Raw genomic sequence first — 43,923 nt, 5'->3', positions numbered from 1 at the left:
ATCGACGACGTGTTCGGCGGCTGGACCAAGGCCCAGAAGACCCACTTCGCCGACGGCGGCGTGTTCGACCAGATCTACAGCAAGAAGTAGGCGGCGGCGGGCCCGGCGCCCGCCCTCGGCCTCGCTCCTGACCCACGCGCCAGCAGCCCGTACCGCCGCCGCGGTGCGCCTGCTGGCGCGTCTGCTTGTGCGAGATTCGCATAAGCATTCCATCAAACTGTCGTTTGGACTTGGGTTCGGCTTGCCTAGCATCCCGGGCTCGCCGAGTTCCCGTCGCGGTGTCCAACCTGCCGAGCCCCAAGATGCCTACAGCTCCCTCGATCGCCCGTCGCGCGCTGGCCGCGCTCACCCTCGCCGGACTGGCGGGTCTGGCCACGGCCGGCCCGGCGCTGCTGAACGTCAGCTACGACGTCTCGCGCGAGTTCTACAAGGACTACAACGCCGTCTTCATCGCCCACTGGAAGAAGACCACCGGCGAGGACCTCACGGTGAACCAGAGCCACGGCGGCTCCAGCGCCCAGGCGCGCGCGGTGGCCGACGGCCTGGAGGCCGACGTGATCACGATGAATCAGGCCAACGACATCGACATCCTGTTCGATCGCGGCGGCCTGGTGGCCGCCGACTGGGCCAAGCGCCTGCCCGACAACGCCTCGCCGACCACGTCGGTGTCGGTGATCCTGGTGCGCAAGGGCAACCCGAAGAACATCCGCGACTGGGACGACCTCGGTCGCAAGGGCGTGTCGGTGATCGTGCCCAACCCCAAGACCTCGGGCAACGGCCGCTACACCTACCTCGCGGCCTGGGGCGCAGCGCTCAAGAAGGGCGTCAGCACGCCGGCGGCCGAGGCGCTGGTCGGCCGCATCTTCGCCAACGTGCCGGTGCTCGACGGCGGCGGGCGCGGCGCGACCACCACCTTTGCGCAGCGCGGCCTGGGCGACGCGCTGGTCACCTTCGAGAGCGAGGTGCCGTTGATCAAGCGCGAGTTCGGCGGTGACTTCGAGGTCGTCTATCCCGGCTGGACGGTGCTGGCCGAGAACCCGGTCGCCGTGGTCGACAAGGTCGTCGACCGCAAGGGCACGCGCAGGCAGGCCGAGGCCTACCTCAAGTTCCTGTGGACCGACGAAGGCCAGGCCGTCGCGGCCAAGTACCACCTGCGGCCGCGCTCGGCCAAGGTGCTGGCCAAGCACGCGGCGGACTTCCCCAAGCTCACGACCTTCACCGTCGACGAGGTGTTCGGCGGCTGGAAGAAGGCGCAGGCCGACCACTTCAGGGACGGCGGCAGCTACGACCGGATCGTCTCTTCGAACAAGCGCTGATCGGCCGCCGGAGCGCCCACCATGTTCTTCTCTCGCACCCTGCTGCGCCGTCACAGCGTGCTGCCGGGCTTCGACCTCGCGCTCGGCTTCACGCTGCTCTACCTGAGCCTGATCGTGCTGCTGCCGCTGAGCGCGGCCTTCCTCAAGACCTTCACGCTGACCTGGGGCGCGTTCTGGGACGCGGTGACCTCGCCGCGCGTGATGGCGAGCTACCGGCTGACCTTCGGCGCGTCGTTCCTGGGCGCGGCGATCAATGCGATCTTCGGCCTGGTCGTGGCCTGGGTGCTGGTGCGCTACGAGTTCCCGTTCAAGCGCGTGATCGATGCGCTGGTCGACCTGCCGTTCGCACTGCCCACCGCCGTCGCGGGCATCGCGCTGACCGCGATCTACGCGCAGAACGGGCTGATCGGCCAATACCTGCCGTTCAAGGTCAGCTACACGCCGGTCGGCGTCTTCGTCGCGCTGACCTTCATCGGCCTGCCCTTCGTCGTGCGCACCGTGCAGCCGGTGCTCGAGCATGTGAGCAAGGAACTGGAGGAAGCCTCGGCGACGCTGGGCGCGAGCCGCTGGCAGACCTTCCGTCACGTCATCTTCCCGATCGTCAGCCCGGCGCTGCTGACCGGCTTCGCGCTGGCCTTCGCGCGCGCGCTGGGCGAGTACGGCTCGGTGATCTTCATCGCCGGCAACATGCCGATGGTCAGCGAGATCACGCCGCTGCTGATCATCACCAAGCTCGAGCAGTACGACTACGCCGGCGCGACCGCCATCGCCGTCGTGATGCTGGTGGTGAGCTTCGCGCTGATGCTGACGATCAACGCGCTGCAGTCGTGGGCGCGCCGTCGCCAGGGCGGGATCTGACATGAGCGCCGTACTGACTGCATCAGGCTCCGCCGTGAGCGTCGCGCCCCCTGCATTGAAGTCCGCGACCACCGAACCGGCCTGGGTGCGGCGCGCCCTGATCGGGGTGGCGCTCGTCTTCCTGACGCTGTTCCTGTTCGTGCCGCTCGGCACCGTGTTCTACGAGGCGCTGAAGAAGGGCTGGAGCGTCTATGTCGCAGCCATCGTCGAGCCCGACGCGCTGTCGGCGATCAAGCTCACGCTGATCGTCGCGGCGATCGCGGTGCCGATGAACCTGGTGTTCGGCGTGGCGGCAGCCTGGACCATCGCGAAGTTCGATTTCCGCGGCAAGAACGTGCTGCTCACGCTGATCGACCTGCCGTTCTCGGTGAGCCCGGTGATCTCGGGCCTGATCTACGTGCTGATCTTCGGCCTGCAGGGCTGGTTCGGCGGGTGGCTGCGCGACCACGACCTGAAGATCATCTTCGCGGTGCCCGGCATCGTGCTGGCGACGGTGTTCGTGACCTTCCCGTTCGTCGCGCGCGAGCTGATCCCGCTGATGCAGGCGCAGGGCAACGAGCAGGAGGAGGCCGCACGCGTGCTCGGTGCCAACGGCTGGCAGATGTTCTGGCGCGTCACGCTGCCGAACGTGAAGTGGGCGCTGCTGTACGGCGTGATCCTGTGCAATGCGCGGGCGATGGGCGAGTTCGGCGCGGTCAGCGTCGTCAGCGGCCACATCCGCGGCCAGACCAACACGATGCCGCTGCACATCGAGATCGCCTACAACGAATACCAGTTCGCGGCCGCCTTCGCGGTGGCCTCGCTGCTGGCCGGCCTGGCGCTGGTGACCCTGGTCCTGAAGTACCTGGTCGAGCGGCGCGTCAAGCAGCAGATGAATGCCGTGAGCCTCGAACGGCCCCAGTGAAAGACACGAGATGAGCATCGAAGTCCGCAACCTCAACAAGCGCTTCGGCGCGACCGTCGCCTGCGACAACCTCAACCTGACGATGCCGGCCGGCGAACTGGTCGCGCTGCTCGGGCCGTCGGGCTGCGGCAAGACCACGCTGCTGCGCATCATCGCGGGCCTCGAGGTGCCCGACAGCGGCAGCGTGCATTTCGAGGGCGAGGACGCGACGAACACGCACGTGCGCGAGCGCCAGGTCGGCTTCGTGTTCCAGCACTACGCGCTGTTCGGCCACATGTCGATCTTCGAGAACGTGGCCTTCGGGCTGCGCGTGCGCCCCAAGGCGACGCGGCCGTCGGAGGAGAAGATCCGCGAGAAGGTGATGGAGCTGCTGAAGCTCGTGCAGCTGGACTGGGTGGCCGACCGCTTCCCGCATCAACTCTCCGGTGGCCAGCGCCAGCGCATCGCGCTGGCCCGCGCGCTGGCCGTCGAGCCCAAGGTGCTGCTGCTCGACGAGCCCTTCGGCGCGCTGGACGCGAAGGTGCGCAAGGAGCTGCGCCGCTGGCTGCGTCGCCTGCACGACGAGGTGCACGTGACCAGCGTCTTCGTCACCCACGACCAGGACGAGGCGATGGAGGTCGCCGACCGCATCGTCGTGATGAACCAGGGCCGCATCGAGCAGGAAGGCGCGCCGGACGAGGTCTACGACAAGCCGGCCACGCCCTTCGTGCTGCAGTTCCTGGGCGACGTGAACCTGTTCCACGGCCGGCTCGGCCACGCCCCGGGCGATGCGGTCAGCTACGTGCGTCCGCACGAGCTGGCGATCCTGCCGGCCCCGGCCGACGGCTCGCTGCCGGCCACGCTGTCGCAGGCGCTGACCGTGGGCCCGAACACGCGCATCGAGTTCAAGCGCGTCGACGACGGCAGCTATGTCGACGTCGAGCTGCCGCGCAGCGAGTACCAGCTGCTGCGCCAGCGCTTCCCGCTGGAGCCCGGCGCCACGGTGCATCTGCTGCCGCGCAAGGTGACGCGCTTCGCGACCGAACACGCCACCGACCCGGCCACCGACCCGGCCGCGATGATCTGAGCCGCGGCGCGGCTCGTCAGTCCTCGACCGCGCCGCCCTCCAGCGCGCGCTGCACGACGCCGCGCGTCAGCGTCGGCGCGAAGCTCTCGATGAAGTCGTAGACGTAGCCGCGCAGGTAGGCGCCGCGCTTGAGGGCGAGGCGCGTCATGTTGACCGCGAACAGGTGGCGCGCGTCCAGCGCACGCAGGCCCCGGTCGCGCTCCTCGTCGTAGGCGATCGACGCGACGATGCCCACGCCCAGGCCCAGCTCGACGTAGGTCTTGATGACGTCGGCATCCATCGCCGTCAGCGCCAGCGCCGGGCTCAGGTCTTCGCGTGCGAAGGCCTCGTCGATGTGGGTGCGGCCGGTGTAGCCGGCGTCGTAGGTGATCAGCGGGAAGGCCGCCAGGCGCTTCAGCGTCAGCGCCTGGCCGTCCAGCAGCGCGTGGCCGGGCGGCACCAGCACCGCGTGGGTCCAGCGGTAGCAGGGCAGGGCGACCAGGTCCGGGTACTGCGCCAGGGCCTCGGTGGCGATGCCGAGGTCGGCCTCGCCGTCCAGCAGCATCTGCGCGACCTGCTTGGGCGAGCCCTGGTGCAGCTGCAGCTGCACGTCGGGATGGCTGGCGCGGAAGTCGCGCACCGCCGGCGGCAGCGCGTAGCGCGCCTGCGAGTGGGTCGCGGCGATGGCCAGCGGGCCGTGGCCCTGCTGGGCGTAGTCGGCGCCGGCGCGCCGCAGGTTGTCGGCGTCCTGCAGCAGGCGCTCGACGATGGGCAGCACCGCGGCGCCCGGCGGCGTCAGGCCGGTCAGGCGCTTGCCGGCGCGCACGAAGATCTCGACGCCGAGTTCGTCCTCGAGTTCGCGGATCTGGCGGCTGACGCCCGGCTGCGAGGTGTGCAGCGCCTGGGCGACCTCGGTCAGGTTGAAGCCGAGCCGGACCGCCTCGCGGACCGACCGCAGTTGCTGGAAGTTCATCGTCGGGCCAGGGCGCGGTCGAGCCGGCGCCGGGTTGCAAACCGGCGATTCTTCCGGTGCCGGGCGACGCCGCGAACCACATTTTTCTGGTTTGCTAGTGCGCCAGGGGCATAAGGCAGCCGGCCCGGCTCCGGCCTGTCGGCCGGCCCTGCAGTCCGTCGGGCCGCCGCGGCGGTGCGTCGCAGGCCGGTGGCCGGCCCCGGGGGCGGCCCGTACAGTCGCCGCCCATGGAGTCTCCTGCGTCCCCCCCGCCCCCCGGCAACGAGCCGACCCGCTGGCAGCGCCTGCGGGCGAGCAGCGTGCGGCACTTCCACACCTACGCCAACTGGCTGGTGAGCATCAGCTGGTGGCGCTTCGCCTTCCTGTCGATCCTGCTGCTGATCGTCACGGCCATCGTCTCGGAGCTGCCGCCCTTCACCTGGACCATCAGCGAGACCATCACCGAGCGTCCGGCCCGTCCGGCCGAGGTGCCCAAGCCGCCCAAGCCCCCGAAGTCCCCGACCGTGATCCAGCTGCCGGCCCCGCCCGAGGCGCCGGCCCCGGCCGCGTCGACGCCCGGCACGCGGCCGATCGTGCGGATCGAGAAGTCCAACGACGACGGCAGCGAGGAGAACGTCGAGATCTCGATCGGCCGCGACGGCGTCAAGGTGGTCCGCAAGCCCAAGCCGGCGCAAGCGGCAGATCTGGCCGCATCGGCGGCCTCGGCCGCCCAGCACGCGGCGGAAGCGGCATCGGCCGCGGCCTCCCGGCTGCGCATCGAGCTGCCCTCGGGGGTCGACACTACCGGTGTGCGCGAGGCCGTCGAGGCCGCCCGCGCCGAGATCGAGCGCGCGATCGAGGAGGCGCGCGAGGAAGCCGAGCAGGCCAAGCGCGAAGCCGAGCAGGCGCGCGAGGACGCCGAGCAGGCCGCCGCCGACGCGCTGGAGGCGCTGGGCGACTCCAGCCCGCGCATCCGCATCAGCAAGGTGAGACTGGGCGACTTCCTGACGCAGCTGGCGCTGCTGTGGATCGTCGGCTCCATCATCATCAAGGCGACCTACAAGGGCCGCGTGCAGGCCGAGGTCAAGGCCGCCCAGGCCACCGAGGCGGCCGAGGGCGAGGCGCTGAAGCGCCAGGTCGTCGAGGCGCGCATGGCGGCGATGCAGGCGCAGGTCGAGCCGCACTTCCTGTTCAACACCCTGGCCAGCATCGACCACCTGATCGAGACCGACGCGCCGCGCGCCAGCAAGATGCAGCGCAACCTGATCTCGCTGCTGCGCGCCAGCATGCCGACGATGCGCGAGGCCAACGCGCAGGAGAGCCGCGACCTCGGCCGTGAGCTGGCCGTCATCAAGCCCTACCTCGAGATCCTGAAGGTGCGGATGGAAGAGCGCCTGATGACCGAGATCGCGGTGCCCGACGGCCTGCTGTCGGCCGAGTTCCCGTCGATGATGCTGCAGTCGCTGGTCGAGAACGCCATCAAGCACGGCCTCGAACCCAAGGCCGAGGGCGGCCTGCTGCGCGTCGCCGCCGAGATCGTGCACGGGCAGCTGGTGGTCACGGTGTCGGACACCGGCCTGGGCTTCGGCAAGGCCGCGACCGCCGGCACCGGCGTGGGCCTGGCCAACATCCGCGAGCGCCTGCAGCTGCTGTACGGCAACCGCGCCAGCCTGTCGATCACCGAGAACCCGCCGAGCGGCACGCGGGTGTCGATCTCGCTGCCCTACACCCCCAAGCCGCAGGCCGGAGCCACCGCATGAAGACCCTGGGCAAGTTCGCGCTGGCGATGCTGGGCATCGGCCTCGTGCTGGCACTGCTGGCCGCCGCGGCCGGCGGCTGGGCGCTGATGAACGACGGCCTGCCCGGCGCGTCGGCCCTGGTCGAGATCGACGGCGAGCGCATCGCGATCGCCGAGCTGGGCGTCGGCGGCGCGCTGCTCGCGGTGGCCGGCGTGACCCTGGCGCTGCTGGTGGTTGCGGTGGTGGTGCCGAGCGCGCTGCTGCTGGCCTTCGGCATGGTGGCGCTGGCGCTGGTGGTGACCTTCGGCGCGCTGCTGGGTGTCGCCGTGCTGCTGCTGGCGCCGCTGCTGCTGCCGGCGGGCCTGGCCTGGTGGCTGTGGCGCCGCAGCCGCCGCGGCGAGGCCGCTGCTGCCGGCACGGGCGGCGGCACGGGCGGCGGCACAATCGGCGCCCAGTGAACCCGAACGACCCCACCCCCCCGGCCCCGCGCGCCGTAGTCGCCGACGACGAGCGCCTGATGCGCGAGCAGCTGCGCGCACGCCTCGCCGAGGTCTGGCCCGAGCTGCAGGTCGTGGCCGAGGCCAAGAACGGCGTCGAGGCGGTCGAGGCGGTGGCCCGGCTGCGCCCCGACCTGGTGTTCCTGGACATCCGCATGCCCGGCATGACCGGCATCGAGGCGGCCCGCGAGATCTCTCGGCTGGAGCCGGCCGACGACGCGCCGGCCTGCGAGATCGTCTTCATCACCGCCTACGACCAGTATGCGGTCGAGGCCTTCGAGCAGGGCGTCGTCGACTACGTGCTCAAGCCCGCCGAGCGCGAGCGCCTGCAGGTCACGGTGCAGCGCCTGAAGGCGCGGCTGGCGCTGCGCAGCCAGGCCGACGACGACCGTCCCGCGCCGGCGCAGGACCTGCACGCGCTGCTGGCCCGCCTGGCCAGCCAGCTGCAGCAGGGCGGCGGCGACGCGGCCGCGGTCCCGGGGCGGCTGCGCTGGATCCAGGCCACCGTGGGCCAGCAGATCCAGATGATCCCGGTCGACGAGGTGCTGTTCTTCATCTCCGACGAGAAGTACACGCGCGTGCAGACCGCGCAGATCGAGGCGCTGATCCGCAAGCCGATCAAGGAGCTGATCGACGAGCTGGATCCCGACCAGTTCTGGCAGATCCACCGCTCGACGCTGGTCAACGCCAAGGCCATCGCCGGCATCAGCCGCGACCTGCGCGGCCGCCAGCTGGTGGCGGTGAGGGGGCACGCCGAGAAGCTGGAAGTCAGCCGCTCCTACACGCACCTCTTCAAGGGGATGTAGCCGGCTCCTGGCAACCGCGCAGGCGCAGCGTGAAGACGCTGCCGGTCCCCGGCTCGCTGCGCACGTCGATCTGCCCGCCCATGGCCTCGGTCAGGCGGCTCGACAGCGCCAGTCCCAGGCCGGTGCCGGCGATCGCGCCCTTCTCCTGGCCGAGCCGCTCGAAGGGCTTGAACAGCCGCTGGATCTGGTCGGCCGTCAGGCCCGGCCCGTGGTCGGCCGTCAGGCCCGGCCCGTGGTCGGCCACGGCGATCCAGGCCTGCTGCCCGTCGCTGCCGGCGCTGAGGTCGACGCGGCTGCCCTCGGGGCTGTACTTGACCGCGTTGCTGGCCAGATTGAGCAGCACCTGCTTGGCGCGCCGCGCGTCGGCCACGGCGCACAGCGTCTGCGGCAGGCGCATCTCCAGCTCGATGCGGCGCGACAGGGCCATCGGCGCGACCAGCCGGCCCACCGCCGACAGCACCGGCACCAGGTCCAGCGGCGTGACCTCGATGCGCGCCGCGCCGGCCTCCAGCCGCAGCAGGTCCAGCGACTCGTCGATCAGCTCCAGCAGGTGCCGGCCGGCCTCGACGATGTGCTGGGCGTGGCGGCCGGGTCGCGAGTCGCGCTCCAGTTCCAGCTGCAGCAGCTGCCCGAAGCCGAGGATGGCGTTCATCGGCGTGCGCATCTCGTGGTTGAGGTGGCCGATGAACTCGGTCTTCGCGCGGCTGGCCAGCCGCCGCTCCAGCAGCTCGGTGCCGAGCCGGCCGAGCTCGCGCAGCGCCTGGCGCTGGCCGTCGTCGAGCCGGTGGGGCTGGTGGTCGACGACGCAGACGGTGCCCATCGGCAGGCCGCCGACGCGCAGCGGCACGCCGGCGTAGTAGCGCACGTGCGGCGCGCCGGTCACCAGCGGGTTGGCGACGAAGCGCGGGTCGGCGTGCGAGTCGGGCACCTCGAACACGTCGTCGGCGGCGATCGCGAAACCGCAGAAGGAGATGTCGCGCGGCGACTCGTCCGCGTCGAGCCCGATGCGCGACTTGAACCAGGTGCGCTCGGCGTCGACCAGGCCGATCAGCGCGATCGGCCGGCCGGTGATCTGTGCGGCCAGGCGCGTGATCGCGTCGAAGGCCGTCTCGGCCGGCGTGTCCAGCAGCTCCAGCGAGTGGAGCAGGGCCAGGCGTTCGGCCTCGCCCTCCAGGCGGGGGGCGCAGCCGGTCAGGGCCGGGGTGGTGTCCATGATGAAAAGGCCGACGAAGCGATGCTGCTCCTGCGCGGTCATCGGCGCAAGGCGGGCTTCCTGAAGCCGCGTCGCCCGCCTGACAGGCGCTCGTCAGGCCCCGGCCCGGACCTCGCGGCGATACCAGCGCTGCAGGGCCTGCTCGCGCGCCTGCTCGCGTGCCGCGCCGGCCGGGCGCCAGCGCTCGTGGCTGCAGGCGGCGCGCGCGACGAAGTCCAGGAACACCAGGTGGCGCCGCAGCACGCGCTGCTGGCGGTGCTGGATCAGCGGATTGAAGATGCCGTGGCGCGAGAACAGCTGGCGCGGGTTCTTCTTGACCCACAGCCACGAGCCCATCTCCAGCGTCAGCGGCAGGAAGACCTGCTGCGGCGCGACGTCGGCGGCGCGCAGGTAGAGGTGGTCCCACAGGTCGCCGTGCGCCAGGTACTGGCGGCTCTGCGGTTCCAGCACGTAGCGGTGCTGCGCGTGGGTCTCGTCGAGCACCGCGCCCAGCGCCTGCAGCTCGGGCAGGTGGGCGATCGGCCGCGCGGTGTGCGCGAACGGGAACCACAGGCGGTCGTGCAGGCCGAAGCCGGAGTGGCAGTCGAGCGCGATCGCGAACGGCCGGCCCAGCAGCTCGGCCTCGACCACCTCGCACAGTGCGCGGCTCTCGGCCTGCATCGGCGCGCCCGCCGGCCCGCGGTACCAGGGCAGGCCGGCACCGAGGCGCTGGCCACCGACGAGGAAGGGCACCGGGTCCGTCGCATCGACCGGTGCGTTGCGCATCAGGTCCACGCCCTGCGGGTTGGCGCGCGTGCCGCGCCACAGGCCGCCCGGGTTGACGATCGGCATGAAGACCAGGCGCATCGATTCGAGCTGCCGGTGCAGCAGCGCGTCCCAGGCCAGGCGGCCGACCAGGCTGCGCAGGCCGGCCAGCACGACCTCGGCGCCGATCCGCTCGAGCCCGTGCACGCCGCCGAAGTAGCCGACCGCCGGCAGCGCCGGGTCGGGATTGCCGAGCGTGACCACGTGCACCGGGAAGCGCCGCTCCCAGGCCTGGACCTCGCCAACCTGGCGGCACTGCAGCAGCGGGCCGCCGCGCGCGACGATGCGCTGCAGCTCGACCAGTTCGGGCAGCTCGGTGTCGGTCACGGCGGGCGAGCATAGGGCGCCGGGCGCCACCGCCGCGCAGCAGCCCGGGGCCGCGCCGGGGTTCACGCGGCTGCCATCGCGCTGTCATGCGGCGCGGCTAGCGTGCAGCCATGAACGGACGGCTGCGCATTCCCACGACCCGCCTGCCGGCACTGGGCGGCAGCCTGCTGTGGGGCGCGATCGAGTTCGTTGCGCTGTGCCGCTCGCGCTGGGCCGGCCGGCTCACCAGTCGCGCAGGCGGCGCTTGAGCTTCTCGACCACCGCCGTGTGCATCTGCGACACGCGCGAGCGGCTGAGGCCGAGCTGCTCGGCCGCGCCGCGGTGGTCGAGCCCGCGGTCGTAGAGCATCGTCATCAGCTCCTGCTCGCGCTCCTCGAGCGTGTCGAAGGCGGTGTTCAGCGCCACGCTGCGCTGACGGCGCTGCAGCGCCTGCATCGGGTCGGCGTGCTCGTCGAAGCCGGTGTCGTGTTCGGTCTCGGGCGCCGGCGCCTCGTCGGCCAGCGGCTCGTCGCCGTCGCGCATCGACGCGGCGCCGGCCTCGACCATGCGCGCGTGCAGGTGGGCCAGCGACCAGCCGAGTTCCTGCGCCACCTCCATCGCGCGCGGCGCGCGCAGCAGCCGGTGCTCGAGGCGCTTGACGGCGTCGCGGATGGCGCGCTGCTCGGCGCGCGACTCGCGCGACAGCACGTCGGCGGCGCGCAGGCTGTCGAGCATCGCGCCCTCGATGCGGCGCGAGGCGTAGGTGTCGAAGCTGGCGCCGAAACCGGACTCGAAGCGGTCGATCGCCTCGTTCAGGCCGATCAGGCCGGCCTGCAGCAGCTCGTCCATGTCGACGCCGGCCGGCAGGCGCGCGCGCAGCCGCGAGGCGATCTTGCGCACCAGCGCGCGGTGCTTGCGCAGCCGGTCGCAGCGGTCGGCAGGGGTCTCTCGGGGCGGCGCGGTCATGTCGGCCCGGCCGCGGCGGCTTGCCGGCGACCAGGCTTCGACTCTAGCGCCACCCGCGGACGGCGCGGACGAGTTACCAGTCGCGCAGGCGGCGCTTGAGCTTCTCGACCGCGGCCGCGTGCATCTGCGACACGCGCGAGGGGCTGACGCCCAGCGTGACCGCGGCGCCGCGGTGGTCGAGCCCGCCCTCGTAGAGCATCTGCATGACCTGCTGCTCGCGCTCCTCGAGCGCGCCGAAGGCGGTGTTGAGCGCGCTGTGGCGCTGGCGGCGCTGCAGCGAGTCCATCGGATCGGCCTGGTCGTCGGCGGTGTGGAAGACCTCGTCGTCGTCCTCGATCTCGGCCAGCGCCTCGCCGTCACGCAGCGCGCTGCCGCCGGCCTCGGCCATGCAGCGGTGCACCGCGGCGAGCGACCAGCCCAGCGTGTTGGCGACCTCCTGGGCGCGCGGCGCGCGCAGCAGCCGGTGCTCGAGTTCCTGCACCGCGGCGCGCAGCTCGCGCTGCCGCGCCCGGGCCTCGCGCGGCAGGCTGTCGTTGCTGCGCAGCGAGTCGAGCATCGCGCCCTGGATGCGGCGCGAGGCATAGCTGTCGAAGCTGGCCCCCTGGTCGCCGACGAAGCGCGACAGCGCGTCGTTCAGGCCGATCAGCCCGGCCTGCATCAGCTCGTCCATGTCGATGCCGGCGGGCAGGCGGGCCCGCAGCCGGCCGGCGATCTTGCGGATCAGCGCTTCATGCGCCAGCAGTTGCGCACTGCGCTTGCAGGATCGGGTCCGGGTCAGATTCATCGATGCGGCGGGAAGTGGGGCGAGTATCGAAGCCCCGGCGCGACGTTCACTCACACGACGTAACAAGCGTCAGCAAAGCTGTAGCGGCGCTGACGTTCATGCGCGTGACTTCCTCACGTGAAGCGCGCGGCGGGCCTCGCGTGCCGGCCGGTGCCTGCCGCGGCGAACCGGCCGCGGCCGCCGCTTCGGCACGCCGCGGCGCAGCAACCTGCTACATCTGCGGGCTCACGCGCGACGCCCGGGTGCCGAAGGCGCGACAACGATGCGCCGGCGCTGCAGCGGCGCTCCCCCGGTCCGGGGGCCTGACCCCGGACCACGGGCCAAGGAAGTCACGCTTCGGCGGCCGGCACGGCGAAGTGGCCGGTCGGAGGCTTGCTTTTCGGATTCACCCGTGACAAGCGCGGCCGATAAGCTTTGCAACATCCTGAGCGAGGTTGCCATGCTTCAACATCACAGCCACAAAGCGACGCGTCATGTCCCGGCCCACCACGCGGCCCCGATCACCGATGCCATCGAGTGGGAGGAGCTGCCCTCGTTCGCGGATTCGCTGACGCAGCGCCTGGTGGTGCTCGGCTCACGGCCGCTGGCGGATCGCGTCGAAGCCGCCACCTCGCCGGCCTGGATCGAGACCATGGCCGCCGACCTCGACCTGGCCGCGCCGTCCGAACCCTTCCGCGAGACGCTGGAAGGCCTGGAGTCGCGCGAAGTCTTCGAGCCCGAGGTCTTCCGCCTGTTCTTCGGTTCCTGATCGCGCTCAGCGCGGACCCAGCTCCCCGATCGCCAGCGCGATCTCGCGCGACACCGCGGCCAGCGCCTCGACGTGGGCCGCGGCCAGCGCGTCGTGGCTCGCCCCGGCCATGAGTGCGCGCCCCGCGCTGCGCCCCGAGCGCAAGGCCCCGTCGGCCACGCGCCGCACGGTCCACAACACCTCGTCGTCCACCGCGCCGCCCAGCTCGGCGTCGAAGCGCTGCACGTTGAGCGTGACGCGGAAGGCCGGCTCGGCCACCGCCGTCTGCGGCCAGGCATAGACCAGCGGCGCGCCGAGCGCGGCCGACAGCTGCTCGGCCACCACGCGGCCGATGGCCGGCCGCAGCGGCTCGGCCCAGCGGTGCATCTCCGAGACCTGCACGCGACTGCCGGGACCCAGCGTCGCGATCTGCGGCCGGTCGACCCAGTCGGGCAGCACGACCGCGCCGACGGCGATCACCGGCGCGCCGGGCGCGGCAGCGGTCGCCGTCTGGGCCCGCGCGACCGCCAGGCGGTAGAAGCGCTCCGGCGGCGCCACCGCGCAGGCGCCGAGGGTCACGAGAACCAGCGCCGACGCGGCCTGGAGAAAAGAGCGCTGGTTCACCGGGTCCCCGCCTTCTGGCCGTCGTCGGCCTCGATGGGCTTGCCGCGCAGGACGGACTCCGGCCGGCGTTGCACGTAGTCGGTCAGCTCGCGCAGCGACTGCGCAGCGCGCGACAGCTCGCGCAGCGCCTCGCGCAGGTCCTGCTGCGTCGGCGCGTCGCTGGCCAGCAGCTGGCCGGCCGAGCGCATGGTCTGGTGCGTCTCGGCGATCGCGGCCTTCAGCTCGGGCGCGATGCCGGCGACCTCGCCGTCGAGCCGGCGCGTCAGCTGCTCGGCGCTGCGCAGCGTGCTGTCCAGCGTCTTCAGCGTCGCGCGCAGCTCCTCGGCGATGCGGTCGAAGGGCACGCTGTCGATGCGCTTGACGATGCTGGTCAGCGTCGCCTGCAGGTCCTCGAGGCTGCCCGGCACCGTCGGGATCTCGACGTGGCCGGTGGGGTCGGGGTCGGCCGCGGCGGCGCGCCTGCCGGCCCCGGGGAAGAAGTCGAGTGCGACATAGCGCGCGCCGGTCAGCAGGTTGCCGGTGCGCAGCTGGGCGCGCAGGCCGCGGTCGATCGAGCGCCGCAGCAGCACCTCGGGGTCGACGCGGGCGCGCGCGATCGCGGCGCTGACCTTGGAGCCCAGCCGGTCGCGGTACAGCACCATCTGCACCGGAAAGCGGAACTCGCGCTGGTCGCGGTCGTAGCGGACGTCGATGGACGTGACCTCGCCGACCACGACGCCGCGGAAGTCGACCTCGGCCCCGGGCGCCAGGCCGCGCAGCGACTCGCTGAAGTAGGCCACCATCGTGGTCACCTCGGCATCGCTGCGGCGCATCGCCTGGCCCTGGTTCTCGAACAGCCGGAAGTTGGCGCCGGCGCGCGCCTCGGTGGCTGCGTCGACGCCCTCGGGCGCGCCGAAGGCGATGCCGCCCAGCACGATGGACATCAGCGACTGCGTGTGCAGCTTCAGGCCGCCGGCCGCGTCGAGCGCGACGTCGATGCCGCTGGCGTGCCAGAAGCGCGTGTTCTCGGTGACGTGGCGCTCGTGCGGCGCGGCGACGAAGACGCGCAGCGTGACGCCGCGACCGTCGTCGTCGAGCTGCGTCGAGGTCACCTTGCCGACCGGGATGCGGCGGAAGTACACCGGCGAGCCGACGTCGATCGACCCGAGGTCGGGGCTGCGCAGCACGAACTCGCGGCCGGGCTCGTCGGTGGTCACGGTCGGCGGCGTCTCCAGGCCGACGAAGTCGCGCCTCGAGTCCTCGGACTGGCCGATGTCGATGCCGATGTAGGCGCCCGAGAGCAGCGTCGACAGGCCGGTGATGCCCCCGCCGGCGAAGCGCGCGCGCACCACCCAGAAGCGCGTGTCCTCGCGCAGCAGCGGCTGCGCGTCCTTCGTCATCGCCGCGGTGACGACGACGCCGCGGCCGTCTTCCGACAGCGCGACCTTCCTGACGGTGCCGATGTCGACGTTCTTGTACTTGATGCGGGTCTTGCCGGGCTCGATGTCCTCGGCGGTCTTGAAGTCGATCGTGATCGTCGGGCCGTTGTCCAGCAGCGCGCGCGTCGCCAGCGTCAGCCCGACCAGCGCCGCGATCAGCGGGATCAGCCACACCAGCCAGCTGCTGCGGCGCCGGCGCGGCACGGCGACGGCGTCCGGGATCTGCTCTTCGCCCGCGGGGGACTCGCTCAAGCGCGCCTCCCGGCCGCCGGCGCATCCAGCGGATCCCAGATCAGCCGCGGATCGAAGCTCAGCGACGCGAACATCGTCAGCACCACCACCGCGCCGAAGGCCAGCGCGCCGGGCCCGGCCTCGATGGCGGCCACCGACTGCAGCTGCACCAGCCCGACCAGCAGCGTCACGACGTAGATGTCCAGCATCGACCAGCGGCCGACGAACTCGATCACGCGGTAGGCGCGGGCGCGCAGCAGCGGCACTGCGGTCGACTTGAGCTGCGCGCTCGCCGCCAGCCCGCCCAGCACCAGCAGCTTGGCCAGCGGCACCACGATGCTGGCGACGAAGACCAGCACCGCCAGGAACCACGAGCCTTCCAGCCACAGGTAGACGATGCCGGACCAGATGGTGTCGTCCTGCGCGCCGAACAGCGAGCTCGAGCGCATCACCGGCAGCACGTTGGCCGGCACGTAGAGGACCGCGGCGGCGAACAGGAAGGCCCAGGTGCGCAGCAGGCTCGCCGGGCGGCGACGGTGCAGGCCGCTGCCGCAGCGCGGGCACTGCGAGGCCATCGGCGCCGCGGCCGGCCGGCTGAGGCGGCCGCAGACATGGCAGCTCAGCAGTCCCGCCCCGCGCGCCGTCGGTGCCGCCGTGGCCTGCGTCAGGTTCATGTCGCGACCTCCAGCCGGTGCCAGGTCTGGTGCGCGTCGAAGCTCGCCGCCGCCGCGGCGAACAGGAAGATCAGCCCGCCGAAGCACCACAGCGCCACGCCCGGCAGCACGCTGGCGATGCTGGCCAGCTTGACCAGCGCGACCAGCACGCCCAGCACGAAGACCTCGACCATGCCCCAGGGCCGGATCGCCAGCAGCCCGCGCAGCACCTCGCGCCCGGCCGCCGGCCGCTGCCCCAGCGACAGCGGCAGCAGCAGCCACAGCATCGCGCCGAGTTCCAGGCTCGGCAGCAGCATCGTGGTCGTCGCCACCAGCGTCGCCACCAGCTTCGAATCCTGCTGCCACAGCGTCGCGACCGCGCCGCCCAGCGTGGTGCTGTGGCGGCTGCCCTGCATGTCCAGGCCGACCAGCGGAAAGCCCAGTGCCACGACGAACAGCACGGCCGCGGCCAGCGTCAGGGCCAGCGTGCGCTCGACCGCCGCCGTGTCGTCGTCGTCGCAGGCGCGGCACAGCAGCGCGCCGCAGCGCCAGCAGCGCGCGCTGCCGCCGGACGGCAGGCTCACTTCGCGTTGCAGGGCATCGCAGTCGTGACAGGCCCACATGGGGGCGGAGCCTAACAAACCCGGCCGATCGAACCCGGTTCGGCCGGGGAGTAAGCTGGCCGCATCGCCCTCAGCCCGGAGTCCCGATGAACGCGAACCCTCTGCGTGCCGGCGTGCTGGCCCTGCTGTGTGCCGGCTGCGCCTCGACCCAGCTCGACTCGCAATGGAGCGATCCGCAGTTCGCGGGCCAGTCCTTGCGTGGCAGCAAGCTCTTCGTCGTCTGCGAGGCGCCCGACGCGGTGCTGATCAGGACCTGCCAGGAGCGCCTGGCCGGCGAGGTCGTGGCCTTCGGCGCGACGCCGCTGCTGGCGCAGGCGCAGGCCACGCCGGTCCCGGGCCGTGCCGGCACCGCCGACGCCTACCTGCCGGCCGCCCGCGCGGCCGGCGCCCGCGCGGTGCTGCTGACCAGCGTGGCACCGTCGGCGCGCGTGGTCGGCGGCGGCCCGTCGATCGGCATCGGCGTGGGCGGCGGTGGCGGCCGGGTCGGCGGCGGGCTCGGCATCTCGCTGCCGATCGGCGGCCCGAAAGTGAGCACCGCCTACGGCGCCAACACGTTGCTGACCGACGTGGCCAGCAGCAAGCTGATGTGGACCGCGAACACCAGCACGCCCGCGGCCGACGACGTCGGCGCCCAGGTCGGCGAGCTGGTCAAGGCCGCGATGGGCGGGGCCAGCAAGGCCGGGTTCTTCTAGGGCCTGCGCAGTAGTTGGCAGCGCGCGGCCCACGGCCTGCATCCCGCGGGCCGGCGTCTGCGTAGAGATTGGCATCGCGACACCGACCCCGACGCCGCCATGAGCCCCGACCGCGCCTGCCTGCTTGCCCGCCTCGTTGCCACCGCCGCGTCGCGCCGCAGCGCCGACTTCGACACCTTCTCGGCCCTGGTCGCCGCGCGCTGCAGTGCGGACGAGCTGGCCGCGCTGGGCCAGCTGCTGCCGGTGCTGGCCGGCTACCCCGTCTTCGTGGCCGGCCTCGCGGCGCTGCGCCGCTTCGAGCGCGACGGCGAGACGCCGCCGCTGCAACTGAGCGGCGCCCATGTCGAAAGCCTGGCGCAGCGCGCGCGGCTCGCGGCCATCCAGCGCGGCTTCGACCACCGCGAGACCGAGCCCTTCGTCTGGCTCGGCCGGCCGAGCTGGGCCACGTCGGCACCGGCGCCGCTGGCGTCCTGAAGCTCACGGCCATGCGCCCGCTGCTGACCCGCCGCGCCGTGCTCACCGGCCTGCTGGCCGGGGTCGCGGCCGCGGCGGCCGCACCGGCGGCGGTGAGCGAGGCCGAGGCGCAACAGGTGCGCGCCACCATCCAGGCCCAGCTCGACGCCTTCGGCGCCGACGATGCCGAGCGCGCCTTCGCCCAGGCCTCGCCGGCGCTGCGCCAGCAGTTCGGCCAGGCCGAGCGCTTCGTCGCGATGGTGAAACAGCACTACCCGGTGGTGCACCGGCCGTCGGCGGTGCGTTTCCTGAAGGCCGTGCGCATCGCTGGCGAGCTGACCCAGGGCGTGCTCTTCACCGACGCCCGCGGCCGCAGCTGGCTGGCTGCCTACCGCATGGAACGCCAGGCCGACGGCAGCTGGCGCATCGCGGGTTGCGATCTGAAGGCGAGCGAGGGGCGCACCGCCTGAGGCTGCGCGCGACGAGCTCAGTCCTCGTCCCGCACCTTGTGCTGCCCCACCAGCTGCACCTGCACCGCTGGCGGCACGGCCTCGTAGTGGCTCAGCGCCAGCGTGTAGCGGCCTTGCCCGCCGGTCAGGCCGTTGAGGCGCGCCTGGTAGCCGTTCAGCTCGGACAGCGGCACCTGGCCCGCGACGGTGATGTGCCCGGCCTGCAGCGAGTCGGTGCCGTTGACCTGGCCGCGGCGCGACGACAGGTCGCCGGTGATGTCGCCCAGGCTGGTCTCGGGCGCGCTGATCTCGACCTTGACGATGGGCTCCAGCACGATCGGTGCGGCCTTCTTCACCGCCTCGACGAAGGCCTTGCGGCCGGCGGTCGCGAAGGCGATCTCCTTGGAGTCGACCGAGTGCGCCTTGCCGTCGTAGACGATCACGCGCACGTCCTTCACCGGAAAGCCCGCGATCACGCCGCCATCCAGCGCCTGCCTCACGCCCTTCTCGACCGCGGGGATGAACTGGTTGGGGATCACGCCGCCCTTGACCTGGTCGACGAACTCGAAGCCCGCGCCGCGCGGCAGCGGCTCGACCTTCAGGAACACCTCGCCGAACTGGCCGGCGCCGCCGCTCTGCTTCTTGTGGCGGTGGTGGCCCTCGGCCGGCGCGGTGATGGTCTCGCGGTAGGCGATGCGCGGCGGGCGCGTGTCGACCTCGCACTTGTAGACCTCGGTCATGCGCTCGAGCAGCGTGCGCAGGTGCAGCTCGCCCAGGCCGTAGACCACGGTCTCGTTGGTCACGGCCACATGCTCGACCTTCAGGCAGGGGTCCTCGTCGACCAGCTTCTGCAGGATCTCCCACATGCGCTGCTCGTCGCCGCGGCGCCGCGGCTGGATCGCCAGGCCGTGCACCGGCACCGGAAAGGGCAGCGGCTTCAGGTGCAGGTGGTCGTCCTCGGCGGCGTCGTGCAGCACCGCGTCGAAGTGCATGTCGTCGACCTTGGGCACCGCGCAGATGTCGCCGGGCCGACCGCGCGGCACCTCGACGTGGGTCTTGCCCTGCAGCATGAAGAGGTGGCCCACCTTGAAGGGTTTGCGGCCGTCGCCGATGTAGAGCTGGCTGTCCTTGGTGACCGTGCCCTGGTGGATGCGGAAGATGCCGAGCTTGCCGACGTAGGGGTCCACCGTGACCTTGAAGACGTGCGCGATGACGTGCTTGGCCGGGTCGGGGTCGGCATGCAGTTCCTTGGCGTCGGCGCCTTCTCCTCGATAGAACTGCGGCGGGTTCCCTTCGGTCGGGTTGGGCAGCAGCTGCTCGAAGGCGTCGAGCAGCTCACCCACGCCGGCGCCGTTGCGCGCCGAGACGAAGCAGATCGGGATCAGGTGGCCTTCGCGCAGCGCCTGCTCCAGCGGCGCGTGCAGCTCGCGCGGGTCGACGTCGCCCTCGTTGAGATAGCGCTCGACGAAGCCGGCGTCGACCTCGACCACCTGCTCGACCAGCGCGCGGTGGGCCGCGGCCACCGACGAGAAGTCGGCCTTCGGTGCCTTGTCGCCGGCGTCATAGAAGCAGTCCAGCACCTTCGTCCCGCCCGCCGCCGGCAGGTTGAGCGGCAGGCACTCCTTGCCGAAGGCCGCCTGGAGGCGCTCGACCAGGCCGCCCAGGTCGGTGGCCGCGTCGATCTTGTTGACGACGATCATGCGGCACAGACCGCGCTCGGCGGCCCAGGCCATCATGTGGCGGGCCATCGGCTCGACGCCGGTCTGCGCGTTGATCACGACCGCCGCCGTGTCGACCGCCTCCAGCGCCGTCATCGCCTGGCCGACGAAGTCGCCGTAGCCCGGCGTGTCGATCAGGTGGACGCTGGCCTCGCGGTGGTCGAAGTGCACCACGGCGGAGTTGAGCGAATGCTGGACCCGGCGCTCCATCGGGTCGAAGTCGCAGACGGTGCTGCCGCGCTCCAGGCTGCCGGGCGCGCCGATCACGCCGGCCTTGTGCAGCAGCGCCTCGGCGAGGCTGGTCTTGCCGGCCGCCGTCTGCCCGACCAGGGCGACGCTGTGGATGCGGGCAACGTCCGGATGGACGGCAGGGCTGGATGCGGGCATCGCGTCTCCTGGGCGCCGGGGGGTGGCCCCATGATCGCGCCGACCACCGCGGTCTGTCCACCCGCGGCCGCCCGGGGGCGGGCCGGCCGCTGTTACGCGTCGGCACAGGGGCGGCGCGGGGTTTCCGCTGTAATCGTCAGGCCCTCGGCGCGTCCCTGCCCCCCCGGAGTTCCACCATGGTTTCGCTGCTCGCCTTCGTCCTGACCGCCAACGGCCTCGCGCCGTATTTCGTCGCCAGCTTCAGCTCCGGCCTCGCCTGCGAGAACGCCAAGGTGGCCATCATCGAGGCCGCGGCCAACCAGTCGCGCGGTGGCGGTTCGACCTACTCGCTGACGCCGAAGAGCCTGCAGTGCATCGCGACGCCGGGCCTGGTGTCGGCCGGCGCGCGCCCGCCCGAGCCGGCGCCGCGCACGGCCGCCAAGCCCAGGACGCCGCCGCGCCAGAACGCGCGCTGAATCGGCATCGCTCGATCGAACCCGGCAGCCGCCGCGGATCCGGCTCCGCCGGTCCGCCAGCGGCGCCCCCTGGAGGGGGAGCGGCGAAGCCGCAACGGGGGTGGGCCTACGAGGGCAGGAAGTCGAGCGGCCAGCTGACGACCATCACCTCGACATCCTTCGCCCCGAAGTCGAACTGGCGGATGCGCGCGAGCAGCTTGCTCTCCAGTTCGTTGGCCTTCAGTTCGCTCGAGATGATGCGGGCCGCCACGATCTCGCCGGTCGGCGCGATCTTCAGCTCCAGCACCACCTTGCCCTGCAGCGAGGGGTCCTCGCGCAGCGCGCGGTTGTAGATCGCGTAGATCGAGCCCTTGTTGCGCTCGAACACCAGCTTGATGTCCTCGAGCGAGCGCGAGGCCTTGCCGCTGCCGCTCTTGGCCAGCGTGCCGCCGCGGCCGCCCGCGCCCGTGCCGCTGCCCGAGCCGTCGCCCTTGCCGCCGACGCCCAGGCCACCGCCGGGACCGCCGCCGCCCCCGCCGCCGATCGTGCCTTCGACCAGCGTCGTGCCGCGGCCCGCGAGGCCGCCGCCGCCGGTGTTGCGGCTGTAGCCGGCGGTGTTGATGCCGCCGCTGCCGTTGGTCGCGTTGGAGGTGATCAGCGCGCGCGTCGGCACGCCCGGGTCGGTGCCCGCGCCGACGCCGACACCGACGCCCGCGCCGATGCCCGGGCCGGGCTTGATGTCCTTGTTGAGCTGCACCGCGGTCGGCGCCAGCGCCAGCTGCGCCAGCTCCTGCTTCATCGCCATCAGGCCGACGCCGGCGGCCTTGCGCTTGGCGGCCTCGAGCGCTTCGCCGGGCGGCTTGCCCGCGATCGGGTTGCGCGCCTCGGGCACGGCCGACGCCCGCGGCGGCTCGGGCTTCTTCGCCTCGGGACGCGGTGCCTCGGGCTTGGCCGTCGCGACTTCGGTCGCGGCCTGCTTCTCGGCCTTGGGCGGCACCAGCTTGGGCGTGGGCGGCGGCTCGCGCTGCTCGATCACCAGCTTGGCCAGGCGCGGCGGCAGCTCGACCGGCACGCTGCGATCCACCTCGCGCTTGGGCATCAGCAGCAATACCAGGCAGATCAGCGCGCAGACGACGAGGACCGCGCGCAGGATGCGCTTGAAGCGCGCCTCGTCCTCGATGACCAGCGCCCACGGCAGAACGGGCGCGCGGAACGAAATGGCTGCGGCACTCATGACGACGCCTTCTGCGTGACCGCGAACGCCACGTCGCTGAAGTTCGCCCGCGCCGCGGTGTACATCACCTTGCGCAGCAGGCGGTAGGGGATGCCCTTGTCGCCCATGATCGTGATCGCCTTGGCCTGGGCCTCGTTCTCCTTGCGGAGGGTCTGGCGGCCGGCCTGCAGGTCAAGCTCGGCCTTCAGCGGCGCGATCAGGTCGTCCTCGCCGGCCAGCGCCTCGCTGACCGATGCGACCTTGCGGCCGTCGACCACGATGTCGGTCGCGCTGACGGTGATGACCACGGTCTCGCGCGGCAGCTTCTCGGCCGTCGACTCGGGCAGCTTCACGGCCCGGGCGCTCGACAGCACCTCGATGCCGGTCGACGACATCAGGAAGAAGATCAGGATCGTGAAGATGTCGATCAGCGCCACGAGGTTCATGTCGAGCCCGTGCTCGTTGCGCGACTTGCGCTCGGCGCGTTTCTGGATCGGGGTGAGCTTCATCGCGGCCCCTATTTCTTCAAGGCGACACTGATCGGCGCGTCGCCGATCGAGATGTCGGGGAACAGCACGGTGGCCGGCGCGGCGGCCACGGCCGGTGCGTCCTTGGCCTTCGGCGCGTGCGGCGGCTTCGCCTCGCGCACCATGTCCATCACCTGCACCAGCATCTCGTAGGGCGTGTCGGGCTGGGCGAGCACGGTGGCCGTGGTCGTCTGCGGGAACTTGCCCTTGATCATCTGCATCAGCGTGGACAGCGCGGCGTAGTCGTGCTGGCCGGCGGCGGCCATCGGGATGCGCTGGATCAGGCCGCCGATGCGGTCACCGACCTCGATCGCGTCGGGGCGGATCACCACCTCGAGCTTGAGGTCGTCGACCTTGAGCTGCTCGACCGCCGACGACTGCGCCGGCAGCGTCAGCTCCATCACCGACAGGCGCGTGAACACCGCCGTCGACAGCAGGAACGGCACCAGCACGACGATCACGTTGATGAAGGCCGTGACTTCCAGGCTCGCCGACGGCTTGCGAAGGCGACGGTTTCTCATGGCGACTCCGTCGTTCAGCGCGTGGTCGCGGCCGAGTCGGCCTTGACGCGCTGGACCAGGTTCAGGAAGCTGATCTTGGCGGCCTCCAGGCCGTCGACGATCTCGCTGGTGCGCGCCTGCAGGAAGGCATGGATCAGCAGGAAGGGGATCGCCACCGACAGCGCGAACGCGGTGTTGTTCATCGCGATCGAGATCGACGCCGACAGCAGCTCGGCCTTCTCGGCCGGGTTGACCGCCGCGACCGCGGTGAAGCCCTTGATCAGGCCGATGATGGTGCCCAGCAGGCCCACCAGCGTGATCACGTTGGCGAAGGTCGCGATGTAGTGCGTGCGCTTCTCCAGGCGCGGCACGATCTCCATCATGCCCTCCTCCATCGCCGCGTCGATGTCCTCGCGCCGGCCCGGGCTCTGCATGCGCTCCAGGCCGTGGGCGACGATCTTGCCGATCGCCGCGTCGGACTTGGTGGCGACGCTGTGCACTTCCTTGTAGCGGCCGCCCTGCAGCATCGGCAGGACCTGGGCCCAGAGCTTGCGGTTCTGCGAGCGCGCGCGGTTCAGGAAGACGTAGCGCTCGATCGCGATCGCCAGGCCGACGGCCATGATCGCGATGCTGAAGTAGATGGCCACGCCGCTGTCCTGGAAGAACTTGACGGCGAAATCGATGAGGGACATGGGGAGCTCCTGTGACGGCGGTTCGGTGATGAGCGAAGGGTTCAGCGCGCGGCCGGGGCCGGCGCGGGGTTCTTGGACGGTGCTTGCTGGGCGTCGTACTGCAGCTGGCGGCGGTAGACGTCGCGGTCGATCGGCGCCAGCGCCTCGTCGAGCACGCTGGCCAGCGGCCGGCCCGACAGGTCGCCCGGCACCGGCTTCTTCCACGGCACGATGTACAGCACCTTGGGCAGCTCGCGGTTGCCGATGATCTGGGTGCGGTCGATGTCCGCACGGTCCTGCGCCAGCGCGGGCAGGGCCGCGGCCGACAGCAGACCGATGGCAGCGAGGCGTTTCATGGCTGCTCCTTCTTGCTGACCAGGCGCTGGCCCGGCTTGCGGTTCTTCAGGTCCGCGACCCATTTGCCGACCGTCGCGTCCTTGCCGGCGGTCAGGATCTGGTAGCGCTCGTAGAGCTCCAGCGCGCGCGCGCCGTCGCCCAGGTAGAGGTCGTGCAGGATGCCGAGGTTGAGCTGCGGCGAGGCGTAGGCGGCGTCGAGAGCGATGGCCTTCTCGTAGGCCGCGCGTGCCTTCGCGAACTGGCCCTGCTGGCGGTAGGCGATGCCGAGCTGGTTGAAGTACAGCGGCTGCTCGGGGCTGAGCTTCGTCGCCTGCTCGAACTCGGCCACGGCCTGGTCGGCCTTGCCGGCCTGGCGGTAGATGAGGCCCAGGTTGGCATGCGGGCCGCCGAGCTCGGGGTTGGACTTCGTCAGCGCGCGGAAGCCGCGCTCGGCGTCGTCGGCGCGGCCCGCGGCCAGCGCACGGCGTGCATCGTCGAAGCCGCGCTGCGCGGCCGGCGGCACCGGCGCCGCCACGACCACCGGCGCAGCCGCCACGGGCGCTGAGGCCGCGGCGGCGGGCGTGGCCTCGGCGGGCGCCGGCGTCACCGCCTGCTGGATCGCCTTCAGCGGCTCGCCCAGCGAGGCGCAACCCGACATGACGAGTACCAGGGCCAACGCCAGCAGCCGCCGCGGATCCGGCTCCGCCGGTCCGCCAGCGGCGCCCCCCTGGGGGGGAGCGGCGCAGCCGCAACGGGGGGGAGCGTCCTCAGCGGATCGCATCGATCACTCCTTCGGCGCGTTCGACCTTGCCGTAGCGCACGGGGCGCAGTTCACCCAGCGCCTTGAAGCTCTTCTGCACCCAGCCGTCGTAGATGCCCTCGGCGGCGCGCTTCGCGTTGACCTCGTGCAGCTCGATCGCCTTCTCCTCGAAGGGGAAGGCCTGCTCCTCCAGCAGCACGTCGTACTGCTCGCGCTCGATCTTCGACAGCTTCTTGGGCCGCTGCGAGCCGAGCAGTGCCTTGCCGAAGTCGCCGTAGAGCGACGCGGTGTGGAAGGTCGACGCGGTGGTGACCTCGGCCACACCGTAGTCGGCCGCGACGGCGTAGGCCTTCAGCGCGTCCTCGAACTTCGTCTTCTTCAGCTTGAGCTGCCGGGCCAGGGGCTCGACCAGCGCGACCTTGCGGTACTCGGCGACGGCCGGCTCGGCCATCGCCAGCGCCGCGGTCGCGCCCAGCGTGCGGGTGCGGCCGGTGCGGGCGCTGCCGCCGGTCTGGTCGGCCTGGTAGATCTCCTTCACCAGCGCGAACTCGCGCGTCGCGTTGCCGTCGGCCTTGGCCAGGCCCGCGAGGCGCCAGCGTGCCTCGACGGCCGGCTCGAGCGGCTGCGGATGCTCCTTCACGTAGCGCTCCCAGGCGCGCACCGCGGTGGCGCGCGCGCCGCCCTTGGCGATGGCCTTCTCGTGCAGGCTGGCGGCCTGCCATTGCGCCTCGCGCGCGAGGGCCGGTTCGCGGCTCGCGGTCTTGGCGGCCGCCAGGCGCTCGAACTCGCCGGCGGCCTGGCCCCAGCGCTCCTGCTCCAGGTAGGCGACGGCCAGCTTGCCGCCGACGTCGGCCTGCAGCGGGTGGTTGGGGTAGCGCGTGCGGAAGTCCTCCAGCGACTTCGCCGCGCCGTCCCAGTCCTTCAGGCCGATCAGCGACGCGGCGGCGTCGTACTGCGCGGTCGCGCGCACGGTGGACTGCGGCGCCACCGCGGCGATGCGGTTGAAGTGGCCGACCGCGTCGCGCGCGCGGCCGTCGGCGCGGGCCTGCTCGCCCTGCTTGTAGATGGCCGCGGCCTGGCGCTCGACCAGGTCGTTGCGGCCCGGGTCCTTGTCGGGCGTCAGCGCCAGCACCTCGGCGTAGTTCAGCTCGGCCTCGGGGAAGGCGCCGCGCTCGAAGGCGTTGTGCGCCAGCACCGTCCAGGCGACGCGCCGCTGTGCCGGCGCGGCCTCGGGCTTGAGCGCCAGCACCTGCTGCGCGACGCCGGCGGCACGCTCGTCGCGCAGCGCGTAGAGCTTCTCGGCGGCATTGGTCAGCACGGGCCCGGTGCGCGGGTCGGCCTCGAAGGCCCTGGCGAAGCGCAGCGCGCTCTCGACGCCGGCGCGCTGCAGCGCGGGGCGCTCGGCCGCGGGCGCCGTCTTCTCCTGGTTGGCGTAGCCCAGCAGCGCGCCGTAGCCGGCGTCGGCGCTCCTGGCGTGCGCCGGGTAGTCGTAGGCGGTCTTCTCGTACTCGACCGCGGCCTCGGCGTAGCGCTTGTCCTCGTACAGCAGTTCGCCCAGCAGGAAGTGGTTCTGCGCGGTCGCCGGGTCCTGGGGGAAGGACGCGATGTACAGGCGGTACCAGCGCACCGCCTCCTGGTAGTCGGCGCTGGCCTTGCTCTTCTGCGCCAGCGCGTGGTGGTGGCGCGCCAGCTCGGTGAGGTGGGTCTTGACCAGCGGCTGCGCCTTCTCCCAGCCCTCGGGGTTGGCCTTGCGGAACTCGCTCTCGACGCCGTAGCGCGAGACGTAGTCCTTCTTGGCCTCGAGCGCCAGCGCCGGGAAGCCGTTGCCTTGGTAGATGTCGATCACGCGCGCCTGCAGCTGCGGCGCCTGCGCGTGCAGCGGATGGCGGCGCGAGAACTGCCCGAAGGTGTCGGCCGCGTCCTTGACGCGCTCCTGCTTGAGGTAGAGCTCGCCGAGCTGCTGGTAGACGCGGAACTCGTAGCCCTTGCGCGCGTCGCTGGTGATGTAGGGCGGGATGGACTCGGCGCCCTGCAGGTTGGCGAGGCTGATGCTGGTGACGCGGAAGCTGTCCTCGACCAGCTCGCGCTCGGCGCGGCTCAGGCCGGCCAGGTTCTCCAGTTCGCCGTCTCCCTTGAGCGCGTCGGCGTTCAGGTCCAGCACGCCGAAGAAGGAGCGCAGGCCTTCCTCGAGCTTGCCCTGCTTGAACTGCGACCAGCCCTGCATGTACAGCGCGCGCTCGCGGTAGCGGTCGCTGGCATCGGCCGCCAGCACCGTCGTGTAGGCCTGCTCGGCCTTCGCGTAGTCGCGCGTCGTGAACAGCAGCTCGCCGCGGCGGAACTGCGCTTCCTCGACATAGGCGGTCCTGGGGTAGTCGGCAACCAGGCGGTCCAGCGTCTTCAGCGCGGTCTCGAGCTCGCCCGACTGCTCCTGCGCGCGCGCCAGCTGGTAGAGCACGCGATCGTTGCCCGGGTCCTTGGGGTAGAGCTTCAGGTAGTCCTGGTACTGCTTGATCGCAGCGCGGTAGTCGGGCGCGCCGGTCGAGGTGGTGCCGCCCTGGCCGCTGGCGAGCCGGCTGTCGGTGCTGTCCATCTCGAGGTCGCCCAGGCGGCGCAGGGCCTCGGCGCGTTGCGGCGCCTTGGGCGCGATCTCGAGGAACTTGCGGTAGGCGGCGATGGCCTGGGCTTCGTCGGCCTGGATGCGGCGGTCGGTCGCGACCTGCACCTCGCGGCCGGCCAGCGCCTTGAGCGTGGGCTCGTTGTCCGGCGTGCCGGTGTCGCGCCGGCCCGCGCAGGCGGACAGGCCGCCGGCGACGATCATCAGCCACAGCAGGCTACTGCGGGGCCGCACGGTCGTTCTCCCGCGCCAGCTTGGCGCGATCGTAGAGCTGGGCCAGCGCGAAGCGCGCCTGGGTCGCGTAGACCACGAGTCTTTCCTTCTGGCCCTGCAGCTCGGCCACGGCCAGTTCCTGCACGACGTTCTGCTGCTCGCGCGCCAGCGTCTGCACGCGCGGGATCAGCGCCTGGATCGTCGGCGACAGCGCCTTGATGCGCGCCTCGAAGCGGTCGAAGCGCGCCGGCTCGTCGCGCTGCGCCTGCACCAGCGCGGCCTCGCGGGCACGCGCCTGCTCGATCTGCTGGTCGGTCGTGCGCAAGCCCTTCTTCGCCTCCCAGACGCGCGCCGGGTAGTCCTGCGCCAGCTGCCAGGTCAGCGCGCCGGCGGCGAGCCGCGCGTGCTGGCGTGCGCGGTCGTAGGCCGGGTCGCTGCCCAGCGCCTGCAGCTGCTGCTGCACCTCGGCCAGGCGCGCGCGCTGCTCGGCCTGCTTCGCGTCGGCGAAGGCCAGGCCGTCGGCGCGCGCCTCGGCGTCGGCCAGCTCGGCGGCCAGCGCGTCGCGCTGCTTCTGCAGCGCGTCGATGTTCAGCGCGCCGGCCTGGCTCAGCACCTTGGGCAGGCGCTCGGCATAGGCCTGGCGGCGGTTGACCAGCATGTCGCCGAAGACGCCCAGCTTGTCCTGCCACTCGGTGAGGTTGCGTTCCAGGTAGCGCAGGTCGCGGAAGTTCTTGAAGGCTTCCTGGAACTCGTGCTGCGCCAGCACCTGGGTGAGGTGGCTGGCGTGCGGCATCTCGGGCAGCCGGTCGATCTTCCAGAACCAGCCCATCTCGTCGCCCGGGTTGTTCTCGATCAGGCCGTCCACCAGCTTGCCGGCGCGGATCGCGCGGATCGACTCGTCGAGCTTGCCGCCTTCCTGGTCGAAGGCGGTGATCGCCTCGTTGTAGCCGTCCAGCGCCTGGCCGTAGGCGCCCAGCTCGGCATAGGCATAGGGCAGCGCGATGCGCGCCTCCAGCACCGCGGCATCGCCCGGGTCGCGGCCGGCCAGCTCGGCCCAGGGCACGAGCGCGAGCTTCGGCTGCTTCAGTGTCGCGGCGGCCCAGCCGAAGCCGAGCAGCGCCTTGTTCGACTGCAGGCCGTTCAGGCGCACCCGCTCGAGCGCGGTGCGCGCGTCCTCGGCGCGGTTCTCCTGCAGGGCGGTGTAGCCCAGCGCGACGTTGGCCTTGTCGCGCAGGCTGCGGATCTCTTCATTGGGGCCGGGCATGCGGCCCAGCTCGTCGAGCAGCGCGGCGCCGCGCGCCGGGTCGCCGCTCTTGACCAGCGCGACCCCGAGGTTGAAGCGCAGGTAGGGGCCGGCCGCGCGCGCGCGCTGCTTGCCTTCCGGGGTGGCGGTGACGCCGGCCAGCAGCGCCGCCGCGCCGGTGTAGTCGCCGCGCGCCATCAGCAGGTTGGAGGCCAGCAGCAGGCGGTCGTCTTCCAGGTCGCCAGGCAGCGTGCCCTCGATGCGCGCGAGCGCGGCCTCGGCCTCGGGCAGGAAGCCGCGCTGGTAGCGGATCTTCGCCAGGTAGTACCAGGCGCGGTCGCGCACCGCCGGCGCCGCGCCCTTCTCGATCAGCTGCGCGAAGATCTGCCCCGCCTCGCGGTGCAGGCCGTAGGACAGCAGCAGGCCGCCGCGCAGCACCTCGGCCTCGTCGGCGTGCTTCGGCATGCGCTCGAAGTGCTGCGACACCATCAGCGTGGTGACCGAGGTGAAGTAGTGGTCCTGGTAGAAGTGGAACAGCGTGTCGCCGTAGTGCGGATCGCGCACGACGTTCACGAGCGGCGCCTCGTCGCGGTCGAGCCAGGTCCACGGCGCATACCAGGTCGCCGCCGCCGCAGGCGCGGCGAGGCCCGCGGCGAGACTCGTTGCGACGAGGCTCGCTCGCGCGGCTCGCAGCGGTCCGGCCCAGAGGCCGCGACGGGAGGAACGCGGCATCACCAGACCTTGACCTCGAACTCCGGCTGCAGCTTGCCGGTCGAATCCTTGATCTGCAGCTCGATGTACTTGGGCTCGGTGCCCTTGTCGAACTTGATGGTGGCGCCGCGCTTGTAGTCGCGGCGCTGCTCGCCGTGCGCCGGGCCCTGGCCGGTGAAGAAGGCCACGATCTCGTGCGTGCCCGCGCGCAGGTTGCCCAGGTGCAGGCGCTGCACGCCGCCGCGGTGCAGCGCGGCGACCTCGTGCGGCGTGTACAGGTGGTTGGCGACGACCTTCTCGTCGAGCTTGATCTGCACCGACTCCAGGTTGAAGAGCTTGCCCACGTCCATCGACACGAACAGCGCCACCTGGGTGTTGGCCGGGAACAGCAGCTCTTCCTCGAGCACCAGCAGGTCGCGATTCAGGCGGATCACGTCGCCCTTGACGTCCTGGATGCGGCCGTCGAGCGCGTTGTTGGCCGAGGACGGCGCCGCGGCCGGGGCCGCTGCCGTCGTGGCGGGTGTGGCGGCAGGCGCCGCCGTCTGCGCGATGGCCGGGGTCGCGGACAGCACGAACGCGAGCAGCAGCGCCAGCGCCGCGGCGCCGCGCGCCAGCAGGGAGGGGACGGGGAAGGCGGACGTCATGGCATCGGACCCTAGTAGGTCGCCGACACATAGACCTGCAGCACGTGCGCGTCGAACGAGTACGGCTGGCCGGTGCGGATGTCGGTGAAATCGCTGAACTTGAAGCGCTTGAACTCGTAGGCGCCGGTGACCTTGACGCCGTACTTCGCGGGGACGTTGGGAACGGTATAGGTGGCCTTGGCGCCGATGGCAACGCTGTTGAAGCTGCTGAGCTGCCGGTTGCGTGACACGTAGACGGTGTCGGCCTGGGCGTTGTCGCTGTAGAACAGCGCCTTGTCCTGCGTGTAGTAGCGCAGCAGCACGTCGCCCAGCCAGGCGTCGCCGAAGTAGCGGCTGTAGCCGGCCTCGGCGGTGTGGGCCGCGATGTCCCAGTTGTCCCAGAAGTAGCGGTACTCGCCGCGCAGCGCATCGCGCGAGCCGAGGTCGCCGATGACGTGGAACTTGACGGCCCGGCTGGAGCGCGTGCGCGGATTGCGCTCGGGCACCGCGGCGCCGAAGACGCGCGCGACGCGGTAGGGGCTGCCCAGGTAGCCGTCGTCGGACACCGCCTCGAGGTTGACGCTGGCCAGCCAGCGCGGCGTGAGGATCTGCGTCACGCCCACGCGGTACTGCCAGTGGCGCGCGTAGTCCTGGAAGCTCGCGTCGTTCTTGCGCTCGACCTTGTCAGAGGCGCGGGTGAAGCCCAGGCTCACCGTCGTCATGCCGCCGAAGACCTCCTGCGACACGTCCATGCCGATCGCATCGGCGGTGTAGTCGGGTTCCTTGCTGTTGTAGAACGACAGGCTGATCTGCGAGTCGCGGTACACGTAGTCGGCACCCAGGCTGTAGGCGGTGCGCTTTTCCTTGAACGGGCTGGCGGTCGTCACCACGTCGATCGACGCGTTGCTGACCATGTCCACGTAGTACGACGCCGACAGCGAGACCTTGTCCGCCAGACTCTTGCGCACCAGCAGCGCCGGGCCGGTGGCGCGCACGCCACCGCCGTCGTAGACGTGGTACATCGCCTCGGCCTTGTCCTCGGGCAGCGTGACGCCGTGCGCGGCGCCGCCGGCCAGCACGCCGCCGATCAGGCCCAGCGGTGCGGCGGCGCGGGCGCGTCGGCCCTTCAGCGCGGCGCAGGCGCGCAGCGTGCGCTGCCAGCGCTCGCTCCAGGCACGCGGCGACGCCTCAGTTGCAGCCACAGCCGCCTCCCTGCACGCCGGTCGCGCCGCGCGAGGCCTCGCGCACGTTGTGGATGTGCTCGCGGTGCGTCTCGAGCATGCCGTCGCGCACGAACTGCATGATCGGATCCGCCAGGCGCTCGCGCTCGTAGGGCTTGACCCAGGGCTGGATCGCGCAGGCACCGAGTTGCGATGCCAGCAGCGCCCCGAGCACGACCTTCAGGATGCGTCCGGCGTTCATTGCTTCAGCAACTCCCGGATCTGCTGGTCGTAGGTGTTCTCGTAGCCTTCCTTGTAGCCGCGGTGCAGGTAGCGCACGCGGCCGTCGCGGTCGATCAGCACGGTCTGCGGCATCGCGCTCAGGTCGTAGAGCCTGCTGACCTTCTTGTCGCCGTCGGGCAGCACCGGGAACTTGACGCCGAGCTTGGTCGCCAGCGCGGCGGCGCTGCGCGGGTCCTCGTCGACGTTGACGCCCAGCAGCTGGAAGCCCGAGGCGCGGTACTTCTCGTACAGACGGTTGAGGTGCGGCATCTCCTGGCGGCAGGGGCCGCACCAGGTGGCCCAGAAGTTGACCAGCACGACCTGGCCGCGCTGCTCCTGGAGGCGCAGGTTCTGGCCGTCGATGGTGCGCAGCGTGAAGTCGGGCGCCAGGCCGGCCGGCGCCAGCGGCAGGGCATAGACGCTGGCCGCGACGGCCAGCAGGGCACCGGGCAGCAGGCGCATCAGCGCCCGCCGGCGGGACGAGGGGATCGAAGTCATGAAGGGCCGCTTTCGTCAGAAGTAGTAGGACAGGCCGCCGGTCAGTTCGAGGTTCTGGGTGTTCTGGCGCTTGCCCAGGATGTCGAGCGAGAAGATGTGGTCGCGCAGGTCCATCTGCAGCGACCAGTGGTCCGTGAGCATCAGCCGCACGCCGAGCCCGAAGTTGTAGGTCTGGCGCCGCTGGTCGGCGAGCTTGGTGCTGCCGATGCCGCCGATCAGGTAGATGGCGGTGGCCTTGGCGCGCGAGCTGCCGATGAAGACCTCGCCCGGCAGCAGGTTGTAGCCGACCGAGAGGTTGTAGTAGGACAGCGTCTCCTCGTCGTCGGTGAAGACGCCGCCCGGCAGGATCTGGCGGAACAGCTCGTCGCTGACCTTGGTCTGCGCGTAGTTGGCCTGGACGAAGAAGTCCTCGGTGACGTGATAGCCCAGGCGCACGCCGTTGACCCAGCTCGAGCCGAAGTTCTGCGTCGAGTAGGTGCCGGTGAAGAGCCCGATCTCGAAGTCCTTGTTCGGGAAGCGCGGCAGCTTCACGTCGCGGCGGTCGACCTGCGGCACGATGACCTGTTCGTTCGGCGCGGTCTGCGTGGACTGCGCGCCGGCAGCGGTGGCCAGGCCGGCCAGTGAGGCGAGGAGCAGGAGGCGGGCGATGTTCATGGCGTGTTCTGGCGCTCTCAGAAGAAGAAGGACAGCCCGGCGGTGATCGCGCGGTACTCGGTGCTGCGCTGGTCCGCGACGAAGGCCGTGTAGAGCGACCAGTCGGCGCGCAGCACGAAACGCTCGCTCAGGTAGTAGCGCGCGCCGATCGTCACGTTGGACAGGTTCGCGTCGGTCGGCGTGGCGCTGACGAGGCTCAGGTTGGGGATGTTCTTGAACTTGCCCACGCCGATGCCGAAGAACGGCGACAGGCGCCGGTCCGACCAGGGCTCGGAGATCAGGTTCAGGTGCCAGAAGTCGGTGCCCGAGAAGGTGCCCTGGACCTGGCCGATCGTGCCCTCGAGGCTGAGCGTGTCCGACAGCTTGTAGCTGGTCCAGAACTTGAGCATGGGCTCGCGCTCGAAGCGGCCGATCGCCGCGCCCAGCTGCACGCGCCGGCTCAGGTAGTCGTCCAGCGCGAGGTCGCGGAAGCTCTTGCTGCCGCCGGCCTCGGTGAGCGTGGTCTCGAGCTGGCGGCGGTGCACCCAGCCGAGCTTGCCGCCTTCGGTGCGCACCTTGTACCAGTCGGTGAAGCGCAGCTCGATCGTGATCCACTCCTGCCGCGCCGCGACGAAGAACACCGGGTAGCCGCGGCCCGGGCCGGTGTGCAGCTCGATGTAGGGGTCGGTGATCTGCACCCGCTCGGTGGCGGGCTCGTCGGCCGCGCGGGCCGGCGTCGACATCAGGACGGCGAGGCCGAGGCCCAGCGTCAGCGGGAAGCGGAGGAAGAAGCGCAGGACGAAGCGCAGGAGGGTCCGGGTCTTCACTGGGTGTTGCACGTGCCGGTGTTGGGGTCCGCCGGCGTGAACATGCTGTAGGCCGCGGTGCTGAACTCGTCCGCGCCCTGCGGCACGGGGCGGCTGATCCAGTACTGGAACACGCGCGCGTTGGGGTCCTGCTGGTCGATGAAGATCTGGCCACCGCCGTGCAGCACCTGCAGCACCAGCGGCTTGGTCAGCAGCCGGCTCTGCGTCGGCGAGCCGATGAGGGTCGAGCCCTGGGCCGAGAAGAAGTTGCGGTACATCGCGGTGGCGCGGATCACGTCCGGCGTGTTGGCCGGGTTGGCGACGTCGACCGCCGTCGCGCCCGCGACCACGCGGAAGGCCCCGCCGGTGCCGGCGCCGTCGTCGTGGCAGCCCGAGGCCGCGCAGGTGTTGGTCGAGATGTTGCCGCTCTGGTTGATCTGCAGCGGCGCGATCAGGATCGGGTAGACGCAGCGCTGGAAGTAGGCGTACGACAGGTGCTGGCCCGAACTGCCGCCCGGGTTGGCGATCGTCGGCGGGTTGCCCAGCGGGTTGTCGCCGCCACCGCCGCAGCTGGCCAGGCCGCCCACGCCCAGCAGCGCCGCGCACAGGCCCGCGACGCCGAGGCGCGCGGGCCTGCCGGGGCTGGATCGTTCGGCTCGTCTCACCGTCATGGTCAGCAACCGCCCGCGATCCAGTTGGCGATCGTCGTGTACGCCGCGCTGCCGGCCGGCAGCACCGCCGTCGTCTGCCCGGCCGCGCCGCTAGGGTGCGGCACGGTCGACGGACGGCTCAGCAGGTAGTTCGACGGCGCGTTGCAGGTGTCCGAGATCATCGTCAGCGTGACGTTGAAGTCGCCTTCGGGATCGCCGGTCAGGATATAGCGGTTGCGCGCGAACGACGGTCCCGGCTGCGAGGCGCCGGCGTTGCCGCCGGGCTGGTGGCAGGCCACGCAGCTGCTGCGCAGGATGGGCAGCACCTGCGAGGTGAAGCTGGCCTGGCTGAGCGCCGCCACCGGACGCACCGCGGCGCTGCCGGTCAGGTCGTTGTAGTACTGGCCGCCGAGGTCCATCCACTCCGTCATCAGGCGCTTCTCCGCGGCGTTGAGCATGCTCGCGTGGTTGGGCGCGCCGCCGGGCGGGTTGGGATGGGCCGTGCGCGCCGCGGCGCTGGCCTTCAGGTTCTCGCCGAACATGATCTCGCCGAGGCGGCTCATGCGTGCGAGGCCGCCGCCGTTGCTGGCGCTGGTCTCGACCAGCGCGGCGCCGCGCTGCACCACCGGCACGCCGTCCTCGATGCGCGTGATCGGCTGGCCGGTCGCGGCGTCGATCAGCGGATCGCCGAGCAGCAGTTCCTCGTACGAGGTCAGGCGGCCGGTGCCCGCGGTCGTGGCCCGCAGGTCCAGCACGGCAGCGTCGCTGTGGCAGGTGGTGCAGGTGTTGGCGCCGCGCGCCTTGGTCCACAGCGGCGCGATGTGGTCGGGGTAGTTGATGATGCCGTTGGTGGGCACCGGCGTCGTCAGGTCGTCGGCCGGGTTGGCGTTGCCGGTGTAGCGCACCAGGATCGAGGCCCGCGCGGTCACGCCGGCGCGGCTGGTGTCGGCCCAGACGTCGCTGAACACCATGTCGGGGCCGAGCGTGAGCTTCGACGGGTCGAGGCGTGTGCGCAGCGCGGCCATGGTCTCGCCCGACAGGTGGGCGGTGCGCATGGCCGGCAGCAGGCCGTCCGGCAGCGTGTTCACCGTGGCCAGCGTATTGAGCGCGGCGCCGCGGCGCGGGCTGTGGCAGCCGTCGCAGGTGCGGCGCTCGCCGGGGCGGACCTGGATCCAGTTCAGGTGGGTCTGCAGGCCGCGGCCCTTGGCGTCGATCACCGTCAGCGCCAGCGGCACGTCGGCCGGCACCTGCAGCTTGAACGACCCGTCCGGCTCGATCGGCGCGTAGCCCAGGATCTGCTGCGGCTCGAACTCGGTCTCGCCGATCGCCTCGCGCATGCCGGTCATGCCGGCCTGCGGCGCGACCGCGCGCGTCGCGCGGATGAAGCGCGCCGGTGCGCAACCGTAGGCCGGGTCGGCCGGGTCCTTGATGCGCAGGATGTCGGCCACGCTCGAGCGCGTGTCCTTCGGGTCGGTCGGTGCGGTCATCGCGATGCCGACCGGGCAGCCGCTCGGCAGGTCGACCGGCGCGAGCACGGCCTCGGACATGCGGCCCAGGCCGTCGGTGTCGTAGACGCTGCGCACCTCGAGGGTGGCCAGGCCCTGCGCGGCCAGGCCGGCGTCGAGCTCCGGCGTCGCCGGCGTGTTGGGCTCGGTGCGCGCCTGCAGCGCGACCGGGTCGGTGTACATGTAGCCGGCCGGCGGCGCGGCGACGACCAGGAAGGTCTGCACGGCCGGGTTGAACATGTAGATCGTGTACGGCGGCGGCACGTTGTCCTGCAGCGGATCGCCGGCCACGTCGGCCATCAGGCGCTGGCGGTCGGACAGGCGCGTCACTTCCGCGTCGGTCAGCGTCGCGCAGGACACGACCTGGCCGTTGCGCGTCACCTCGCAGGGCCGGTAGGCGACCAGCACGCGGTTGGTGCCGTCCCACAGCGGATACGGCGTGGTGATGCGGCCGAAGCGCGACAGCCCGCGGCCGTCGTTCAGCGCCTGCGCCGTGATGGCGACCTGGCCGCCCTGGTTGGCGATGCCGGTCTCGGCCGGCGTGTTCTGCTCCGAGTAGCGGCCGGCGTCGATCAGCATCAGCGAGCCGCCCTCGTCGGTGCCCGACAGCGACATCAGGTCCGACATCACGTAGCCGGCGTAGGGGCCGGCCGGGTCCATCTCGCGCGGGTGCAGGAAGCTGTTGCCCGGGCTGTGCGCGCCGTAGCGCACGAACATGTTGGTGCCGTCGGGCTTGACGGTGAAGATCGCGAAGCGGTTGCGGTCGCCGACGTGCTCCCAGCGCGAGAACATGATGTCGCCGTTGCGCTGCACCACCGGGTTGCGGTCGTGGCTCTGGTTGACCGAGATCTGGCGGATGTCGCCGCCGTCGGCGTCCATCGTGTGCAGGTTCATCACCCGCTCGCGCTCGTACTCGTCGAGCGCGTAGTAGGTGCGGCCCAGCGCCTGGCTGCGCGTCGTGGTCTGGCGGTTGGACGTGAACACGAAGCCGCGGCCGCCCGGCAGGTAGGCCGGGTCGACGTCGTCGTGCTCGGTCGAGCTGGTGATGCGGCGGAAGCTCCCGCCGGTCATCCCGCCGCTCGTCATGTCGTATTCCCAGATGTTCCAGTGCCCGGTGCAGGCCGGCTGGCCGCCGATCTGCGAGGTGTTGGTCGTCGGGCAGCGCATCGCGAACACGATCTTGCGGCCGTCGTAGGAGACCTCGGGGTCCGAGGCATCGCCGGCACCCTGGGTGAACTGCGCGGTGATGTTGTGCTCGGGCGCGCTCGGCGAGGACTTCTCGCGGATCATCAGGTCACCGCCCGGGGCGCTGGGCGCCCCGTTGGTGGGGTTCATCTCGATCGTGTTCACGCGCTTCACGTAGGCGATGGGCACGTCGCCCTGGACCGTGACCGTGCCCTCCGAATCGCCGCCGCTTCCGCAGGCAGCGAGGACGGCCCCGAGCACGATGGCGCTCACGCTGATGGCTCCGATCTTCTGTGGCAGCTTCATCTTTGCCTCCTTGATGAATCCCTCTGTCCGTCGCCGGAATCTCATTGCCGCGGCGACACGGCACCGGCGAGCAGGCCCGCCGAGTAATGCAGGGCCCCTGCCGCGTCGACGACGACCGCGTCGACTCCCGGCAGCGACTCGACCAGTTGCAGTCCCTTGTCCACGCCCAGCACGAAGACGCTCTTGGACAGCGCCTCGCTGGTCAGGCCGTCGTCGGCCAGGATGGTCACGCTGTGCACGCTGCTCGGCGAGCGGCCCGTCTTCGGGTCGATCACGTGGTGGAAGCGCACGCCGTCGCGTTCGAAGTAGCGTTCGTAGTCGCCCGAGGTCGACACCGCGCAGTCCTCGAGCGGCAGCACCGCGACGACCTCCTCGGGGCGGCGCGGGTCGCGGATCGCGACGCTCCAGGGCCGGCCGCGGCGGTCGCCCAGGAGGCGGCTGTCGCCGCCGGCCGTGACGATCGCGTGGCGGATGCCGTGGCCGCGCAGGATCGCCGCGGCGCTTTCGACCGCGTGGCCCTTGGCGAAGCCGCCCAGGTCGATGCGCATGCCTTCGCGCGCAAAGCGCAGCGTGCGTGCCTTCGGGTCCAGCTCGAGGCCGCGCCAGCCGATCGCGGCGCGGCCACGCGCCAGCGCCGCGGCGTCGGGGCGAAGGCCCCGGCGGTAGTCGTAGAGCTGGCCGACGCTGGCGTGGGTGATGTCGAAGGCCCCGCCCGACAGGTCGGAGAACTCGATCGCGCAGGCCAGCAGCTGGCACATCTCCTCGCTCAGCGACACGGCCTGCGTTGCGGCGTCGCGGTTGATGCGCGACAACTCCGAGTCCGGCTTGTGCGGGCTCATCGCGCGGTCGATGCGGTGCATCTCGGCCATCACCGCGTCGATCGCGGCTTCGCCGGCGGCGCGCTCGTCGGACCACAGCTCGACGCGGATCGCCGTGCCCATGATGACCTCGTCGCGGCTAGCCCAGGCGCCGGCCGCGCGGACGCGGCCCAGCCCACGGGCCAGGCTGGCGGCTTGAAAGCCGGTATGGGTCATGCCGAACAACATGTCGCTGCCGAGGCCTGTGGTGGCCCCGTCCTCCCGCTCGATCGATGAATGGTCCGATGCGTCGTCGGGCCGGGGAACGAGACGGAGGTCACGCAATGCAGCTCGACGCGACGGCATCTTCTCGCGGAGTTGCGGCGAGAAGGCGTCAATAGTTAGCAGCGCGTATAGACCTTACAAGCGGTCGCACAAGAAACCGGAACCTGTGGTGCCGGCCCATGTGCAACTGCGTCAGATGTGTGCAGACGCAACGAGAGCGACATCCCGTCGCCCTCGGAGCCAAGAAATGTCGGGCCCCCGCCGCAGCCGGCGCCGCGTCGACGCGGCGCCGTGCGCTTGATGCAGCGCAAGCCGCGCGCACGGCGGCGGCGCACACTCGCAGCGACCCATGGCCGCAGCGCACGATGTCCAAGCACCTCCCTGTCGGTCGGGCCCCGGCGGATGCGGCCGTCGAGGCGGCGGTGACGACGGAGGTCCTCTGAAGCCGCCGGTCGCGCAGGGGGCCGGGGTGGCCGGCGCCGCCCTGCTGCTGGCGGCGGCGCTGGGCACGGGCTGCGCCGCGCCGCCGCTCGCGCCGGCCGGGGTCGTTGCCGGCCCCGGGGCCGGCTTCTCGGCGGCGATCGAACGCAGCCTGCCGTACACCGTCGGCGTCTACCGCAGCGGCGACCCGTCGGCCCCGGCCTCGCGCAGCAGCGCCGACGCCGAACTGCTGACCGACGTCAGCCTGGGTGCCGGCATTGTGATCGACGCCGGCGGCCTGATCGCCACGGCCGCGCACGTCGTGGCCGGCAGCGATCCGGTGGTGGTGCGGCTGCCCGACGAGCGCGTGCTGCCGGCGACGCGCCTGGGCGTCGATGCGGACACCGACCTCGCGCTGCTGAAGGTCGATGCGCGCTGGGACGCGCCGCCGCCGCTCGGCCACTCGATGAGCCTGCGGCCCGGCGACTGGGTGATCGCGATCGGCGAGCCCTACGGCCTGGAGCGCTCGGTGATGGCCGGCATCGTCGGCGGCGCGAACCGTCATTTCGCCGACGACGACGCGGTGCTCTTCATCCAGACCAGCATCACCGTGAACCCCGGCAACTCGGGCGGACCGCTGGTCGACGCCCGCGGCGCGATCGTCGGCATGAACCTGCGTGCCGTCGTCAGCCCGCTGGGCATGGCCGGCCTCGGTCTGGCCCTGCCGATCGAGCTGGTGCAGCAGATCGCGGCCGAGCTGCAGAGCGGCACCGCCGCGCGACGCCCGCGCCTGGGCGCCTTGTTCGAGGACGTGCTGCCGCCGGAGGCGCTGACCGCCGGGCTGGCGCGCGCCAGCGGCGCGATGGTGCGGCTGGTGCGGCCCGAGGGCGCGGCGATGCGCGTCGGCCTGCGCGTCGGCGACATCGTCGTCGGCATGAACGGCCGCCCGGTTGGCGGCGGCGCGGAACTGGCCCGCCTGCTGCTCGAATGGCACGCCGCCGAGCCGCTGCGCCTGATCGTGTTCCGCGACGGCGGCTACCGCGAGTTGCGATCGCCCTGATCGCGCCGCACCGGGGGCCGTCGGGCTCGCGCGGCGCGGCTTGATCCGCATCAAGCCGGGGGCGGGCTCCCGGACCTAGGCTGCGCCATCACCGACCGCCACGGACCCAGGCCATGACCGCTCTCCGTTCGATCGTCGTGCACGTCGATGGCTCGCCGCGCTGCGCGGCACGCCTGACGCTCGCGCGCAAGCTGGCTGCCGCCCACGGCGCGGTGCTCGAGGCCGTGCTGGCCGCTGCGCCCAGCCTGGCCGAGCTGCCGATGGCCTACAGCGCCGGCAGCGAAGCCGCCACGGTGATGCTCGAGCTCGACGCCGACCGGCGGCGCCGCGCGCGCCTGCACTTCGCGCGCGAGGCCGAGCGCCCCGGCCCGCCGATGCACTGGCTCGAACTCGACCAGGAGCTGACCCGGCACGGCTTCGTGCAGCGCGCGCTGTATGCCGACCTGCTGGTGCTGGGCCAGCACGACGCCACCGACCCGCTGGCCTGGGGCGTCGCCAGCGACTTCGTGCCCTCGGTGCTGGCCGACAGCGGCCGGCCCGCGCTGGTGCTGCCCTACACCGGGCACTTCGCCGAGGTCGGCCGCAACGTGCTGATCGCGTGGAAGCCCTCGCGCGAGGCCATGCACGCGGTGAGCGCCGCCCTGCCGCTGCTGCGCGAGGCACGCCAGGTCCACGTCGCCTGCAACGCCCCGGCGGGCGAGGCCGGGCGCATCGCGCTGGGACCGCTCGAGGCTTACCTGCAGCGCCACGGCGTGACCGCCAGCGTCGCGGTCCACGGCGTCGCCGTCGAGCAGGTGGGCGAGAGCCTGCTGTCGACCGCGGCCGACGTCGAGGCCGACCTGTTGGTGATGGGCTGCTACGGCCACAGCCGCACGCGCGAGTGGCTGCTCGGCGGCGCGAGCCGCAGCGTGCTGCAGGCGATGACGCTGCCGGTGCTGATGGCGCACTGATGGCGCACTGAGGGCGGCCCACCGCGGGCGCCGTGGCGGCCGGTCTAGCGCGCCGTCGCGATGACGCCGCCGCCCAGGCAGACCTCGCCGTCGTAGAGCACCGCCGACTGCCCGGGCGTCACGGCCCATTGCGGCGCATGGCCGAAGTCGAGCGCGAAGCGCCCGTTGGCATGCGGCGCCAGCCGGCAGGGCGCATCGTCCTGGCGGTAGCGCGTCTTGGCGGCCAGCGCACCCGCGGCCGGCGCCGCACCGGCGACCCAGCTGGCATCGTCGGCCTCGAGCCCGGCCGACTGCAGCCACGGGTGCTCGTGACCCTGCACGACGTACAGCGTGTTGGCCGCCATGTCCTTCCGTGCGACGAACCAGGGCGCGTGCTCGGCGCCGCCCTTGGCCGAAGCGCGCTCCTTCACGCCGCCGATGCCGATGCCCTTGCGCTGGCCCAGCGTGTAGAAGGACAGGCCCACGTGCTCGCCGAGCGTGCGCCCGCGGTCGTCGCGGATCGGGCCCGGCGTGTTGGCGAGATAGCGGTTCAGGAACTCGCGGAACGGCCGCTCGCCGATGAAGCAGATGCCGGTCGAGTCCTTCTTGCCCGCGACCGGCAGCCGGATCTCGGCGGCGATCTGCCGCACCCGCGTCTTCGGCAGCTCGCCGACCGGGAACCAGGTGCGCGCGAGCTGGGCCTGGTTCAGGCGGTGCAGGAAGTAGCTCTGGTCCTTGGCCGGGTCCAGTCCCTTCAGCAACTCATGCCGGCCGTCGCGCTCGCGGACCCGGGCGTAGTGACCCGTCGCGATGCGCTCGGCGCCCAGCCGCATCGCGTGATCCAGGAAGGCCTTGAACTTGATCTCGGCATTGCACAGCACGTCGGGGTTGGGCGTGCGGCCGGCCTGGTACTCGCGCAGGAACTCGGCGAAGACGCGGTCCTTGTACTCGGCCGCGAAGTTGACGTGCTCGATCTCGATGCCGATCAGGTCGGCGACGCTGGCGGCGTCGAGGAAGTCCTGGCGCGAGGTGCAGTGCTCGTCATCGTCGTCGTCCTCCCAGTTCTTCATGAACAGGCCGACGACCTCGTGGCCCTGCTGCTTGAGCAGCCAGGCGCTGACCGCGGAGTCCACCCCGCCGCTCAGACCCACCACCACGCGCTGCTTCGCCGTCGCCGCCATGCTCAGGATTTTTCCACCGGGTCGTAGAGCCCGGGGTCTACGAAGACCGTGTCGAGAGGATGGCGAACCCCGGCCAGCCAGTCGTCGACGTTGCGCTGCAAGGCCGGGCTGCGGTGGCGGTCGGCGGCGGCGCGGATCTCCCCGGGCGTCATCCACACCGTGCGCAGGATGCCGTCGTCGAGTGCGCGCGACGGGTCGCGCGGTCCGACCGTGCCGGCGTAGGTGAAGCGCAGGTAGGTCACGTCTTCATGGCGCGCACTGCGGATGAAGCGCGACATGTAGACGCCCAGCAAGGCGGTCGGCGTGAAGACGCAGGCCGTCTCCTCCAGCACCTCGCGCACCACCGCCTCCTGCAGCGACTCGCCCGGGTCCAGGTGCCCGGCCGGCTGATTGAGGCGGATGCCCTCGGGCGTCTCTTCCTCGACCAGCAGGAAGCGGCCGTCCTGCTCGATCACCGCGGCCACGGTGACGCTGGGTTTCCATCGGGGGCTGCTCATCGGAGCGATCCTATAGGGGCGACCCGGGGTCGGCCCGGCGTCCGGGCCGGGGTAAGCTTGCGCGCCCCCTGGGCGGCCGAGAGCCAGGCAGCGACCCGCGGTCCGCCCGCCGTGACCAGGCTCCAGAAGAATTCGTGAGAGGAGATCGGTTCATGGCTCTGCTGATTGGTGTGCCCCGGGAAACGGCGCCGGGCGAGAAGCGCGTCGCCACCGTGCCGGCTGTCGTCGAGAAGCTCGTCAAGCTGGGTTTCCGCGTGGCCGTCGAGAGCGGCGCTGGCGACGCCGCCAACTTCGACGACGACAGCTACCGCGCCGCCGGCGCCCAGGTCGCGGCCAGCGCGGCCGAGCTCTGGGCGATGTCGGACATCGTCTTCAAGGTGCGTGCCCCGAGCGCGGCCGAGGTCGGCCTGCTGCGCGAAGGCGCGATGCTGATCGGCTTCATCTGGCCGGCGCAGAACCCCGAGCTGATGCAGCAGCTGGCGGCCCGCAAGGCCACCGTGCTGGCGATCGACGCGCTGCCGCGCCAGCTGTCGCGCGCGCAGAAGATGGACGCGCTGACCTCGATGGCCGGCGTCAGCGGCTACCGCGCGGTGATCGAGGCGGCCAACGCCTTCGGCCGCTTCTTCAACGGCCAGATCACCGCCGCCGGCAAGATCCCGCCGGCCAAGGTCTTCGTCGCCGGTGCCGGCGTGGCCGGTCTGGCCGCCATCGGCACCGCGGCCAACCTGGGCGCGATCGTGCGCGCCAACGACACGCGCGCCGAGGTGGCCGACCAGGTGGTGTCGCTGGGCGGCGAGTTCGTCAAGGTCGACTACGAGGAAGAGGGCTCGGGCGGCGGCGGCTACGCCAAGGTGATGAGCGAAGGCTTCCAGGCCGCGCAGCGCGCGATGTACGCGCAGCAGGCCAAGGACGCCGACATCATCATCACCACCGCGCTGATCCCCGGCAAGCCGGCGCCCAAGCTCATCACCGCCGAGATGGTGCAGAGCATGAAGCCCGGCAGCGTGATCGTCGACATGGCGGGCGAGCAGGGCGGCAACTGCGAGCTGACCGTGCCCGGCGAGGCAGTGGTGCGCCACGGCGTCACCATCGTCGGCTACACCGACCTGGTGAGCCGGCTGGCCAAGCAGTCGTCGACGCTGTATTCGACCAACCTGCTGCGCGTGACCGAGGAGCTGTGCAAGGCCAAGGATGGCACGGTCAACGTCAACTTCGACGACGACGCGATCCGCGGCCTGACGGTCATCAAGGACGGCGAGATCACCTGGCCCGCGCCGCCGCCCAAGCTGCCGGCTGTCGCGGCCAAGCCCAAGGCGGCGGTCGCCGCGCCGGCCGCCAAGGGCCATGGCCACGGCGCCGGCGAGCCGATGCCGGCCAAGTCGCTGGCGATCGTGTTCGGCGTCGGCGCGCTGCTGTTCGCGCTGGTGGGGCTGTACGCACCGGCCTCCTTCCTGGCGCACTTCACCGTGTTCGTGCTGGCCTGCTTCGTCGGCTACATGGTGGTGTGGAACGTGACCCCCTCGCTGCACACGCCGCTGATGAGCGTGACCAACGCGATCTCCTCGATCATCGCGATCGGCGCGCTGGTGCAGGTGGCGCCGCCGCTCGACGCGGCCGGGGCCGCCGACCGGCCCAACGCGCTGATCCTCGGCCTGGCCGTCGTCGCGCTGGTGCTGACGGCCGTCAACATGTTCGGCGGCTTCGCGGTCACGCGGCGCA

General features: G+C 71.7%; 45 protein-coding genes. 16 read left to right on the top strand and 29 right to left on the bottom strand.

The window, feature by feature from the left end:
* Window positions 1-302: 302 nt before the first annotated feature.
* The 4 genes from QZV97_RS12420 to QZV97_RS12405 are packed head-to-tail and all read left to right on the top strand — an operon-like array spanning window position 303 to window position 4,144.
* Complete coding sequence (locus QZV97_RS12420; RefSeq protein WP_295642343.1) at window positions 303-1,316, top strand: sulfate ABC transporter substrate-binding protein; 1,014 nt, start codon at window positions 303-305, stop codon at window positions 1,314-1,316.
* Between the two features lie 21 nt (window positions 1,317-1,337).
* On the top strand, window positions 1,338-2,174 hold the full coding sequence (gene cysT, locus QZV97_RS12415; protein ID WP_295642342.1) for a sulfate ABC transporter permease subunit CysT: 837 nt from the start codon (window positions 1,338-1,340) through the stop codon (window positions 2,172-2,174).
* Window position 2,175: 1 nt separating this feature from the next.
* Window positions 2,176-3,078 carry a sulfate ABC transporter permease subunit CysW gene (cysW, locus tag QZV97_RS12410; protein WP_295642340.1) on the top strand — a complete coding sequence of 301 codons (903 nt, stop codon included), beginning with the start codon at window positions 2,176-2,178 and terminating at the stop codon, window positions 3,076-3,078.
* A gap of 10 nt (window positions 3,079-3,088) precedes the next feature.
* Window positions 3,089-4,144 (top strand): sulfate/molybdate ABC transporter ATP-binding protein, encoded by a 1,056-nt coding sequence (locus QZV97_RS12405; RefSeq protein WP_295642338.1) that lies wholly within the window; start codon window positions 3,089-3,091, stop codon window positions 4,142-4,144.
* Between the two features lie 16 nt (window positions 4,145-4,160).
* Here QZV97_RS12405 and QZV97_RS12400 read toward each other — a convergent pair whose 3' ends face one another.
* A complete protein-coding gene (locus QZV97_RS12400) occupies window positions 4,161-5,096 on the bottom strand; it encodes a CysB family HTH-type transcriptional regulator (protein ID WP_295642336.1) in 936 nt (311 codons plus the stop codon).
* 227 nt (window positions 5,097-5,323) lie between these two features.
* On the opposite strand from QZV97_RS12400, the gene QZV97_RS12395 reads away from it, so the two are divergent.
* From QZV97_RS12395 to QZV97_RS12385, 3 genes are read left to right on the top strand one after another with little or no spacing between them, the layout of a single operon-like run.
* The gene (locus QZV97_RS12395; protein WP_295642334.1) at window positions 5,324-6,835 is read left to right on the top strand and encodes a histidine kinase; all 1,512 of its coding nucleotides are present in this window, start codon (window positions 5,324-5,326) and stop codon (window positions 6,833-6,835) included.
* Complete coding sequence (locus QZV97_RS12390) at window positions 6,832-7,272, top strand: hypothetical protein (RefSeq protein ID WP_295642333.1); 441 nt, start codon at window positions 6,832-6,834, stop codon at window positions 7,270-7,272. Before QZV97_RS12395 ends, QZV97_RS12390 begins: the two co-directional genes overlap by 4 nt.
* Window positions 7,269-8,117 (top strand): LytTR family DNA-binding domain-containing protein, encoded by an 849-nt coding sequence (locus tag QZV97_RS12385; protein WP_295642331.1) that lies wholly within the window; start codon window positions 7,269-7,271, stop codon window positions 8,115-8,117. The genes QZV97_RS12390 and QZV97_RS12385 overlap by 4 nt, the downstream gene beginning before the upstream one ends.
* Here the strand turns inward: QZV97_RS12385 and QZV97_RS12380 are convergent.
* Together QZV97_RS12380 and QZV97_RS12375 are read right to left on the bottom strand one after the other, a co-directional pair.
* Window positions 8,104-9,372 (bottom strand): GAF domain-containing sensor histidine kinase, encoded by a 1,269-nt coding sequence (locus tag QZV97_RS12380; protein ID WP_295642329.1) that lies wholly within the window; start codon window positions 9,370-9,372, stop codon window positions 8,104-8,106. The two genes, QZV97_RS12385 and QZV97_RS12380, sit on opposite strands and share 14 nt — an antisense overlap.
* 51 nt (window positions 9,373-9,423) lie before the next feature.
* The gene (locus QZV97_RS12375) at window positions 9,424-10,461 is read right to left on the bottom strand and encodes a M14 family zinc carboxypeptidase (protein WP_295642327.1); all 1,038 of its coding nucleotides are present in this window, start codon (window positions 10,459-10,461) and stop codon (window positions 9,424-9,426) included.
* Window positions 10,462-10,571: 110 nt separating this feature from the next.
* On the opposite strand from QZV97_RS12375, the gene QZV97_RS12370 reads away from it, so the two are divergent.
* Window positions 10,572-10,709, top strand: a complete 138-nt coding sequence (locus QZV97_RS12370) for a hypothetical protein (protein WP_295642326.1) — start codon at window positions 10,572-10,574, stop codon at window positions 10,707-10,709.
* On the opposite strand, the gene QZV97_RS12365 is transcribed toward QZV97_RS12370, so the two are convergent.
* Entirely contained in the window at window positions 10,684-11,406 is a 723-nt protein-coding gene (locus QZV97_RS12365; protein WP_295642324.1) for a FliA/WhiG family RNA polymerase sigma factor, read from the bottom strand. The two genes, QZV97_RS12370 and QZV97_RS12365, sit on opposite strands and share 26 nt — an antisense overlap.
* A 73-nt stretch (window positions 11,407-11,479) precedes the next feature.
* Window positions 11,480-12,190 carry a FliA/WhiG family RNA polymerase sigma factor gene (locus QZV97_RS12360; RefSeq protein ID WP_295642322.1) on the bottom strand — a complete coding sequence of 237 codons (711 nt, stop codon included), beginning with the start codon at window positions 12,188-12,190 and terminating at the stop codon, window positions 11,480-11,482.
* Between the two features lie 391 nt (window positions 12,191-12,581).
* Here QZV97_RS12360 and QZV97_RS12355 point away from each other — a divergent pair, with 391 nt between their 5' ends.
* On the top strand, window positions 12,582-12,938 hold the full coding sequence (locus QZV97_RS12355) for a hypothetical protein (RefSeq protein WP_295642320.1): 357 nt from the start codon (window positions 12,582-12,584) through the stop codon (window positions 12,936-12,938).
* A gap of 6 nt (window positions 12,939-12,944) precedes the next feature.
* Here the strand turns inward: QZV97_RS12355 and QZV97_RS12350 are convergent, their stop codons facing one another.
* Genes QZV97_RS12350 through QZV97_RS12335 form a run of 4 tightly spaced genes read right to left on the bottom strand, consistent with a single transcriptional unit; the run spans window position 12,945 to window position 16,466 of the window.
* Complete coding sequence (locus tag QZV97_RS12350) at window positions 12,945-13,541, bottom strand: membrane integrity-associated transporter subunit PqiC (protein ID WP_295642318.1); 597 nt, start codon at window positions 13,539-13,541, stop codon at window positions 12,945-12,947.
* Window positions 13,538-15,211: an MlaD family protein gene (locus QZV97_RS12345; protein WP_295642316.1), complete on the bottom strand. Its 1,674-nt coding sequence runs from the start codon at window positions 15,209-15,211 to the stop codon at window positions 13,538-13,540. The genes QZV97_RS12350 and QZV97_RS12345 overlap by 4 nt, the downstream gene beginning before the upstream one ends.
* Window positions 15,208-15,864, bottom strand: coding sequence for a paraquat-inducible protein A (locus QZV97_RS12340; RefSeq protein WP_295642314.1), 657 nt, complete (start codon window positions 15,862-15,864; stop codon window positions 15,208-15,210). The genes QZV97_RS12345 and QZV97_RS12340 overlap by 4 nt, the downstream gene beginning before the upstream one ends.
* A complete protein-coding gene (locus QZV97_RS12335) occupies window positions 15,861-16,466 on the bottom strand; it encodes a paraquat-inducible protein A (protein ID WP_295642312.1) in 606 nt (201 codons plus the stop codon). The genes QZV97_RS12340 and QZV97_RS12335 overlap by 4 nt, the downstream gene beginning before the upstream one ends.
* 86 nt (window positions 16,467-16,552) lie before the next feature.
* Between QZV97_RS12335 and QZV97_RS12330 the strand changes: the two genes are divergently transcribed.
* From QZV97_RS12330 to QZV97_RS12320, 3 genes are all read left to right on the top strand, one after another.
* Window positions 16,553-17,158, top strand: coding sequence for a hypothetical protein (locus QZV97_RS12330; protein ID WP_295642310.1), 606 nt, complete (start codon window positions 16,553-16,555; stop codon window positions 17,156-17,158).
* A 99-nt stretch (window positions 17,159-17,257) separates the two neighbouring features.
* Entirely contained in the window at window positions 17,258-17,632 is a 375-nt protein-coding gene (locus QZV97_RS12325; protein ID WP_295642308.1) for a hypothetical protein, read from the top strand.
* Window positions 17,633-17,643: 11 nt separating this feature from the next.
* Window positions 17,644-18,081, top strand: a complete 438-nt coding sequence (locus QZV97_RS12320) for a DUF4864 domain-containing protein (RefSeq protein ID WP_295642306.1) — start codon at window positions 17,644-17,646, stop codon at window positions 18,079-18,081.
* Window positions 18,082-18,098: 17 nt separating this feature from the next.
* On the opposite strand, the gene fusA is transcribed toward QZV97_RS12320, so the two are convergent.
* Window positions 18,099-20,165 carry an elongation factor G gene (gene fusA, locus QZV97_RS12315; RefSeq protein ID WP_295642304.1) on the bottom strand — a complete coding sequence of 689 codons (2,067 nt, stop codon included), beginning with the start codon at window positions 20,163-20,165 and terminating at the stop codon, window positions 18,099-18,101.
* A 176-nt stretch (window positions 20,166-20,341) separates the two neighbouring features.
* On the opposite strand from fusA, the gene QZV97_RS12310 reads away from it, so the two are divergent.
* Window positions 20,342-20,620: a hypothetical protein gene (locus QZV97_RS12310; protein WP_295642302.1), complete on the top strand. Its 279-nt coding sequence runs from the start codon at window positions 20,342-20,344 to the stop codon at window positions 20,618-20,620.
* 106 nt (window positions 20,621-20,726) lie between these two features.
* Here QZV97_RS12310 and QZV97_RS12305 read toward each other — a convergent pair whose 3' ends face one another.
* The 17 genes from QZV97_RS12305 to QZV97_RS12225 all read right to left on the bottom strand — a co-directional run bounded on the left by QZV97_RS12305 (window position 20,727) and on the right by QZV97_RS12225 (window position 38,069).
* Window positions 20,727-21,833, bottom strand: coding sequence for an AgmX/PglI C-terminal domain-containing protein (locus QZV97_RS12305; protein WP_295642300.1), 1,107 nt, complete (start codon window positions 21,831-21,833; stop codon window positions 20,727-20,729).
* Window positions 21,830-22,321 (bottom strand): biopolymer transporter ExbD, encoded by a 492-nt coding sequence (locus QZV97_RS12300; protein ID WP_295642298.1) that lies wholly within the window; start codon window positions 22,319-22,321, stop codon window positions 21,830-21,832. The genes QZV97_RS12305 and QZV97_RS12300 overlap by 4 nt, the downstream gene beginning before the upstream one ends.
* Window positions 22,322-22,329: 8 nt before the next feature.
* A complete protein-coding gene (locus tag QZV97_RS12295) occupies window positions 22,330-22,860 on the bottom strand; it encodes a biopolymer transporter ExbD (RefSeq protein ID WP_295642296.1) in 531 nt (176 codons plus the stop codon).
* Between the two features lie 14 nt (window positions 22,861-22,874).
* Window positions 22,875-23,531 carry a MotA/TolQ/ExbB proton channel family protein gene (locus QZV97_RS12290; RefSeq protein ID WP_295642294.1) on the bottom strand — a complete coding sequence of 219 codons (657 nt, stop codon included), beginning with the start codon at window positions 23,529-23,531 and terminating at the stop codon, window positions 22,875-22,877.
* 41 nt (window positions 23,532-23,572) lie between these two features.
* Window positions 23,573-23,866 carry a hypothetical protein gene (locus QZV97_RS12285; RefSeq protein ID WP_295642293.1) on the bottom strand — a complete coding sequence of 98 codons (294 nt, stop codon included), beginning with the start codon at window positions 23,864-23,866 and terminating at the stop codon, window positions 23,573-23,575.
* Window positions 23,863-24,522 (bottom strand): tetratricopeptide repeat protein, encoded by a 660-nt coding sequence (locus QZV97_RS12280; protein WP_295642291.1) that lies wholly within the window; start codon window positions 24,520-24,522, stop codon window positions 23,863-23,865. The genes QZV97_RS12285 and QZV97_RS12280 overlap by 4 nt, the downstream gene beginning before the upstream one ends.
* 91 nt (window positions 24,523-24,613) lie before the next feature.
* Window positions 24,614-27,454 (bottom strand): tetratricopeptide repeat protein, encoded by a 2,841-nt coding sequence (locus QZV97_RS12275; protein ID WP_295642290.1) that lies wholly within the window; start codon window positions 27,452-27,454, stop codon window positions 24,614-24,616.
* Window positions 27,438-29,408: a hypothetical protein gene (locus tag QZV97_RS12270; protein WP_295642289.1), complete on the bottom strand. Its 1,971-nt coding sequence runs from the start codon at window positions 29,406-29,408 to the stop codon at window positions 27,438-27,440. Before QZV97_RS12270 ends, QZV97_RS12275 begins: the two co-directional genes overlap by 17 nt.
* Window positions 29,408-30,031 carry an AraC family transcriptional regulator gene (locus QZV97_RS12265; protein ID WP_295642288.1) on the bottom strand — a complete coding sequence of 208 codons (624 nt, stop codon included), beginning with the start codon at window positions 30,029-30,031 and terminating at the stop codon, window positions 29,408-29,410. The genes QZV97_RS12270 and QZV97_RS12265 overlap by 1 nt, the downstream gene beginning before the upstream one ends.
* Before the next feature lie 11 nt (window positions 30,032-30,042).
* Entirely contained in the window at window positions 30,043-31,212 is a 1,170-nt protein-coding gene (locus QZV97_RS12260) for a DUF3570 domain-containing protein (protein WP_295642286.1), read from the bottom strand.
* A complete protein-coding gene (locus QZV97_RS12255; protein ID WP_295642285.1) occupies window positions 31,199-31,432 on the bottom strand; it encodes a DUF4266 domain-containing protein in 234 nt (77 codons plus the stop codon). Before QZV97_RS12255 ends, QZV97_RS12260 begins: the two co-directional genes overlap by 14 nt.
* Window positions 31,429-31,950, bottom strand: a complete 522-nt coding sequence (locus QZV97_RS12250) for a TlpA disulfide reductase family protein (RefSeq protein WP_295642283.1) — start codon at window positions 31,948-31,950, stop codon at window positions 31,429-31,431. The genes QZV97_RS12255 and QZV97_RS12250 overlap by 4 nt, the downstream gene beginning before the upstream one ends.
* A gap of 15 nt (window positions 31,951-31,965) precedes the next feature.
* Window positions 31,966-32,604 (bottom strand): outer membrane beta-barrel domain-containing protein, encoded by a 639-nt coding sequence (locus tag QZV97_RS12245; protein ID WP_295642281.1) that lies wholly within the window; start codon window positions 32,602-32,604, stop codon window positions 31,966-31,968.
* Between the two features lie 17 nt (window positions 32,605-32,621).
* On the bottom strand, window positions 32,622-33,422 hold the full coding sequence (locus QZV97_RS12240) for an SH3 domain-containing protein (protein WP_295642280.1): 801 nt from the start codon (window positions 33,420-33,422) through the stop codon (window positions 32,622-32,624).
* Window positions 33,407-34,060, bottom strand: coding sequence for a hypothetical protein (locus tag QZV97_RS12235; RefSeq protein WP_295642279.1), 654 nt, complete (start codon window positions 34,058-34,060; stop codon window positions 33,407-33,409). The genes QZV97_RS12240 and QZV97_RS12235 overlap by 16 nt, the downstream gene beginning before the upstream one ends.
* Window positions 34,061-34,062: 2 nt before the next feature.
* Window positions 34,063-37,035: a hypothetical protein gene (locus QZV97_RS12230; RefSeq protein WP_295642278.1), complete on the bottom strand. Its 2,973-nt coding sequence runs from the start codon at window positions 37,033-37,035 to the stop codon at window positions 34,063-34,065.
* 41 nt (window positions 37,036-37,076) lie between these two features.
* Window positions 37,077-38,069 carry an FAD:protein FMN transferase gene (locus tag QZV97_RS12225; RefSeq protein WP_295642277.1) on the bottom strand — a complete coding sequence of 331 codons (993 nt, stop codon included), beginning with the start codon at window positions 38,067-38,069 and terminating at the stop codon, window positions 37,077-37,079.
* Window positions 38,070-38,586: 517 nt separating this feature from the next.
* On the opposite strand from QZV97_RS12225, the gene QZV97_RS12220 reads away from it, so the two are divergent.
* Entirely contained in the window at window positions 38,587-39,597 is a 1,011-nt protein-coding gene (locus tag QZV97_RS12220) for a trypsin-like peptidase domain-containing protein (protein WP_295642275.1), read from the top strand.
* Between the two features lie 113 nt (window positions 39,598-39,710).
* Complete coding sequence (locus tag QZV97_RS12215; protein ID WP_295642273.1) at window positions 39,711-40,547, top strand: universal stress protein; 837 nt, start codon at window positions 39,711-39,713, stop codon at window positions 40,545-40,547.
* A gap of 44 nt (window positions 40,548-40,591) precedes the next feature.
* Here the strand turns inward: QZV97_RS12215 and mnmA are convergent, their stop codons facing one another.
* Both mnmA and QZV97_RS12205 read right to left on the bottom strand, forming a co-directional pair.
* Window positions 40,592-41,707: a tRNA 2-thiouridine(34) synthase MnmA gene (gene mnmA, locus QZV97_RS12210; protein ID WP_295642270.1), complete on the bottom strand. Its 1,116-nt coding sequence runs from the start codon at window positions 41,705-41,707 to the stop codon at window positions 40,592-40,594.
* 2 nt (window positions 41,708-41,709) lie between these two features.
* Window positions 41,710-42,204 (bottom strand): NUDIX hydrolase, encoded by a 495-nt coding sequence (locus QZV97_RS12205; RefSeq protein WP_295642268.1) that lies wholly within the window; start codon window positions 42,202-42,204, stop codon window positions 41,710-41,712.
* A gap of 152 nt (window positions 42,205-42,356) precedes the next feature.
* On the opposite strand from QZV97_RS12205, the gene QZV97_RS12200 reads away from it, so the two are divergent.
* A partial coding sequence (locus QZV97_RS12200; protein WP_295642267.1) for a Re/Si-specific NAD(P)(+) transhydrogenase subunit alpha occupies window positions 42,357-43,923 on the top strand: 1,567 nt, incomplete at its 3' end.

This window comes from uncultured Methylibium sp., from assembly GCF_902826655.1.
GTDB lineage: Bacteria > Pseudomonadota > Gammaproteobacteria > Burkholderiales > Burkholderiaceae_C > Methylibium.
The sequence above is the reverse complement of the archived record's forward strand: the minus strand, read 5'-3'. Positions and strand labels throughout refer to the sequence as shown.

Excerpts from the sequence above, each read along its gene's own strand:
- QZV97_RS12420 (WP_295642343.1), top strand. The coding sequence starts at position 303 with ATGCCTACAGCTCCCTCGATCGCCCGTCGCGCGCTGGCCGCGCTCACC.
- cysT (WP_295642342.1), top strand. The coding sequence starts at position 1,338 with ATGTTCTTCTCTCGCACCCTGCTGCGCCGTCACAGCGTGCTGCCGGGC.
- cysW (WP_295642340.1), top strand. The coding sequence starts at position 2,176 with ATGAGCGCCGTACTGACTGCATCAGGCTCCGCCGTGAGCGTCGCGCCC.
- QZV97_RS12405 (WP_295642338.1), top strand. The coding sequence starts at position 3,089 with ATGAGCATCGAAGTCCGCAACCTCAACAAGCGCTTCGGCGCGACCGTC.
- QZV97_RS12400 (WP_295642336.1), bottom strand. The coding sequence starts at position 5,096 with ATGAACTTCCAGCAACTGCGGTCGGTCCGCGAGGCGGTCCGGCTCGGC.
- QZV97_RS12395 (WP_295642334.1), top strand. The coding sequence starts at position 5,324 with ATGGAGTCTCCTGCGTCCCCCCCGCCCCCCGGCAACGAGCCGACCCGC.
- QZV97_RS12390 (WP_295642333.1), top strand. The coding sequence starts at position 6,832 with ATGAAGACCCTGGGCAAGTTCGCGCTGGCGATGCTGGGCATCGGCCTC.
- QZV97_RS12380 (WP_295642329.1), bottom strand. The coding sequence starts at position 9,372 with ATGACCGCGCAGGAGCAGCATCGCTTCGTCGGCCTTTTCATCATGGAC.
- QZV97_RS12370 (WP_295642326.1), top strand. The coding sequence starts at position 10,572 with ATGAACGGACGGCTGCGCATTCCCACGACCCGCCTGCCGGCACTGGGC.
- QZV97_RS12365 (WP_295642324.1), bottom strand. The coding sequence starts at position 11,406 with ATGACCGCGCCGCCCCGAGAGACCCCTGCCGACCGCTGCGACCGGCTG.
- QZV97_RS12360 (WP_295642322.1), bottom strand. The coding sequence starts at position 12,190 with ATGAATCTGACCCGGACCCGATCCTGCAAGCGCAGTGCGCAACTGCTG.
- QZV97_RS12340 (WP_295642314.1), bottom strand. The coding sequence starts at position 15,864 with ATGAACCTGACGCAGGCCACGGCGGCACCGACGGCGCGCGGGGCGGGA.
- QZV97_RS12335 (WP_295642312.1), bottom strand. The coding sequence starts at position 16,466 with ATGTGGGCCTGTCACGACTGCGATGCCCTGCAACGCGAAGTGAGCCTG.
- QZV97_RS12330 (WP_295642310.1), top strand. The coding sequence starts at position 16,553 with ATGAACGCGAACCCTCTGCGTGCCGGCGTGCTGGCCCTGCTGTGTGCC.
- QZV97_RS12325 (WP_295642308.1), top strand. The coding sequence starts at position 17,258 with ATGAGCCCCGACCGCGCCTGCCTGCTTGCCCGCCTCGTTGCCACCGCC.
- QZV97_RS12320 (WP_295642306.1), top strand. The coding sequence starts at position 17,644 with ATGCGCCCGCTGCTGACCCGCCGCGCCGTGCTCACCGGCCTGCTGGCC.
- fusA (WP_295642304.1), bottom strand. The coding sequence starts at position 20,165 with ATGCCCGCATCCAGCCCTGCCGTCCATCCGGACGTTGCCCGCATCCAC.
- QZV97_RS12310 (WP_295642302.1), top strand. The coding sequence starts at position 20,342 with ATGGTTTCGCTGCTCGCCTTCGTCCTGACCGCCAACGGCCTCGCGCCG.
- QZV97_RS12305 (WP_295642300.1), bottom strand. The coding sequence starts at position 21,833 with ATGAGTGCCGCAGCCATTTCGTTCCGCGCGCCCGTTCTGCCGTGGGCG.
- QZV97_RS12300 (WP_295642298.1), bottom strand. The coding sequence starts at position 22,321 with ATGAAGCTCACCCCGATCCAGAAACGCGCCGAGCGCAAGTCGCGCAAC.
- QZV97_RS12295 (WP_295642296.1), bottom strand. The coding sequence starts at position 22,860 with ATGAGAAACCGTCGCCTTCGCAAGCCGTCGGCGAGCCTGGAAGTCACG.
- QZV97_RS12290 (WP_295642294.1), bottom strand. The coding sequence starts at position 23,531 with ATGTCCCTCATCGATTTCGCCGTCAAGTTCTTCCAGGACAGCGGCGTG.
- QZV97_RS12285 (WP_295642293.1), bottom strand. The coding sequence starts at position 23,866 with ATGAAACGCCTCGCTGCCATCGGTCTGCTGTCGGCCGCGGCCCTGCCC.
- QZV97_RS12270 (WP_295642289.1), bottom strand. The coding sequence starts at position 29,408 with ATGCCGCGTTCCTCCCGTCGCGGCCTCTGGGCCGGACCGCTGCGAGCC.
- QZV97_RS12265 (WP_295642288.1), bottom strand. The coding sequence starts at position 30,031 with ATGACGTCCGCCTTCCCCGTCCCCTCCCTGCTGGCGCGCGGCGCCGCG.
- QZV97_RS12255 (WP_295642285.1), bottom strand. The coding sequence starts at position 31,432 with ATGAACGCCGGACGCATCCTGAAGGTCGTGCTCGGGGCGCTGCTGGCA.
- QZV97_RS12250 (WP_295642283.1), bottom strand. The coding sequence starts at position 31,950 with ATGACTTCGATCCCCTCGTCCCGCCGGCGGGCGCTGATGCGCCTGCTG.
- QZV97_RS12245 (WP_295642281.1), bottom strand. The coding sequence starts at position 32,604 with ATGAACATCGCCCGCCTCCTGCTCCTCGCCTCACTGGCCGGCCTGGCC.
- QZV97_RS12235 (WP_295642279.1), bottom strand. The coding sequence starts at position 34,060 with ATGACGGTGAGACGAGCCGAACGATCCAGCCCCGGCAGGCCCGCGCGC.
- QZV97_RS12230 (WP_295642278.1), bottom strand. The coding sequence starts at position 37,035 with ATGAAGCTGCCACAGAAGATCGGAGCCATCAGCGTGAGCGCCATCGTG.
- QZV97_RS12225 (WP_295642277.1), bottom strand. The coding sequence starts at position 38,069 with ATGACCCATACCGGCTTTCAAGCCGCCAGCCTGGCCCGTGGGCTGGGC.
- QZV97_RS12215 (WP_295642273.1), top strand. The coding sequence starts at position 39,711 with ATGACCGCTCTCCGTTCGATCGTCGTGCACGTCGATGGCTCGCCGCGC.
- mnmA (WP_295642270.1), bottom strand. The coding sequence starts at position 41,707 with ATGGCGGCGACGGCGAAGCAGCGCGTGGTGGTGGGTCTGAGCGGCGGG.
- QZV97_RS12205 (WP_295642268.1), bottom strand. The coding sequence starts at position 42,204 with ATGAGCAGCCCCCGATGGAAACCCAGCGTCACCGTGGCCGCGGTGATC.